This is a genomic window from Actinomyces sp. HMSC065F11, from assembly GCF_001813085.1.
GTDB classification, from domain to species: domain Bacteria; phylum Actinomycetota; class Actinomycetes; order Actinomycetales; family Actinomycetaceae; genus Gleimia; species Gleimia europaea.
The window spans coordinates 362,620-420,290 of record NZ_KV811470.1 but is presented as its reverse complement, the minus strand read 5'-3'; the positions used below and the strand labels follow the sequence as shown (position 1 = coordinate 420,290).

50 protein-coding genes and 3 tRNA genes (2 of these 53 only partly in view) are annotated in these 57,671 nt (G+C 56.9%); 13 read left to right on the top strand and 40 right to left on the bottom strand.

The features are described 5' to 3' along the window. Positions 1 to 1,080, bottom strand: the 5' portion of a protein-coding gene (locus HMPREF2891_RS04375; protein WP_070621133.1) for a sugar porter family MFS transporter. Its footprint begins 321 nt before the window's first position; the window shows 1,080 of its 1,401 coding nt (coding positions 1-1,080); it begins with the start codon at positions 1,078 to 1,080; its stop codon lies beyond the left edge, outside the window. An 11-nt stretch (positions 1,081 to 1,091) separates the two neighbouring features. Further along, on the bottom strand, positions 1,092 to 2,822 hold the full coding sequence (locus HMPREF2891_RS04370) for an alpha/beta fold hydrolase (protein ID WP_070621134.1): 1,731 nt from the start codon (positions 2,820 to 2,822) through the stop codon (positions 1,092 to 1,094). A 109-nt stretch (positions 2,823 to 2,931) separates the two neighbouring features. Between HMPREF2891_RS04370 and HMPREF2891_RS04365 the strand changes: the two genes are divergently transcribed. Beyond that, positions 2,932 to 3,633: a GntR family transcriptional regulator gene (locus HMPREF2891_RS04365; protein WP_070664004.1), complete on the top strand. Its 702-nt coding sequence runs from the start codon at positions 2,932 to 2,934 to the stop codon at positions 3,631 to 3,633. 66 nt (positions 3,634 to 3,699) lie between these two features. On the opposite strand, the gene HMPREF2891_RS04360 is transcribed toward HMPREF2891_RS04365, so the two are convergent. Next, positions 3,700 to 4,641 carry a DMT family transporter gene (locus tag HMPREF2891_RS04360; RefSeq protein ID WP_233187618.1) on the bottom strand — a complete coding sequence of 314 codons (942 nt, stop codon included), beginning with the start codon at positions 4,639 to 4,641 and terminating at the stop codon, positions 3,700 to 3,702. A 308-nt stretch (positions 4,642 to 4,949) separates the two neighbouring features. Here HMPREF2891_RS04360 and HMPREF2891_RS04355 point away from each other — a divergent pair. Continuing rightward, positions 4,950 to 5,022: transfer RNA gene (locus HMPREF2891_RS04355), tRNA-Lys, on the top strand. Positions 5,023 to 5,068: 46 nt separating this feature from the next. Continuing rightward, entirely contained in the window at positions 5,069 to 5,572 is a 504-nt protein-coding gene (locus tag HMPREF2891_RS04350) for a hypothetical protein (protein WP_052038866.1), read from the top strand. A gap of 25 nt (positions 5,573 to 5,597) precedes the next feature. Here HMPREF2891_RS04350 and HMPREF2891_RS04345 read toward each other — a convergent pair whose 3' ends face one another. From HMPREF2891_RS04345 to HMPREF2891_RS04320, 6 genes are all read right to left on the bottom strand, one after another. After that, complete coding sequence (locus HMPREF2891_RS04345; protein WP_070664003.1) at positions 5,598 to 6,071, bottom strand: peroxiredoxin; 474 nt, start codon at positions 6,069 to 6,071, stop codon at positions 5,598 to 5,600. 56 nt (positions 6,072 to 6,127) lie between these two features. Next, positions 6,128 to 6,640 carry a flavin reductase family protein gene (locus HMPREF2891_RS04340; protein WP_222566261.1) on the bottom strand — a complete coding sequence of 171 codons (513 nt, stop codon included), beginning with the start codon at positions 6,638 to 6,640 and terminating at the stop codon, positions 6,128 to 6,130. A gap of 175 nt (positions 6,641 to 6,815) precedes the next feature. Next, a tRNA-Leu gene (locus HMPREF2891_RS04335) sits at positions 6,816 to 6,898 on the bottom strand. 127 nt (positions 6,899 to 7,025) lie between these two features. Then, entirely contained in the window at positions 7,026 to 8,171 is a 1,146-nt protein-coding gene (gene mnmA, locus HMPREF2891_RS04330; protein ID WP_070621137.1) for a tRNA 2-thiouridine(34) synthase MnmA, read from the bottom strand. A 6-nt stretch (positions 8,172 to 8,177) separates the two neighbouring features. Beyond that, entirely contained in the window at positions 8,178 to 9,170 is a 993-nt protein-coding gene (locus HMPREF2891_RS04325; protein WP_070621138.1) for an electron transfer flavoprotein subunit alpha/FixB family protein, read from the bottom strand. Then, positions 9,170 to 9,958, bottom strand: a complete 789-nt coding sequence (locus tag HMPREF2891_RS04320) for an electron transfer flavoprotein subunit beta/FixA family protein (protein ID WP_070621139.1) — start codon at positions 9,956 to 9,958, stop codon at positions 9,170 to 9,172. The genes HMPREF2891_RS04325 and HMPREF2891_RS04320 overlap by 1 nt, the downstream gene beginning before the upstream one ends. A 182-nt stretch (positions 9,959 to 10,140) precedes the next feature. On the opposite strand from HMPREF2891_RS04320, the gene glgX reads away from it, so the two are divergent. The 6 genes from glgX to glgB all read left to right on the top strand — a co-directional run bounded on the left by glgX (position 10,141) and on the right by glgB (position 21,091). Beyond that, on the top strand, positions 10,141 to 12,420 hold the full coding sequence (gene glgX / locus HMPREF2891_RS04315) for a glycogen debranching protein GlgX (protein ID WP_083311244.1): 2,280 nt from the start codon (positions 10,141 to 10,143) through the stop codon (positions 12,418 to 12,420). A gap of 18 nt (positions 12,421 to 12,438) precedes the next feature. Further along, positions 12,439 to 13,545, top strand: coding sequence for a tryptophan--tRNA ligase (gene trpS, locus HMPREF2891_RS04310; protein WP_261666836.1), 1,107 nt, complete (start codon positions 12,439 to 12,441; stop codon positions 13,543 to 13,545). A gap of 78 nt (positions 13,546 to 13,623) precedes the next feature. After that, positions 13,624 to 15,681 (top strand): alpha-1,4-glucan--maltose-1-phosphate maltosyltransferase, encoded by a 2,058-nt coding sequence (locus tag HMPREF2891_RS04305; protein WP_070621236.1) that lies wholly within the window; start codon positions 13,624 to 13,626, stop codon positions 15,679 to 15,681. 59 nt (positions 15,682 to 15,740) lie between these two features. After that, positions 15,741 to 17,525: a maltose alpha-D-glucosyltransferase gene (gene treS, locus HMPREF2891_RS04300; RefSeq protein WP_070621140.1), complete on the top strand. Its 1,785-nt coding sequence runs from the start codon at positions 15,741 to 15,743 to the stop codon at positions 17,523 to 17,525. Positions 17,526 to 17,527: 2 nt separating this feature from the next. Beyond that, positions 17,528 to 18,856 (top strand): phosphotransferase, encoded by a 1,329-nt coding sequence (locus HMPREF2891_RS04295; protein ID WP_070621141.1) that lies wholly within the window; start codon positions 17,528 to 17,530, stop codon positions 18,854 to 18,856. Between the two features lie 51 nt (positions 18,857 to 18,907). Continuing rightward, the gene (gene glgB, locus HMPREF2891_RS04290; RefSeq protein ID WP_070663999.1) at positions 18,908 to 21,091 is read left to right on the top strand and encodes a 1,4-alpha-glucan branching protein GlgB; all 2,184 of its coding nucleotides are present in this window, start codon (positions 18,908 to 18,910) and stop codon (positions 21,089 to 21,091) included. A gap of 76 nt (positions 21,092 to 21,167) precedes the next feature. On the opposite strand, the gene HMPREF2891_RS04285 is transcribed toward glgB, so the two are convergent. The 3 genes from HMPREF2891_RS04285 to HMPREF2891_RS04275 are packed head-to-tail and all read right to left on the bottom strand — an operon-like array spanning position 21,168 to position 24,106. Next, positions 21,168 to 22,043 (bottom strand): tetratricopeptide repeat protein, encoded by an 876-nt coding sequence (locus HMPREF2891_RS04285; RefSeq protein WP_070663997.1) that lies wholly within the window; start codon positions 22,041 to 22,043, stop codon positions 21,168 to 21,170. A 24-nt stretch (positions 22,044 to 22,067) separates the two neighbouring features. Then, entirely contained in the window at positions 22,068 to 23,054 is a 987-nt protein-coding gene (locus HMPREF2891_RS04280; RefSeq protein WP_070621144.1) for a hypothetical protein, read from the bottom strand. After that, entirely contained in the window at positions 23,051 to 24,106 is a 1,056-nt protein-coding gene (locus HMPREF2891_RS04275) for a hypothetical protein (RefSeq protein WP_148130932.1), read from the bottom strand. Before HMPREF2891_RS04275 ends, HMPREF2891_RS04280 begins: the two co-directional genes overlap by 4 nt. A gap of 202 nt (positions 24,107 to 24,308) precedes the next feature. Between HMPREF2891_RS04275 and HMPREF2891_RS04270 the strand changes: the two genes are divergently transcribed. Continuing rightward, positions 24,309 to 25,613, top strand: a complete 1,305-nt coding sequence (locus HMPREF2891_RS04270) for a coiled-coil domain-containing protein (RefSeq protein ID WP_070663995.1) — start codon at positions 24,309 to 24,311, stop codon at positions 25,611 to 25,613. 444 nt (positions 25,614 to 26,057) lie between these two features. On the opposite strand, the gene HMPREF2891_RS04265 is transcribed toward HMPREF2891_RS04270, so the two are convergent. From HMPREF2891_RS04265 to HMPREF2891_RS04130, 28 genes are all read right to left on the bottom strand, one after another. Next, complete coding sequence (locus HMPREF2891_RS04265; protein WP_070663990.1) at positions 26,058 to 27,254, bottom strand: N-acetylglucosamine-6-phosphate deacetylase; 1,197 nt, start codon at positions 27,252 to 27,254, stop codon at positions 26,058 to 26,060. Positions 27,255 to 27,340: 86 nt separating this feature from the next. Continuing rightward, on the bottom strand, positions 27,341 to 28,036 hold the full coding sequence (gene nucS, locus HMPREF2891_RS04260) for an endonuclease NucS (protein ID WP_070663989.1): 696 nt from the start codon (positions 28,034 to 28,036) through the stop codon (positions 27,341 to 27,343). A 71-nt stretch (positions 28,037 to 28,107) separates the two neighbouring features. After that, complete coding sequence (locus tag HMPREF2891_RS04255) at positions 28,108 to 28,518, bottom strand: DUF2550 family protein (protein ID WP_070621148.1); 411 nt, start codon at positions 28,516 to 28,518, stop codon at positions 28,108 to 28,110. A 26-nt stretch (positions 28,519 to 28,544) separates the two neighbouring features. After that, positions 28,545 to 28,817, bottom strand: a complete 273-nt coding sequence (locus tag HMPREF2891_RS04250) for a F0F1 ATP synthase subunit epsilon (RefSeq protein WP_070621149.1) — start codon at positions 28,815 to 28,817, stop codon at positions 28,545 to 28,547. Positions 28,818 to 28,821: 4 nt separating this feature from the next. Continuing rightward, complete coding sequence (atpD, locus tag HMPREF2891_RS04245; protein ID WP_016443859.1) at positions 28,822 to 30,270, bottom strand: F0F1 ATP synthase subunit beta; 1,449 nt, start codon at positions 30,268 to 30,270, stop codon at positions 28,822 to 28,824. A gap of 20 nt (positions 30,271 to 30,290) precedes the next feature. Beyond that, on the bottom strand, positions 30,291 to 31,217 hold the full coding sequence (locus tag HMPREF2891_RS04240; RefSeq protein ID WP_070663987.1) for a F0F1 ATP synthase subunit gamma: 927 nt from the start codon (positions 31,215 to 31,217) through the stop codon (positions 30,291 to 30,293). A 3-nt stretch (positions 31,218 to 31,220) separates the two neighbouring features. After that, positions 31,221 to 32,849 (bottom strand): F0F1 ATP synthase subunit alpha, encoded by a 1,629-nt coding sequence (gene atpA / locus HMPREF2891_RS04235; protein ID WP_070663985.1) that lies wholly within the window; start codon positions 32,847 to 32,849, stop codon positions 31,221 to 31,223. 42 nt (positions 32,850 to 32,891) lie between these two features. Continuing rightward, on the bottom strand, positions 32,892 to 33,707 hold the full coding sequence (locus HMPREF2891_RS04230) for a F0F1 ATP synthase subunit delta (RefSeq protein ID WP_034506263.1): 816 nt from the start codon (positions 33,705 to 33,707) through the stop codon (positions 32,892 to 32,894). Continuing rightward, a complete protein-coding gene (locus HMPREF2891_RS04225) occupies positions 33,708 to 34,259 on the bottom strand; it encodes a F0F1 ATP synthase subunit B (RefSeq protein WP_034506265.1) in 552 nt (183 codons plus the stop codon). Between the two features lies 1 nt (position 34,260). Continuing rightward, complete coding sequence (atpE, locus tag HMPREF2891_RS04220) at positions 34,261 to 34,464, bottom strand: ATP synthase F0 subunit C (RefSeq protein WP_016443864.1); 204 nt, start codon at positions 34,462 to 34,464, stop codon at positions 34,261 to 34,263. A 66-nt stretch (positions 34,465 to 34,530) separates the two neighbouring features. Further along, on the bottom strand, positions 34,531 to 35,310 hold the full coding sequence (gene atpB, locus HMPREF2891_RS04215; RefSeq protein WP_070663984.1) for a F0F1 ATP synthase subunit A: 780 nt from the start codon (positions 35,308 to 35,310) through the stop codon (positions 34,531 to 34,533). Between the two features lie 172 nt (positions 35,311 to 35,482). After that, positions 35,483 to 35,920, bottom strand: coding sequence for a Cg1360 family ATP-synthase-associated protein (locus HMPREF2891_RS04210; protein ID WP_070663982.1), 438 nt, complete (start codon positions 35,918 to 35,920; stop codon positions 35,483 to 35,485). A 5-nt stretch (positions 35,921 to 35,925) separates the two neighbouring features. Beyond that, entirely contained in the window at positions 35,926 to 37,029 is a 1,104-nt protein-coding gene (locus HMPREF2891_RS04205; protein ID WP_070663980.1) for an MraY family glycosyltransferase, read from the bottom strand. After that, positions 37,026 to 37,676 carry an L-threonylcarbamoyladenylate synthase gene (locus HMPREF2891_RS04200; protein ID WP_070663978.1) on the bottom strand — a complete coding sequence of 217 codons (651 nt, stop codon included), beginning with the start codon at positions 37,674 to 37,676 and terminating at the stop codon, positions 37,026 to 37,028. Before HMPREF2891_RS04200 ends, HMPREF2891_RS04205 begins: the two co-directional genes overlap by 4 nt. After that, positions 37,676 to 38,512 carry a peptide chain release factor N(5)-glutamine methyltransferase gene (gene prmC / locus HMPREF2891_RS04195; protein WP_070663977.1) on the bottom strand — a complete coding sequence of 279 codons (837 nt, stop codon included), beginning with the start codon at positions 38,510 to 38,512 and terminating at the stop codon, positions 37,676 to 37,678. Before prmC ends, HMPREF2891_RS04200 begins: the two co-directional genes overlap by 1 nt. A 2-nt stretch (positions 38,513 to 38,514) precedes the next feature. Then, positions 38,515 to 39,642, bottom strand: a complete 1,128-nt coding sequence (gene prfA / locus HMPREF2891_RS04190; protein WP_070621156.1) for a peptide chain release factor 1 — start codon at positions 39,640 to 39,642, stop codon at positions 38,515 to 38,517. Between the two features lie 88 nt (positions 39,643 to 39,730). Next, positions 39,731 to 39,943, bottom strand: a complete 213-nt coding sequence (gene rpmE, locus HMPREF2891_RS04185) for a 50S ribosomal protein L31 (protein ID WP_070621157.1) — start codon at positions 39,941 to 39,943, stop codon at positions 39,731 to 39,733. 147 nt (positions 39,944 to 40,090) lie between these two features. Then, entirely contained in the window at positions 40,091 to 41,824 is a 1,734-nt protein-coding gene (rho, locus tag HMPREF2891_RS04180; RefSeq protein ID WP_261666835.1) for a transcription termination factor Rho, read from the bottom strand. 235 nt (positions 41,825 to 42,059) lie between these two features. After that, on the bottom strand, positions 42,060 to 42,989 hold the full coding sequence (thrB, locus tag HMPREF2891_RS04175) for a homoserine kinase (protein ID WP_070663975.1): 930 nt from the start codon (positions 42,987 to 42,989) through the stop codon (positions 42,060 to 42,062). Continuing rightward, positions 42,989 to 44,287 (bottom strand): homoserine dehydrogenase, encoded by a 1,299-nt coding sequence (locus HMPREF2891_RS04170; protein ID WP_070663973.1) that lies wholly within the window; start codon positions 44,285 to 44,287, stop codon positions 42,989 to 42,991. Before HMPREF2891_RS04170 ends, thrB begins: the two co-directional genes overlap by 1 nt. After that, positions 44,284 to 45,699: a diaminopimelate decarboxylase gene (lysA, locus tag HMPREF2891_RS04165; RefSeq protein WP_070663971.1), complete on the bottom strand. Its 1,416-nt coding sequence runs from the start codon at positions 45,697 to 45,699 to the stop codon at positions 44,284 to 44,286. The genes HMPREF2891_RS04170 and lysA overlap by 4 nt, the downstream gene beginning before the upstream one ends. Positions 45,700 to 45,710: 11 nt before the next feature. Next, positions 45,711 to 47,390: an arginine--tRNA ligase gene (gene argS / locus HMPREF2891_RS04160; protein WP_070664254.1), complete on the bottom strand. Its 1,680-nt coding sequence runs from the start codon at positions 47,388 to 47,390 to the stop codon at positions 45,711 to 45,713. Positions 47,391 to 47,517: 127 nt separating this feature from the next. Then, positions 47,518 to 47,967: a ribose-5-phosphate isomerase gene (locus HMPREF2891_RS04155; protein ID WP_034506292.1), complete on the bottom strand. Its 450-nt coding sequence runs from the start codon at positions 47,965 to 47,967 to the stop codon at positions 47,518 to 47,520. Between the two features lie 119 nt (positions 47,968 to 48,086). Then, positions 48,087 to 48,159 (bottom strand) — tRNA-Arg (locus HMPREF2891_RS04150). A 67-nt stretch (positions 48,160 to 48,226) separates the two neighbouring features. Further along, a complete protein-coding gene (locus HMPREF2891_RS04145; protein ID WP_034506299.1) occupies positions 48,227 to 48,997 on the bottom strand; it encodes a glycerophosphodiester phosphodiesterase family protein in 771 nt (256 codons plus the stop codon). A gap of 3 nt (positions 48,998 to 49,000) precedes the next feature. Further along, positions 49,001 to 49,840: a M23 family metallopeptidase gene (locus tag HMPREF2891_RS04140; protein WP_083311238.1), complete on the bottom strand. Its 840-nt coding sequence runs from the start codon at positions 49,838 to 49,840 to the stop codon at positions 49,001 to 49,003. A gap of 186 nt (positions 49,841 to 50,026) precedes the next feature. Beyond that, the gene (locus HMPREF2891_RS04135; RefSeq protein WP_070663969.1) at positions 50,027 to 51,091 is read right to left on the bottom strand and encodes a hemolysin family protein; all 1,065 of its coding nucleotides are present in this window, start codon (positions 51,089 to 51,091) and stop codon (positions 50,027 to 50,029) included. Beyond that, on the bottom strand, positions 51,088 to 52,410 hold the full coding sequence (locus tag HMPREF2891_RS04130) for a hemolysin family protein (RefSeq protein ID WP_070663967.1): 1,323 nt from the start codon (positions 52,408 to 52,410) through the stop codon (positions 51,088 to 51,090). The genes HMPREF2891_RS04135 and HMPREF2891_RS04130 overlap by 4 nt, the downstream gene beginning before the upstream one ends. Positions 52,411 to 52,768: 358 nt before the next feature. Here HMPREF2891_RS04130 and HMPREF2891_RS04125 point away from each other — a divergent pair, with 358 nt between their 5' ends. The 3 genes from HMPREF2891_RS04125 to moaA all read left to right on the top strand — a co-directional run. Then, positions 52,769 to 56,413 (top strand): multifunctional oxoglutarate decarboxylase/oxoglutarate dehydrogenase thiamine pyrophosphate-binding subunit/dihydrolipoyllysine-residue succinyltransferase subunit, encoded by a 3,645-nt coding sequence (locus tag HMPREF2891_RS04125; RefSeq protein ID WP_070663966.1) that lies wholly within the window; start codon positions 52,769 to 52,771, stop codon positions 56,411 to 56,413. Positions 56,414 to 56,494: 81 nt separating this feature from the next. Then, positions 56,495 to 57,076: a GDSL-type esterase/lipase family protein gene (locus HMPREF2891_RS04120; RefSeq protein WP_034506680.1), complete on the top strand. Its 582-nt coding sequence runs from the start codon at positions 56,495 to 56,497 to the stop codon at positions 57,074 to 57,076. Between the two features lie 42 nt (positions 57,077 to 57,118). Beyond that, positions 57,119 to 57,671 carry the 5' portion of a GTP 3',8-cyclase MoaA gene (gene moaA, locus HMPREF2891_RS04115; protein WP_070664250.1) on the top strand. Its footprint extends 482 nt past the window's final position, so only the first 553 of its 1,035 coding nucleotides appear in the window; the start codon lies at positions 57,119 to 57,121; its stop codon lies off the right edge, out of view.

Here is a 57,671-nt window from a genome sequence, read left to right as displayed (position 1 = left end):
AGCTCCCGTCAGGTTGAGTGCGCCCGTGTCGGTGGTGGTTCCCTGAGTGAAGGTGATAGCAGCTACGAGCATGGAAACGAACATGCCAACCGCTCCCCAGAGCAAAAGCGGACGACGTCCGATCCTGTCAATCACCGCCATGCCAATCAAGGTCATAATGATGCCAATGACTGAGGTCAGGACAGGAATAAAGACAGATAGATTTCCAGTGAACCCTACAGTCGTCCACAGGTCTGTTGCATAGAGCAAAACGTTATTGATTCCAGCCATCTGAATTAGGAACGCAAAAGCGAGTGCGATCCAAACCACGGGGCGCAGGCCATATTTGTCGTCACGTAGGTCAGCAAACCTCGGCCGGTGACCCGAAAGCGAAGCACGAATCTCAGCGATGCGCCCCTTGGGGTCCGAATCTGAACCAACCGAAGCGATTATCTTTTCGGCGTGGTCTTCTTCTCCGATTGAGACGAGATAACGCGGAGATTCCGGCAACGAAAGAACGAAGAAGCCATACAGCAAAGCAGGAATTAGCTCACTGATGAACATCCATCTCCAAGTATGTAGCCCAAACCAAGCAACTGCGTCGGCCGAACCGGTCACTTTAACCAAAATGAAATTCGTAATAAAAGCACCGAAGATACCGAAAGCGATTGCCAGCTGCTGTAATGTTCCAAGCCTTCCACGCTTATCCGCAGGTGCGATTTCAGCAATGTACGCAGGAGCGATTACCGCCGAGATACCCACACCCAGGCCACCCAATAGGCGCCACCACGTCAATGCTTCGAAGCTGAACGACAAACCACTCATTAGAGCAGAGATAGCGAACAGAACCGCTGCGGTAACCATGACTTTGACACGCCCGATGCGGTTCGCAATTCCGCCCGCGATAGCAGCACCAACGGCAGCGCCCAAGCTCACGATTGAGACAACTAAGCCCGTCTGCCACGACGCTAGAGAGAACCCGGTGTCGGCTCCCGAAACGGATCCTATCGCCCCATTAATAACGGCTACGTCAAAGCCGAATAAGAAGCCGCCGAGCGCGGCCGCTCCAGCAATCTGCAGGAGTCTATTGTTCTTGCTCATAAGAGTTCCTTTCAAAGGCTTGAGTGTGAGCTAATTGGTGTGGCAAGAAAAGAACGTATTGTTTCCTTAACCCGCGTCCACGTAACGGTGTTTGGCACGGAGAGCGCACCATGAAAAGTACCCGGGAACATATGCAACTCCACGGGAATGCCCGCATCGGCTAAATCCTGGGCGAAACGCACGCCTTCGTCCCGAAGAGGATCGGCAGGATTGACAACGATGAGAGCCGGAGGCATCTTCGCTGCTACTTCCCGCGAAGGCACATAAGGCGGGACGGTGGTCGGATCACCCAGATAATGACGCCATGCTGACGTTGAAGCAGCGCGTGTCCAGATTGGACCATCCTGATAGGTGTCGAAAGACTTCGTAACCATACCCGGTTCGAGGCACGGCTCTAGCAAAACAATTCGATCGACATTCGCGACCATCCCCTGTTCTGCCCCCAGTGCTAGAGCCTGCTGCGCCAAACCTGCGCCGGCCGAATCGCCGTAAACATAGAGCGGTATTTTCGGATAGGTTTGCGCAAGATAGCGCAAAGAACTGAGGCAATCTAGAGCCGCAGCCGGCCATGGGTGCTCTGGCGCCAAGCGATAGTCCGGGCTAGCGACAACCGCACCATCAAATACATCAATCAGCTCACTATTGCGAGCATCATCGTAACGGGCAGCCCCAGCTATGTACCCACCGCCATGAATTGAGAGAACAACAGATCGCGGATTACCCGCACGTCTCAGACATCGCAACACGAAACTGTCATTATCTGTCTGCTCCCCACTGTCGAGCACAACCTCATCGACTTCAACACCTTCCGCAGGAGACACGTCAGACAAAAGCTCTTCGCCGCGTTGACGCATGGTCAGATAGTCATCAGTATTTTGCTTCGGGGTCGCTTCAATAACATCTTTCAGTTCCAGCGCAATGTAGGGCTCAGGCAGAGGCCCGGACTTTGCGTAGCGATCGAGGAATGAGCCCACAAGGCGATAAAACTCTTCAGGTTGATCCCTACGAACAGTATGTGAAGCGTCGGAAATCAGCACCGAGCTGATCTGAGAGCTTCCCAGGTTCTCAAGCTCTGAAAGCCCCTCTTTGCCGAAGAGCACATCATCTTTATCTCCCGTAACCAAAAGCGTGGGAACCTTGAGTTCCTTAAGCACGTCGCGACCGCGCATTCCAACGACACCGGTGGCGGCAAAACGGCGATCCACCTGTGTCTTCCCTTGAGCCCACGCACCATATTCTGACGCCGGCCACGCCGTATACACCTTCATGAGTTCAGTGATGGCCTCACCGACGTGCTCCGTGACCAATTCTTGACGTTTAACCAACCCATCTGCTGCCTTACGGTACAGCTCCCACTGCTCGTCCGTTAGAAGCGCGGGATCCTCGAGCACTAGCGCCTGGACTATTTCTGGAACATCACGAGCGATCACGGAAGCAACCGCCCCGCCTAGAGAGTGCCCCATGAGCACGACCTTGCGACTTGTGCTCTGCCTGGCTGCCTCCACTACAACTGAACGAATTTCAGCGACGATGGCCTTAAAAGGATCAGCCAGTTCGGCATCGAAGAAATGTCGCGATAAACCATGTCCAAGGGTGTCAAGCAGGTATATTTTCCACTCGTCTTTCCAATGCTGAGAAATGTCGGACAAAGACGCGGCGTTATCGGTCACGCCATGCAAAGCGACGATAACGCCCTTAACCTCGCGGCCCGATACCGAATACGATATTCCGTGATTAGCCATCAAGATTTCCTTAATCGAGAAACAAGGGCACCAGCGCCCTAGGGTGACACAAACCACCCTAGGGCGCTGTATACTGGCTGTCAAGCACTGATTTATCGGAGGCCTCCTAATGGAACCAAAATACGCGAAGGTCTACGACGCTCTATTGGAGCGCATCGCAAAGATGAACCCTGGCGAGCGATTGGACAGCGAAGTCAAACTCGCCTCTTCATTCAACGTTTCCCCAATGACCGTCCGTCGCGCGCTCATGCTGCTTAATCAAGACGGTCTAACAGTTGGTATTCCCGGACGGGGCACCTTCGTAACAGACCCCAAATCAACGCCCAACACGTCTCCTCTGGCCGCGGAGAACAGTTGGAATGCTTCAGCTACACTCCTCACTTATCCCAGACTTGTCTCCGCACTACTACAGAAGGCGGACGACACTGAACGGAAGCTCTTGAATACCACTGAAGAACCTTTTATTGCGCGCATCCAGCGCTCTCACTACCTTGACGAGAACCATACAAAACTCGTGGGCATAGAGGTTGGAATTGTTAGAGGCGACGTCTTCCCAGGCATACTCGGACTTGATTTATCTCAAAACCTCAGCGAGCTTCTTTTAGGCGACCATTGGGAACCTAAACGAGAGATAACAACGTCGCAGACCATTCGTGCAACCATGTCTAACAAACTTGAAGCCGAACAACTACATATCGCCGAACCAGCGCCCCTGCTAGCTCTTGAGACCTCTTTTCTCGACGAAGCAGGGAAAACGTGCGCGGAGATCACAAGCAAGTTCCTGGGCGAGCACATCGAAATCACCCTCTAGAAGTTACGTAGACGCTGGCCAAAGTTATCGCCGGCGCAGTGAACCTACACTTCCGTCCTTAACCGGTTAAGCCGCTACCAGCGCAGCCTCGCGTCTGCGCTGGATGCGTAGCGGCAAAAGTTCAGCTCCAGCCATAGCCGCAACAATCAAGGTCCCGCCCAAGATCAACCGGAAGGTCAGGCTTTCGCCGCCGAACGCCACCGCGAAGGCTGCGGCGAACAACGGTTCCAACGTGAAGATAATCGCGGTTGAGGTTGGATTAATATGCGCCTGCGCCCAAGTTTGCAAGAACAACGCAAGCAAGCTTGCCACAAACGCCATATAAAGCAGTGAGGCCCACTGTCCCGCAGTAGAAGGCAACGTAACACCACCGGGCAAAGCAAATAGGAACCCGAGGGCGCCCATACTAATCAGCTGAATCACCGTCAGGTCGAGTGCGTTCTCCTTACTGGTCCAGTGCCCTAACACCACGATGTGGAGGGTGAACATGAGAGCGCCGAGCAACGTCAAAAGCTCGCCAAAGCCAACCGCCAGACCATCCAACGTCAGCACCATCAAACCACCCGTGGCGATCGCAATGCACCCCCACGTTGCCCGAGGGATCTGCACCCCAAACATGAGCATCAAAACGACGGGAGTAAGAACCACATACATGCCGGTAATAAATCCAGACACAGAGGCGTCCGTGTACTGCAGACCAACCACCTGGAACAACTGGCCAAGCATGAAGATCGCTCCAAGCAACATTCCCTTGCCCCAAAGATCCTTCGAGACCTTTTTCAGAGCACGATAGCGCACCGCCAATACCACAACTGCGGCAATAACGAAACGCGTTCCCAGAAAATCCAGCGGCGGAACAGCGCTCACAAGATCCTTAATCAGGAAGAAAGTAGAGCCCCACACGGCAGTAATAAAAACAAAGGCCAAGACAGCAAGCACAGTGGCAATCTTTTCTGAATCGAATCCTCGCCACCAGAACTTTTCACCGGAATCCCAGTTAAGTCCCATAAAAGTTGTAGTTGCTGTTTCTAACCTGTTTTCACCCTGCCTCAACACAGCTTCCCTTCAACTCATCGCAGAAAACACTAACGACTAAGTGATTATATCCAACTTAGCGGGCATAAAATAACCCCTTCAAAGTAGCCAAGCCGCGCGACTTCGTCTTACACTTCAAACTTCTCCAGTTCATATTTTGAGTTATTTTGCGCAGTTTTTCGTTTGGCGGTGTTCCCAAGATCGCACTTTGCGCGTTTGTATTTTCAACTTCGCCAGTGTTATGATTTTCAAGTTGCATTCAAGAGCGTTCTTGGCAACATGCGCCGTTAGCTCAATTGGCAGAGCAGCTGGCTCTTAACCAGCGGGTTGGGGGTTCGATTCCCTCACGGCGCACTTTACATATCCCCATCAGCATTTCCGTCTTCACTGAGAGCAATCTATGGTGCGTCGTTTAACATCCGATGAAGAGCGCCTGATTAATGCTGTTCGTGCGCAACTAGCCTCGCGAAAGAAAACCCAGATTAACGACGAGGTTATCGAGCAAGTAACCCGCCTCGTAAAATCTCTCACCGGCCCCCGCAAATCGATCACCGACGCGGTTGGCCCCGTGTGCTCCACGGCAGACCTCGTTGATTGGATGGGCATTTCGCGTCAAGCCGTAAACAAAGCCGTTAAAGAGTGCCGCATTTTTGGTGTCCGCGAGGGCAACGGCTCGTGGATGTACCCCACCTGGCAACTCACGTCTAACTTCCAAATCGTAAACGGCCTACCCGAGGTTCTGGGCCGCCTTGATGGAGCCATCAGCACCGTTGAGATCGGCCGCTGGTTCATATCCGCACACCCCGAGCTAGAGGGGCTCTCCCCCGCCAAATGGTTGCAGCAGGGGCGCGAGGTACGAAGCGCCGTACGAGTTGCCGAACTCCTCGCCCGCAAGCACCGCTAGGTAGCCCGGCAACTCCTACAGCAAACTACCCACAGCCAAGTTCGCTGCGAAGACGAGCCACGTGGCCCTTCGCGCGAACGTTATACATCGCGTGAGTAACTTTCTTATCCTTGCCAATCACCACGGTGGAACGGATAACGCCGCGCACTAGCTTGCCGTAGTTCTTCTTCTCTCCAAATGCACCCCACGGCTCCATGACGCTCTTGTCAGGGTCCGACGCCAACGGGAAGTTCAATCCTTGGTTATCGCGGAACTTCTCCAGGGCCGGCATCTTATCCGGGCTCACGCCAATCACCGTGTAACCACAAGACTTCAAAGAAGACAGGCTATCGCGAAAATCGCAGGCCTGCGTGGTACAGCCCGGCGTGGAAGCGCGCGGATAAAAGTAGACGACTACGCCCTTTGCGGCCTTTTCAAGCTGGTCGTACAGGCTGATTGTGCCTTCGGTCGAATCAAGTTCAAAATCTGGGGCCACCTGGCCCACCTCAAAACGTGTCATGCCTCCATTGTGCACAAAGCCTGCGCAACCAGCGCGTTGAAAGCCAGATCTGGCCGCTATACGAAATCCTCAGTACGTCCCCACTGGGCCCGGCCCAGCTTAGACAGCGGGTTCAACTTCGCGAAATCAACCATGCCGTCCTCGGCCATAATTTTACTGTCCGTATGAATCGCCTTCACCTTGCCAACGGTAAGAATCGCCGTTTCTACCTCTACGAATGAGTGGACCTCGCACTCAACTGCAACGCGCGCGTCATCCAGCATTGGCGCGTTCACGTTCGGAGCCTTCTTCCACGTCATACCCACCGCGTCTGCCTCGGATACCTCGGCAGGAAACTCCTTGGATGTCACCGCAACCTTGGGCTGGTCATCCACGCTTGCAATATGCACCGTGAAGGCCCCCTCCCGCTTGGCGTTGCGATAGGAATCCTTCGGAGCGCGCGAAGTGAACTGGAACATCAAAGGATCCGTACAAACCACAGAAAATAGAGCATACGGTGCGAGGTTTGCAGACCCATCCTCGTTAAACGTTGCCACCCACGCGATAGGGCGCGGAACAACTAAACTCATTGCAAGCTTATAGCCATCAACCGGCGCTTCATCTTCCGGCTTAAAAACGACGCGTTCCACGTAACTCCCCCATCCGTAGCAGCTCCTACCCACACAGGCTACATGGTTGGGTAGCCACCCGGTTACAAGGTGGCGGGGAAAAGAAAAGCCCCGGACATAAGCCGGAGCTGAAACGTGCCCGAGAAGGGACTTGAACCCCCACGTCGCTAGGACACCAGAACCTAAATCTGGCGCGTCTACCAATTCCGCCACTCGGGCAACAGGAAAAAGCATACCAGGCGTGAGGCCAGACTCGTCAAATCAAGCCAACGTGATCTACACCCCGCAGCTTGCTCTTCCCGCCGCGTCGTTCAAAGCGCGGCATTTCAGCCGCGCGAAGTCCGCGTTAACCCGCTGCCACAGCGGGTCTATCCAGGCGCTGCGTTCCATCAATAATCGACTGCGCAAGCACCCGATTACCGCGATAGAGCACCAGCGTCTGTCCCGGCGCAATACCGCGCACAGACTCCGCGAGCGTCACCCGCAACCCGTCTTCGAAACGCTCCAACCTCTGAATTGGAGCAGGCCTGCCATGCGCGCGCATCTGTGCGTAAAGACACTCGTCATCATCCGTACCGAGGGGCTGCGCTTGAGTTGTGCGCACGTCACCCTCATCGTCGCTAGCATCCCAGGTCAAATCGGTAGTGATAACAACGTCTACACTCAGCAACTCCGACGGGCCCACCACAACCTGATTCACGTCCGGACGCGTTCCCAAAACGTAACGGGGACGTCCATCCACAGCCGGCCGATCAATACCAAGCCCCTTACGCTGGCCAACCGTGTACTCAAAGTAGCCACGGTGCTCACCGAGCACATTCCCGTCCGTATCCACAATCTCGCCCGCAGATTCACCAAGGCGACGGCGCAAAAATCCCTGCGTATCACCATCGGGAATGAAACAAATATCAAACGAGTCCGGCTTATTAGACACTTCCAGGCCGCGTGCCTGCGCTTCCGCCCTCACTGCCGCCTTGGAAGGCATCTCCCCCAAGGGAAAGATGACGCGCGAGATCTCTTCTTCTCCCATCACTGCAAGAACGTAAGACTGATCCTTTGACACGTCCCGCGCTCGCAACAATTCATAGTGATCTCCGTGCTTCTCCGCACGCGCATAGTGGCCCGTCACAACCGCGTCGTAACCCCGCTCGCGGGCGCGGACCGTGAGCTCACGGAACTTCACAAACTCGTTGCAACGCACGCACGGGTTAGGTGTGCGGCCAATGCGGTATTGCTCTACGAAATCTGAAATCACGTTCTCTTCAAACTCGTCGGCCAGGTCCCAAACCTCGAACGGGATCCCCAGCAACTCGCACGTCCTTGCCGCATCCGCACGATCTTGCGGGTTAGCGCAACCACGCGAGCCAGCGCAGCTATCCCCCTCGGTTTTCAAAGCCATATGCACGCCGGTGACGTCATAGCCCGCTTCTACCGCACGCGCGGCAGCAACAGCCGAATCAACACCGCCAGAAAGCGCTGCAATAACCTTCATACGCGCCTACAAACCCTTCTGCCTCAGCGCAGCAAGCGCCTCGGGCACAACCTCATTAATGTCACCCACAACACCGAAATCGGCAATCTCGAAAATCGGGGCATCCGGATCATCACAGACCGCCACGATATGACGGGATGCCTGGATACCGCACGCGTGGTGCACCGCTCCGGAAACGCCGAGGCCGATGTACAAGTTAGGAGCAACGCTCACGCCTGTTTGACCAATCTGCGTGGAGCGATCGATCCACCCTTCATCCGCCGCCACGCGGGTGGAACCCACCGCCGCGTCAAGTGCATCCGCAAGCTCATTCACCAGCGAGAAATCGCCGTCTGTGCCGCGACCGCCACAAACCACAATCGGGGCCTCTGTCAAAGACACGCGGCCCTGGCCGCCCTCCTCAATCGAATCCACGACCTTAACGCCAACAGCAGGCTGTGAGTACGCGACCTTGATAGGAACAATTTCAGGTTCAGTGGCAGTGCCAACTTCCTGGGCCTCCACCGCGGACGGGCGCAAACCGATAACAGGAGTGCCTCGCGTAACCTTGAACTTCGTAGACCACGTGCCGGCCAGGACGCTCTTTTGCGCCTCAATCTGACCATCCACAATGCCGCAAGATGTCACGTCTACAACCGCGCCCGATCCCAAGCGAACCGCTAGAGCTGCCGCTACTTCCCGGCCGCGATAATTCGAAACGTTAAGCACCGCAGCGTACTGGGCCTCCTGGCGCGCCACCTCAAACGCTGCATCCGTCACAACTGCTGCTACGCGCGGCGAAAAGCCCTCCAAATCAGGGGTAAAGACGCGCGCCACGCCATACTTACCAAGCTCAGAGACCTGCGGAGCAGGATTGAGCGCAATCGCGTCAATACGACCAGAAGTGAGCGAACCCGCCAACGTAAGCAACTGCTTAGACGGTTCCGTCAGTACAAAACCTTCATCAATGTTCCCCGTATGATCCGTGATCACCAGGATCGGAGCTGAAATCTTCTCCACTACTTCAACACCTTCTCAATGTACTCAGCCAGCTTTAGGCCGCCACCTACGCCAGACACAACCTCGCCGGCCGCGCGCTCTGACTGTTCACTAGCCTCCAGCACCATCGTGCCCGCACCCTGCTTGCCGATCACCATGGCATCCGGATCAGCTACATCGTCAATATCATCAAGCGACCACACGTCCAACGGCTTCTTCCGCGCCGCGCGCATGTCCTTGAAATTCGGGAAACGCGGCTCATTTACCTGGTCCGTCACCGAAACCACAGCAGGCAAACCACAGCGCAACGTGTCCGTGAAACCATCCGCGTGGCGAACAGCCTGCACGGCGCCCTCTTCAATAGAAAGCTCAGACGCAAGCGAAATATAGGGCCAACCTAAACCAGCAGCCACAGCCGCTGGAACCATCGACGTCATACCGTCCAAGCTAGCCATACCCGTAATAAAGAGGTCAATCGGTTCCTCCTGTGCGAGCTTGCGGGCCACAGCCGCAAGAACCTGTGCGGTACCAATCGCATCAGAACCAGCCAAACGATCATCAGTTACAACAATCGCGCGATCCGCACCTTTTTGCAGTGCAAGCATCGCCGAATCCTCGGCATCCTCTGGCCCCATAGTCACAGCAATGACCTCGCCACCAAGCTCTTCTACAGCAGCTACGGCCGCCTCGATCGCATTTTCATCAAGCTCATTTAGAGTGTCGTCCTCGCCACGAACCAGACGCCCATTTTCAATTCGGCGCTCAGACATGACATCGGGGACATGCTTAATACTGACCAAAACTCTCATACCCAATACAGTGCCACAATTTTCCCTACGTTGCCGTATCCAAAATGCACTTGTGACCAACCTTAAGGGCGTGCAAACACTACGAAAGAGCAGGTTTATCCGCGAGCGGGTATCATCTTTGCGGTATATGAAATAGGTGGCAACTAAGCTAAGAGCCACTCACAAGGAGACGTTGGATCACAATGGCGCAGCAACAAACGCACGCAGCCCGAGAAAACTGTGGGCGCAGGGGCGATCTCGCCCCCTCAATTCAGCACCCCACCAACCTCGGAGCCACACCCGTGGCAGGCGGCGTCGATTTTGCCGTAGCCGCTCCCGATGCGAAGAACGTTGAGCTATGCATTTTTGCTGACGCCTCCCGCCACAGCAAAGAAACCCGCTACGACATGACGCCCCACGAAGGTGGCATCTGGTCCGCGCACCTACCGGGCGCCGGCGTTGGCACTGTGTACGGATACCGCGTTGACGGCAAGTGGGATCCAGAAAGCGGCTCTACTTTCAACCCCAACAAGCTTTTGCTGGACCCCTACGGCAAAGGCATCGAAGGCGAAGTGGTGCTGAGCCCCGCCATCCATGCACACGAAGTAGACGACAACATGTTTCCGTCCTCTACCCCCTACAAGCAGTCAAAAACCGACTCGGCTACCTACATGGCGCGTTCTATAGTGGTGCAAACCAACGAATTCGCGGTATCTGCAAAACCGCGCACACCGTGGAACGAATCCGTCATCTACGAGCTACACGTCAAAGGCTTCACTAAGCAAATGCAGGCCGTCCCCGCCGAACTTCGCGGCACCTACGCAGGCCTTGCCCATCCCGCCGCCATTGCGCACCTCAAAGCGCTCGGTGTCACCGCAGTTGAACTACTTCCCATCCACGCTTCCTGGAACGAGCCCTTCCTCCAAGGCAAGGGGCTTTCCAACTACTGGGGATACTCCACTCTTTCCTACTTCTCCCCCGAACCTCGCTACGCCACCAAACAAGCGCGCCAGCTTGGCGCCCAAGCCGTACTAGATGAAGTGCGCGGCATGGTCTCAATCCTGCATGAACACGGCATCGAAGTGCTCCTAGACGTGGTCTACAACCACACCTGCGAGGGCGGGCTTCCCGGCCAGATGATCTCCTGGCGCGGGTTCGGCCAGCAACTGTACTACCGCCACACCAACGAACGCCCCGCGCAGATGATTGATGACACGGGTTGTGGCAACACCGTGAACTTCGACGAATCCCTCGTCATCCAACACACTCTCGACTCCCTGCGATACTGGTCCGAAGAAGTAGGAGTTGACGGGTTCCGCTTCGATCTTGCTCCAACGCTCGGCCGCCACGCGCACGGCTTTGCCTCCAATCACCCGTTCTTCATGGCCCTTGCAGCTGACCCCGTCCTCAATAAGCAAAAGATTATTGCCGAACCGTGGGACATTGGCCCGGGAGGCTGGCAAACCGGAAACTTCCCCCTACCCTGGTCCGAATGGAACGACCGCTACCGCGACACCATCCGCTCATTCTGGCTAGCCGACTTTGCAAACCTTGAAGCCGGCCGCCAAAGCCAAGGCCCCAACGAGCTTGCAACCCGCATCTCCGGTTCGGCCGACCTGTTTGGCGAAACGCTCGGCAGGCTGCGCCCCGTTCGCTCCTCCGTAAACTTCATTACCGCGCACGACGGTTTCACCCTGGCTGACCTCACTGCATACAACCACAAGAACAACTTCGACAACCTCGAAGGCAACATGGACGGCACGTCCCAAAACCTCTCGTGGAACCACGGGGTTGAAGGCCACATGAACCGCATTCCGCGTCCCTCTGACGTGGAACAAGACACTCCCCTGGGCATGCTGGATTCCGTGTTCTACGCCCGCGAGCGCTCCATGCGTAACCTCATGGCTACGCTCCTTATTTCGGCCGGCACCCCCATGATCACGGCCGGAGACGAGATTGGGCGCACCCAGCAGGGCAACAACAACGCCTACTGCCAGGACAACGCCATCTCGTGGGTCAACTGGGACATGGATTCTTGGCAGCACGACCTCTTTGAATCAGTGCGTTACCTGATTGCCCTGCGCGCTAATCATCCGGTTATGCGACCAAACTCGTTTGCCTCCGGGAGCACGAGGTGCGGCGACGAAATCGCCGACCTGTCTTGGTACACGGCTAATGATCGCAAGTTCAAGCCGGAAGACTGGCATAAGGTAAAGCACCGCACTTTGCAAATGTTGCGCTCAGGCGCGCCCTGTAACGATTCTGACATGCTCGTGGTTTTCAATGCGACGCTGAACTCAAAAACGGTCATGCTTGCCAAGGGCCGGGGACACAACTACCGTCTTGTTTTTGATTCGTCTTGGACCAACCCGAGCGAGGGCGGGGTTATTACCGCTTCTGACCACAGTGGCTGCGATATTGCAAAGCCCGGGTCTATGGTGCACATAGAGCCGCAATCCCTGCAGATTTATCTGTCCGAGTAGTGCGATAGGATGAGGCGCGTGAGCAACAAAGCTGAAGAAACCTTAAGTAAGAGTACAGATTCCGCGTCTTTGGCCCGCGCTGTGGAGCGTTCCGCCGAACTCAACAAAGAGATCGACAAGGACCCAAGCCGATTCCGCATGCTAACCGGTGACCGTCCAACCGGCCACCTGCACCTCGGCCACTACTTTGGGACCATTAAGAACCGCATTGAGCAGCAGCAGCGCGGTATTGAAACCTGGCAGCTAATTGCTGACTACCAGGTGATTACCGACCGCGACGGCGTTGGCCCGCTACGCGAACGCGTGCTGTCGTTACTTACCGACTACATTGCAGCTGGAATGGACCCCGAGCGCGCAACTATCTTCACGCACTCCGCTGTACCTGCCCTGAACCAGCTGATGCTCCCATTCCTATCTTTAGTTACCGAGTCCGAACTACACCGCAACCCCACCGTCAAAGCTGAGCTTGACGCCACCGACGGACGAGCAATGTCGGGGCTCCTCCTCACCTACCCGGTTCACCAGGCAGCCGACATTCTCTTCTGCCGCGCAAACATCGTTCCCGTTGGGCAAGACCAGTTGCCGCACCTCGAACAAGCGCGTGTCATTGCGAACCGCTTTGACCGTCGCTACGGCCGCGCAGACAAGAACAAGCCTGTCTTTAGGCGTCCCGAAGCTCTACTGTCCAATGCTTCGCACGTCCTCGGTCTCGACGGCGAAAAGATGTCCAAGTCTCGCGGCAACACCATTGAGCTGCGAATGAGTGCCGACGAAACCGCAAAACGTCTCAAGAAGGCGAAAACGGACGCCGATCGTGTCATCACCTATGACCCGGAAAACCGGCCCGAAGTTTCCAACCTTCTGCTGATGGCATCCATGGCCTGCGGGGAAAGTCCCGAAGCCATTGCCGATCAGATCGGAGACGGCGGTGGTGGCGCCCTCAAGGCCCGCGTAACCGAAGACCTCAATACCATGCTCGCCCCCATCAGGGCGCGTCGCGCTGAGCTTTCTGAAAACGAGGACTACCTGCTTGAAGTCCTGCGAAAAGGCAACGAACGTGCAAACGAAGTTGCAAACGAGACACTAAGTGACGTCCTAACCGCTATGAATATGAAGTACTACTAAAACAATTCACAAAGCCTTCGACGAGTCTAAGGAGCCGGACCGATGTCAGTAGCCAAAGCGAAGAACACCACTTCGACCATGAAGAATCCAGTTCCCCCTCGAGCGCGGATAACGCGCATCCCTGCAACCGAGGTGTTCCCGGTAATCGAACAGGGACTTTGGCCGGCAAAAGCAACGGAAGGTGAATCCTTCCCCGTGCGCGCAACCGTGTTCCGTGAAGGACACGACGCGCTCGGTGTAGAAGCCGTTCTGATAGACCCGGAAGGCAACGAGCACATGCGTGCCTACATGCATGACATCGCTCCGGGCCTCGACCGCTATGAGGCGTGGCTCATGCCTGACCGCCCCGGCGCGTGGCAGTTCCGCATCGACACCTGGTCCGACCCATACACCTCCTGGGCACATGACGCCGCCATCAAAGTAGCGGCCGACACGGACGTTGAGCTCATGCTTGAAGAAGGCGCCCGCCTTATGGAACGCGCCGCCGACGGACGCCCCCGCCCCAAGGGAAGTCGCAAACAAAAGGGACCGGACAAGGCCGGCAAGGCAGTGCTACTAGAGGCAGCCAAATTACTACGCGACGAAAGCGCCTCGCCCCAAACGCGGCTATCCGCAGGCCTATCGTCGAGAGTGCGTAACGTGTTCCGCCACTTCCCACTGCGGGAGCTGTGGACGCGCACACGCACCTACCCGCTGAAGGTAGACCGCAAGGCCGCGCTGTTTTCCTCCTGGTATGAGATCTTCCCTCGCTCCTACGGCGCACACCGCGACGAGAATGGCGACTGGGTGTCCGGCACGCTAGCAGGAGCAGCCCAGCAGATTCCCCGCATTGCGAACATGGGCTTCAGCGTAATCTACCTGACCCCTATCCACCCCATCGGCACCACCTTTAGGAAGGGACGCAACAACACCCTCGAAGCCGGTCCGATGGACCCGGGATCGCCATACGGAATTGGTGCTCCAGAAGGCGGACATGATGCTATCCATCCCGACCTTGGCACGTTTGAAGACTTCGACAAATTTGTTGCCAAAGCGCGCGAACACGGTATGGAGGTAGCGCTTGACCTTGCTCTGCAATGCTCGCCTGACCATCCGTGGGTTAAGGAACACCCCGAATGGTTTAGCGAACGTGCAGATGGCTCTATTGCCTACGCGGAAAACCCGCCCAAGAAGTACCAGGACATTTACCCACTGAACTTCGACAACGATCCAGAAGGTATCTACCGGGCGGTTCGCGACGTTGTTCAAAAGTGGATCGATCACGGAGTAACCCTGTTCCGCGTAGACAACCCCCACACCAAGCCACTGAGCTTCTGGCAACGTTTCCTAGCCGAATTTAACGAAAAGCACCCCGAGGTGATCTTCCTTGCCGAAGCCTTCACGCGGCCTGCCATGATGCGCACGCTTGGAGCCCTCGGCTACCACCAGTCCTACACATACTTCACTTGGAGAACCACCAAGAAGGAGTTGCTGGAATACTTTGAAGAGGTTTCCAAGGACACCGCCCACGTGATGCGCCCGAACTTCTGGCCCACCACGCACGACATTCTCACCCCGCAGATGACCACCGGAGGCGCCGCAATCTTCGCCCTACGCGCAGTTCTTGCAGCCACAGCATCCCCCTCGTGGGGCATCTACTCCGGATACGAGTTCGTAGAGAACGTGCAGCGGCCCGGGTTTGAAGAGCAAATCGACAACGAGAAGTACGAATACCGCCCCCGCGACTGGGAAGATGCAAACAAGTACGGCATCGAAAACCTACTCACTTTGCTAAACACCGCACGAGGCCGCCACCCGGCCCTCCAGCAGTTGCACCGCATCCAGGTGCATGAGACCTCGGATGACCGGCTGCTGTGCTTCTCAAAGCACGTGCCCGCAAAGTTCAGCCCCAACGGTGAAGAAGACACCGTCATCGTTGTTGTAAACCTCGATCCGCACAACGCGGTTGAAGGTTCTGTCGACATCGACCTGTCAAAACTCGGTGCCACTATCAACTACGGGCCGAACGGTCCCGTGCTGAACGTTGTAGACGAGCTCGATGGCGTTGAATACCAGTGGGGCGAGCACAACTACGTTCGCCTTGAGCCATCAATCCGTACCGCACACGTCCTCGCAGTGCGCCCTGCGAGCAACTAAACACCGCGGGGGCGCGGCGTTCCGCGCCCCCGTCGCATAAAGACTTCTTAAGGACAACCATGACCCTATCGCCGCGAGACAGTGCCCCAACCGGTGCTATCCCCTTGATTCCTCGGGGTGGCGACGATGCCACCACCCGCGAAGTTCCCGAAGAACGCGTGGTAGCCACGTTGCCTACGCCAGCCGAAGATCCGCAGTGGTACCGCACCGCCGTGTTTTACGAAGTGCTCACCCACTCATTCTTTGACTCCAACAACGACGGAACGGGCGACTTCAAGGGTCTCACGGAAAAGCTCGATTATCTGGCGTGGCTGGGCATCGACGCGATCTGGATTCCCCCGTTCTACCCGTCCCCCATGGGCGACGGCGGATACGATATCTCGGATTACACCAACGTGGATCCTCGCTACGGCACGATGGATGACTTCCGCACGCTTATGGAGGAGGCTCACAAGCGCCGCATCCGCGTGGTAATCGACATGGTCATGAACCACACTTCCTGTGCCCATCCCTGGTTCCAAGCATCGCGACAGGATCCAGCCGGTCCGTACGGAGACTTCTACGTATGGCGAGACCGCCCCGCCGAGTACCTGGACGCGCGCATCATCTTCATCGACACCGAAGATTCCAACTGGACTTACGACGAAGTTCGCGGCCAGTATTTCTGGCACCGCTTCTTCAGCCATCAGCCCGACCTCAACTTCGAGAACCCGGCCGTGCGTGAAGCTATCAAGAACACAATCCGCTTTTGGGCTGACACGGGCGTGGATGGATTCCGCCTAGACGCCATCCCCTACCTCTACGAGGAAGACGGCACCAACTGCGAGAACCTGCCGCGCACCCACGACTTCATTGCCGAACTACGCGACATGGTCGACGAGGAATACCCCGGCACCCTTCTGATTGCAGAAGCAAACCAGCCCCCACACGAAGTGGTTGCATACTTCGGATCCGATTCCAGGCCCGAATGCCACGTATGCTTCCACTTCCCAATCATGCCCAAGATCTTCGCAGCGCTACGCGAAGAAACCTCCAAGGGAGTGCGCGAAGCTTTTGCCGCAACCCCGCCCCTTCCCAAGGGCGGACAGTGGGGTACTTTCTTGCGTAATCATGACGAACTCACCCTCGAAATGGTCACCGACGAGGAGCGCCAAGCCATGTACGGCTGGTACGCACCCGAACCGCGCATGCGGGCCAACGTGGGTATCCGACGCCGCCTCGCCCCACTATTGCGCGGCTCCAGACGCGAAGTTGAACTGGCGCATGCCATGCTCCTTTCATTCCCCGGATCCCCGTTCCTCTACTACGGTGACGAGATCGGAATGGGAGACAACATTTGGCTCAAAGACCGCGATGGGGTGCGCACACCCATGCAGTGGGATTCAACTCCCGGCGCTGGCTTCTCTAAGGGCGACCCCGAGACGTTCTACCTGCCCCTAATCGAAGACGGACCGTACGCACCGGCCGCTGTCAACGTGGCAGAACACCGATCCCGGCCCACCTCAATGCTCAACTGGCTACGCGGCATGTTGGAAGTACGCAAACGCTACCCCGTGTTCGGCATCGGATCGCTCACGCTACTGTCCACGTCAGACGATGCCGTCCTCGCCTATCTGCGTCGCGACGAACGTCAAACCGTGCTGTGCGTAAACAACCTGTCTACCACTTCTCGCTCAGCCACCATCCAGCTACCCGGCATGGGCGGCTGGCACCTGTATGACACCGCCTCTGGCAATCGATTCCCTGACGTTCGCGAAGACGAAACTATCGACATCACGCTTGGACGCCACGGCTTCTACTGGCTCGAAGCCACATTCCTAAACGAAGAAGACGAAGAGGAGTAACCATGGGCGCTTCATGGCCAGCAGACGTAAACCTACTAGACCAAATCGACACCTGGCTGTACAAACAACGCTGGTTCCCCGGAAGCACCGGCGAATCGGTTCGCCTGGTTGCCAACGTTGACCTCTCAAGCTACTCAGCTGACCCAGCCTGCGGTGAAAGCGAGGACGCGCTCGAGCCGGTCTGGATCTCCATCATTCAAGTGGGCGAAACCTTCATTTCCATACCGCTTGCATACACCGAGACCAAACCCGACTTCGGCCTTATTACCGAACTTCAGGGCGCTTACCTGATCGACGGAGCGTACTCCCCCGCATTCCTTAGGGCATGGCTACGCAAAGCTCACGAAAACGGCACGCTCAGCCCCATCGAGCCGCAGCGAGGTGATGAAGCACTAGCGAGCCTACTTGCAGAAGCGTCGAGGGCGTTTGTGCTTACCGGAGAGCAATCCAACACCTCCGTGCGCTTTGGTGGCCCATTTGCCTGCGTGTTGAAACTGCTTCGCGTACTTCACCCCGGTCTACACCCCGAAGTGGAAGTGACCCTAGAGCTTGCAAAACTGGGTTGGACGCATGTGCCAAAGCCCATCGCCTACTTGGAAGAAGAGTTCCAGCTGGAAGGGCTGCGTGGCAACGTGGTACTTGGCTTTGCCGGATCACTGGTTAACAACGGCCGCGATGGCTTTGAACTCTTCGTTGAAATCGCAGGTAAGAACGAGGATCCCGCACCGCTTGCCCGCGACCTCGGGACTGTAACCGCGGGCCTACACGAACACATGGCAAAAGCCTTCGGCGAGTCTGCACCCGCACAAGCTGAGCAGCTCAAGGACCGCCTGCGTGTCAACCTCGCTGCGGCCGCAGCTGAAGTTCCTAGGCTCCGCGAAAGTGACCTCATCGAACCCCTCGAAGCCAAAATCGAAGGCATCGGGAATATCGAAAATTTGCCGCCCATGATTCGCATTCACGGCGATTACCACCTAGGCCAAACCCTCCTGGGTGAGGACGGGTGGGTAATCCTTGATTTCGAAGGCGAACCACTACGTCCACTGGAAGAACGCCGCGAACCTGACTTCGCACTGCGCGACGTTGCCGGCATGCTCAGGTCTTTTGACTACGCCGCTGCCAAGGGAGGCGCAAACCAGGCCTGGCTACATGCAGCGCGCGAAGCCTTCATCGACGGCTACACCGGTGGCGGAGGCCTTGGCAAAACTGAGAGCGAGCTCAGCGCCGTTCTCGAAATCGAAAAAGCGGCCTACGAAGCCGTCTACGAATACCGGATGCGGCCCGACTGGATCTGGATTCCAGAAAACGCGCTTACTCGACTTGCAAAATAAGACACTCTCATAAGCGCAAAAACTGGGCTCATACATGGAAGAATTGCAACTATGAACGCGACACCATACCCCGTAGATTCAGCAACCCTTTCAGCTGTTGCTAACGCAACCCATCATTCACCTCACTCGGTGCTCGGTGGCCACATCCACGACGGTGCGGTAACCATCCGCACGGTCAGGCACCTGGCAGATTCCGTCACCATTGTCACCAAAACCGGTGAGTATAAAGCCACCCACGAGCAAGACGGCATCTGGACAGCAGTTCTGCCCTATGAAACCGTTCCCGACTACCGCCTGCGCGTCACCTACGGGGATCAAGTCGTTGACTCGGACGACCCCTACCGCTTCTTGCCCACCATCGGCGAAATGGACCTCTACCTCATTGGAGAGGGACGCCACGAGAACCTCTGGGAAGCCCTCGGCGCACACGTTCGCACCTTCGAAAGCGAACTGGGTGAAGTACACGGAGTGTCGTTCACCGTCTGGGCTCCCAACGCTCGCGCGGTCCGCGTAGTGGGCGACTTCAACTACTGGGACGGCACCGGCAGCGCCATGCGCACTCTGGGTGCCTCCGGCGTGTGGGAACTCTTCGTTCCCGGCGTTGAGGTTGGTGCCCGCTACAAGTTCGAAATCTGCGGGCCGGACGGCAACTGGATGCAAAAAGCGGATCCCATGGCTCGCGCCACCGAGATTCCGCCCGCAACCGCCTCTGTTGTTACCGACAAGTTCCACGAGTGGTCCGACCACGAGTGGATGGAAGCTAGGGCCGCCAAAGACCCGCATACCAGTCCCATGTCCGTCTACGAGGTGCACATTGGATCATGGCGCCAAGGACTGGGATACCGCACCCTGGCCGACGAGCTGGTCCCCTACCTCAAGCGCATGGGATACACGCACGTTGAGTTCATGCCCGTCGCAGAACACCCATTCGGTGGTTCATGGGGCTACCAGGTGACGTCCTACTACGCGCCGACCTCCCGATTTGGCACGCCGGATGACTTCCGCTACCTGGTAGACAAGCTACACCAGGCCGGCATCGGCGTCATCCTCGACTGGGTGCCCGCTCACTTCCCCAAGGACAGCTGGGCACTTGCCAGGTTTGACGGCACCGCCCTGTACGAGGACCCGGACCCAATGCGCGGCGAACATCCAGACTGGGGCACGCTTGTGTTCAACTTTGGACGCCGCGAAGTGCGCAACTTCCTGGTGGCCAACGCCCTGTACTGGCTCGAAGAGTTCCACATTGACGGACTGCGCGTCGACGCCGTAGCGTCCATGCTCTACCTGGACTACTCGCGAAACGACGGCGAATGGCGTCCCAACCAGTACGGTGGCCGCGAGCACCTCGAAGCCATCGAGTTCATTCAAGAAGCCAACGCCACCGCCTACCGGCGCAACCCCGGCATTGTTATGATCGCCGAAGAATCCACGGCATGGCCCGGCGTTACCGCCCCCACCTCCGGTGGAGGCCTAGGCTTTGGCCTCAAATGGAACATGGGCTGGATGAACGACACCCTGCGCTACATGCAGGAAGACCCGGTAAACCGACGCTGGCACCACGGTGAGCTCACGTTCTCCCTCGTATACGCGTTCTCTGAGAACTACGTCCTGCCGCTCTCACACGACGAAGTTGTGCACGGCAAAGGCTCCCTCATTTCGAAGATGCCCGGCGACAAGTGGCGCCGCCTCGCCGGCCTGCGCTCGCTACTGGCCTACCAGTGGTCACACCCGGGCAAGCAGCTACTGTTCATGGGCCAAGACTTCGGTCAAGAATCCGAATGGTCCGAGGCGTACTCGCTTGACTGGTGGCTCATGGATGACCCCGGCCACCGTGGCGTAAACCGCCTTGTTGCCAGCTTGAACAACATCTACAAGAACTCCCCTGCCCTGTGGGATGACAACTACACGGGATACGAGTGGATTGAAGCTGGCGACGCCGACCACAACGTCATCTCCTTCATCCGCAAGGGCAAGGACGAGGCAGGCGACACCGACATTTTGGTATGCATCTCCAACTTCGCTGGTAACCCTCACGAGGGCTACCGTGTAGGCCTGCCGTTCTTAGGCAAGTGGGAAGAAGTTCTCAATACCGACGCTGAAATCTTTGGCGGTTCTGGTGTTTGCAACATGGGCCCGATCATTGCCGAGGATGTTCCCTGGAACGGGCGCCCTGCCTCTGTTGAGCTACGCGTGCCACCACTAGGCGCTGTTTGGCTCCGTCCAGTACGCGACTAAACGCAAAACAATAAAGTGGCGGTGGGATCGTTTTGAACCGATCCCACCGCCACTTTTGTTCTTAGCGGCCCTGCCGTTAGAACAGCAAGCTTGAAAGACGCGCGCGAGCCGCCTTCACCCGCGGGTCAACCCCCAAAACCGTGAACATCTCAAGCAAACGCTCACGTGCGGCCTCGAATGCCGCATCATCACTGCCCTTCGAGCGGGCAATGACATCGAGCAACGTATCAAATGCGGCCTCTACATTGCCCTCAACAAACGCCGCATCCGCGAGCGAGAGCTCCGAACCATCAGAGTCTTCACGCACGCGCTTCGCCAGTTGCAAACGCGCGATAGACTCCTTAGCCACCTGGTCTTTAGGCGCCTGGGCCAAAACCTTTGCCCATTGCTCGATAGCGCCTTCCAAGTCACCCGCATCCTCAGCGGCCAACGCAGCCTCATGCAACGGATTCGTTTTTGGACCAGCCGGGACGTCAACCATGCGCCCCGTCAAACCAGCGTTGGCAGCAACTTTGAGCAGCTCATTGAACACGGCAACTATCTGGTCCTTCGGCTGCGCTCCCTGGAACAGCGGCACCGGACGGCCACCAACCAAAGCAACAACCGTAGGGATGGACTGCACCCCGAACATTTGCGACAGCTGCTGGTTGGCCTCCGTATCGATCTTCGCAAGCACCACGCGACCATCGAGTTCGCGGATCACGTCCTCCAAAATCGGAGTTAGCTGCTTACACGGCTGACACCAATCAGCCCAAAAGTCGATCACAACCGGCAGGGTTTGCGAAAGCTCAACAAGCTCTTGCAAACCCGCCTCGTCCACGTCACGAATAATCGGCCCAGTAAGGCCTGCTTCAGCAGAAGCCTGCGTAGCCGCAGCCGGGGCGGAATCTGCGTCCACACCTTCCAACGAAACCGCACCAAAGGTATCAGCAGGCATAGACTCGCCAGACATCAAAAACCTCTTTCAATTACCAAACTACTCAACAACGCGATACGAACCGAGAATGCGCTCCGCGCCAATCGCATGAATCAACTCGCTAGAGCCCTTGGGAGGAACAATCAGCGCAACTGAAGCCAGGTACGTGACCTCCACGGGCTTGTCATGAACCTCGGGATCTTCCATCAGATCCGCAATGGCGCCGCCAAGCTTGATCTTCGCATTCTCTTTAGCGCGCTCATACGTGACCGTGAACGAAATATTTCCCGCTACAAGCGCCGAACCATCAACCAAAGCCACAGCTGTTAGCGGTTTTTCTGCAGGAGTTGCGGCAATCGTTACTTTACCGTTCTCGCCCAATGAATCATTCAGCTTTAGCTGATCCTTATACGCCTTGGTGAAATCATCATCAGCAAACAGGTCAGGCTGATTCGCCTTATCGTCAAGCCGCGCCGTCCACTCGGTCAGAGCCTCCTGCGGAGACAACACAAAACTATCCGCATCAGCAGCCACCACTGGGGACCCTTCGGAAACCGCAATAGTTTGAAGCGATTCACCCGGGAACATACGCACCCAACTGGTTAGCTTGTAATCATCACGGGCGTTTTCCTGCGTGATGAAGCCAATCTGTGGCAACTCACCTTCGGTGGTTTTTGTGGGCGCAATAATGGCGCGCGGCCAAGTATGCGACTGAGTCACCGTGGCTGCCGTCTCATCCAAATCAAGACTCGCAACCGCCTCTTCACGCGCCTTCGCAAGCCTATACATCGCTGCCCGCATAGCGAGAGCCGGATCCTTCACCCGCGGCCCAAGCAGGCTTTCATCCAGGGCCTCGTCCCCTGCGGCCAACGCGGACTCAACCTCGGAAATCAGCGTCGTAACCTGCACTTCGTCCAGGTTCGGTTGCTCTGATTCATTGGTATTCGTCTCTGTTGAAGGAAGCTGGGGAACCTCGCTTGAACACGCGGCCAGCCCCGTGGTGGACAACGCCAAAATCAGTAGCGCTGAAGGTATCGTTTTCCTCATTCGTCCTCCCCCTTCTTATCCGATTCTGCATCGTCTGACCGCGGAATAACCGGGATGAGGCCCGTAGCGAAGCTCTGGCCGCCCATTGATACCTCGGCCTCGCCGCGAGCGCGAGCCTCACGAATTGCGCGCCTGGACGGGAGCACGTGCGTCTTTCCGCCAATGGTGGTGGTGATCTCTGTGCGCTCCTCAGCTACAGGGCGTGCCTGACGCTCAAGCAGCGAAACTCGCCGCTGGTGGTCTTCCTCTGCCTTCACACTGTTTTGAGCAGACGGTTTGGAGTTCTCCCCGCTCTTCTCGCTATCACGCGCGGATTTCGACGCCGCGTCCTTGCTGAAGGAGGACTTCAAATCACTGAACTTGTGCAAAGCGCGCTGTCTGCGCTCGCGAGCTTCTTCAGTGCGCGCATGTTCCTTACGAGTGCGTTGAAGTGCTAGGAATGGCACGAGGCCAAGCAGTAGCAAGATTAAGCCGATAACCGTAAGAGCGATGATCCACGCGCTAGAAGCATCACGCTGCCAAGTCAAAGAAATCTTCGGCGCCGGATCCACTCCATTTGTGGCCGCTAAAATGACCAATCCGGAACCATCCATCGTAATATCCCACGAGAGCGAATCCTTGCCGGTTTTCACATCCAGCCACATATCCGACTGCGCCAGAGCCTTGTCAAACTCGTCTGCGGCGAACTCGTCTGCATTAACCTCGGGCTTTTCCCCATCGTGCTTGGTGGAAGCAATGACCTGCCACGACGACAAGCCCGTAAGCTGCGTATTAGGAAGCTCGCCGATCCACGCCTGTGCATCAGCATCACGGCCGAGCGCCAAAACGATCGGCTGGCCGGGCGCTTCCGCATGTACCGTTACCTTGGTGTCAACCAGCCCAAGCAGGCCAGAAACCGTGGTCTCATACGGCGTTTCTGGACGCTCCGCCTGTGCGGTGACCGTCGACTCAGGACGCAACACCGTTGCAAACAACAGACCGGCAATCACCATAATTAGGCCGAGTGCCGAAAGTGCAATCGGGATACCCTGCCTCTTGGTAGGCGTGTTCACCACTAATCCTCCGCAAAAATGGATGTACTTACCATCCAGATTAGGGGCAATCGCGGCCACAGACCATTTAGATCGTAAAGTAGCGACCAAAACCACGAATTATAAGCGCTTTGCCCTACCCCGCGTTCACGCTCAGTACCCCGTTTGATTTACACTAGTAACAGTGTGATTTTTTGGGGCACTTTTATTTCGAGGAGATTTCGTGAGCGAAGAGCAAACAGATTTTCCAGTTGTCATGCGAGGCTACGACCGCATCCAGGTTGATGAACAACTGCAGACTCTCATGACCGCGCTATCCGAGGCGCGCAGGCGAGCAGAAGTTGCGGAAAACCGGGCCAAGAGCCTCGAAAGTGACCTGGAAGAATCGCGTAACCGTTTGGAGGAGCAAGAACGCGCCTCCTTCTCTGGCATTGGCGCACGCGTTGAACAGCTCCTACGCTCCGCTGAAGAACAGGCGATTGCCGTCACCACGAAGGCGCAGGCAGAATCCGACGCCCTCATGGAACGCACCCGCACAGAAACCCAGCGGCTCGCCTCGAGGGCAGAAGCAGAAGCTGAAGCCCTTCTATCCGAAGCACGCCGCGAAGCCGCCGAACGCGCCTCCCGCGCCCAGACCGAAGCGGAAACCCTCCTTACCAATGCGCAGCACCGGGCTGACGAAATGGTTGCGTCCGCACAGCGCGACGCGGCTGCGCTCCGCTCCGAAACCAACACCTACGTAAACGACGCTCGTGCAAGTGTTGAACGCGAAGTTGAAGTCCTGCGTGCCCGCGCACAAAAAGACACGGTTGAGATGCGCGTTGCCTCTGAACAAGAAGCCGCTCAAATGCGTGCCGACGCCGGTGCTGATGCCCAAGCAGTACGTGAAAATGCAAACGCGGAAGCCAAGCAGACCCTCGAATCTGCGCGCACCTCCGCCGAAGCCTCCCTGGCCGCTGCTCGCGACGAATCCGACAAGATCACGCGAGAGGCACGCGCCATCCTCGAGGACGCGAAAGCCAAAGCTAACGTTGCACGCCAAGAAGCCGAACAGGAAATCGCCGACCAGCGCGCCAGTGCACGCGAAGCCGATGCTGCCGCGCACGAGCAAGCACGCGAAGAAACCACCGCGATGGTTACCGCCGCACGCACCCAAGTCAGCGAGGCTGAAAAGCACCTGGCAGAAACTCTGCAGCGTGCGGAACGTCTGCTTACCGACACCGATGCCGTTGTTCGCAGGCGTCAAGAGGATGCTCGCCGTAGCGCCGAAGCGATCATTGCTGCTGCCGAAGCCGAAGCCGACCAGCTACGCGAAACCGCGCGTCAAGAAGCTCTTAGCGAGCGAGCAGCCGCCCAGCGTACAGTTGAAAAGCTAACTCGCCAGCGTGAATCCGTTGCCGCATACCTTGACGAAATGCGCGGCCTTCTTGGTTCCTCCGCCGCCCGTAGCATTGCCGGGCTGGCCGAATCAGAAGAAGGCACGGACACTGCCTCCCCCGCCCTCTTCGACGACCCGGAGAAGAAGTAGACAAATCGGCGGCAAGCCGATAACAATAACGCACTACATTGGGTTGGTGCCCGGCACTTCCGCGCCGGGCACCAACCCAATTTTGACTCTAGTAAAAGTTTGAGACCCCACTATCCCAGCAGTGTGGATGCCAATGACGGCGCGCATCAACCCCGACTTCAAGGCCGAACGCACCCTCCTCACGCCACGCAACCACGTGGGGCGAGCCAACTGTTATAGGCCTGTGACAACCGGGACAGGTGTATTCCTTCGATGCTCGAGACAGGCGCTGGACACTAAAAGTGCCCGAACTGCGCTCCACCTGGCGTGGCATTGACGCCAACCTATCCATATTCAACGGACGATGCGGCTGATTATACGGACGTTTACCACTACGGCGAGCCATTAAACCTCCCTCAAAAAGTGAAGCGCCCCGGCAAAAGCCAGGGCGCCACTACCCACGCGTTAAACTGCCACACCGCGACGATACACGGTGACCGGCTCCAGGCTATCACTGACGACCACAACATCAGCCTTCATGCCCTCACACAAACAACCGATTGTCTGATCGCCAATGATCTTCGCGCCTTGAACCGAGGCCATATAAACCGCATCCACCAGTGGCACGTAACCGCCCTGGGAGAGCAGGCGAACCTGGTCAAGTAGGTGCGATGTACCTCCCGCGATCGAGTCACCGCCGGTAAGACGAGCAATACCATCCTTCACGGTCACAGCTTGCGGGCCCAACTGGTAAGAACCGTCGGGCATACCGGCGGCAGCCATCGCATCCGTTACCAGTACCAGGCACTCACGGCCAAGCGTCTCATACACCGCGCGAACTATATCCGCAGACAGGTGTACACCATCACCAATCAACTCCAAAATTGCGCCGTCGCGCGCCGCATCAGAAATAAACTCCGGCACCGGACCCGGATCACGATGGTGAATTGGCCTCATTCCGTTGAACAAATGCGTAGCGGTGGCCTTCGGTGAACGAGGGGCAACCTGGGCGAGCTTTTCCCGCGAGTACTCCAGTGCCTTACGAACTGACTCTGGACCAGCATCCGTATGCCCCCAGGACGGAAGCGCACCGCCCTCAATCAAAGCTTCGGCTACCGACCCCTCGCCGAATGCGCCCTTCTTCTCCGGAGCCAGAGTCATCGTTACGCAATACCCCTTAGAAAGCTCAATAAGTTCCCTGGTCAGCTCCACGTCCGGCTCAATGATGTAAGTAGAATCCTGCGCGCCCTTGCGCTCAACCGAAACGAATGGGCCCTCAAAATGAATGCCGGCCAGCTCATCCTTCTCACACAAGTTAGCCAGCGTTACCGCACGCGAACGGAGCACATCCGCAGCTGCCGTCACCCCTGAAGCCACCAGCGAAGTTGTGCCATGCCTACGATGCTCCATCACCGCAACCATCGCCTGCTCTTCGGTCTGCGCATTCGGGAACGACTCGCCTCCACCACCGTGGCAGTGGACATCCACCAAACCGGGCAGGATATAGCCGTCAACGCGTTCCGCGCGAGCGGCCTCGTTCTCAGTCAAAACCTGCGACACCACACCGCATTTTCGGATAACTTCGTCAAAAACCACCGCGCCGTCGGAGATCACTTCCGATTCCGTTACCACTCGCCCGCGCAAAATCCGAGGCTCGCTCATTCTCAAGTGCTCCTTTATATACCTTCAAACCAGAAAACCAGACACTTCCAGTTTAATAACACATCACTTGTCTGACGAGCTAATGATTAAAAGAGTCTCGAATCAGCGTCATCCATTCCGCGCATCGCATCATAGTCGAGGATCACGCACCTAATCCCCCGGTCCTCAGCAAGCGTGCGAGCCTGGCGGGTGATCTCCTGCGCGGCAAAAATACCTGTAATCCCCTTCAACAGCGGATCACGTGAAAGTAGCTCGAGGTAGCGGGTGAGCTGCTCTACGCCATCAATACCGCCGCGGCGCTTGATCTCAACCGCAACCGGATCGCCCTCATCTGTGCGCACCAAAATATCTACCGGACCGATTGCAGTTGGATACTCGCGGCGAACGGTCCACCACCCCTTGCCCAGCAGCTCCGGCTGATCGGCCAGTAGCTCCTGCAAGTGTGCCTCCACACCATCCTTCGTGAGGCCTGGATCAACACCAAGATTCTCCTCGTGATCCAAAAACACCTCGCCCACACGGATCGCCAGCGTGTCATCCGTCTTCTTAGCTTCCACCACCCACACTTCGCTCACGCCAGCCTGCGCCTCAGTTTCGGTTGGTTCCTGCACGCGGACATTACAAGGCGCCGTCATCCAATTGAGCGGCTTATACGAGCCGCCATCCGAATGGACCAATACAGAGCCATCGCCTTTGAACATGAGCACGCGCTTAGCCATCGGCAAATGCGCATCCAGGCGGCCAGAATAATCAACAGCACACTCAGCAATAACAATTCGCACCCACCCACCCTAACAGCGCTACCGGGTGCAGGCACAAAAAAGCGCACCCTACGGTGCGCTACATCAGTACGCTAGTACTCTTCCCGAGGCCGAGGCGGGCCCGACTCAATCCAAGAAACAAGGCCGTTATACCACTCTTCACGCATGGCCAGATGTCGAACACTGTCACCGTAGGTGAGCACAACCTCAACCACGCCCTCCTGACGGTGAATAGGGGCAGATACACTCATTCCCTCGCGCGGCATTCGCAACTGCGGCCCAACTAGAAAACCAACCAGCCGAAACCACTGCAAATCTCGCTGGCCAAAACGAGCCATTCCCGAAATCCAACCCGCGGACGCATCCGGCCGGTACCAGCACTCAAAAGTGCCCACAATCCGCCCAATTCGACGCACGCGAATCAACAGCACCAACAGCGCGATTAGAGCGACCGCTAGAAGAACAACAAGGAGGGCAACCAAGATGCCACCTAGAACATTCATGATTGCCCTCCTTCTGTTTTCAAATCCTACTGCGCGAAGTTGCCCTCTTCGACAACAATCGTCACAAAGTCGGAGTCAACCGAGGCGAAGCCGCCCGATACTTCCACAATCTTACGTCCTTCGGACTCGGTTTCAATTGCAACCGAACCGGGACGAAGCACTGCGAGAAGCGGAGCGCGGCCAACCAACACGCCCAGGTCACCTTCAACAGATGGCACCACCACGGAAGAAGCCAGGCCATGCCATAGCCTTTCCGTGCGGCTCACCACCTCGACTTGGAGCATCTTAGACTTCACCATCTACTTACGCCTTCTGCAGCTTCGCCCAAGCGCGCTCAAGATCATCGATACCACCGATGTTGAAGAACGCCTGCTCGGGGATGTGGTCGTACTTACCCTCAACGATGCGCTTGAATGCCTCAATCGTTTCATCAAGCGGAACCGTGGAGCCCTCAACACCCGTGAACTTCTCAGCCATGTAAGTGTTTTGGGACAGGAACTGCTCAATGCGGCGTGCACGGGCAACCGTCACCTTGTCTTGCTCCGAAAGCTCATCCACGCCAAGGATTGCAATGATGTCCTGCAGTTCCTTGTTCTTCTGCAGAATCTGCTGCACCTGCGTGGCCACGTCATAGTGCTCCTGACCAACGTAGGCCGGGTCAAGAATACGAGAGGTGGAAGCTAGTGGATCCACAGCCGGGTAGAGGCCGCGCGAAGCGATGTCACGCGAAAGCTCAGTGGTTGCATCCAAGTGTGCGAACGTGGTTGCAGGAGCCGGGTCCGTGTAGTCATCCGCGGGAACGTAAATGGCCTGCAACGAGGTAATCGAGTTACCACCAGCAGAGGTAATACGCTCCTGGAGCTGACCCATCTCATCGGCGAGGTTCGGCTGATAGCCCACTGCCGAAGGCATACGGCCAAGAAGTGTGGAAACCTCCGAGCCTGCCTGCGTAAAGCGGAAGATGTTATCAATGAACAGCAGCACGTCCTGGTTCTGCACGTCGCGGAAGTACTCCGCCATCGTCAGACCGGTGAGCGCAATGCGCAGACGCGTGCCCGGCGGCTCATCCATCTGGCCGAAGACAAGTGCGGTCTTGTCAAACACACCCGCCTCATCCATCTCATGAATGAGGTCGTTACCTTCACGGGTACGCTCACCCACACCGGCAAACACCGACACACCGCCGTGGTCTTGCGCCACACGCTGAATCATTTCCTGAATCAGAACGGTCTTGCCAACACCAGCACCACCAAACAGGCCGATCTTGCCGCCCTGCACGTACGGGGTAAGAAGGTCAATAACCTTAATGCCCGTCTCGAACATCTTGGTCTTTGGCTCAAGCTGGTCAAATGCCGGAGGCTGGCGGTGAATCGGCCAGCGCTCCTTCACCTCAACCTGATCGGCCGGGTAGTTCAAACATTCGCCGACGACGTTGAATACCTTGCCGCGAGTCACATCGCCAACCGGAACGGAGATCGGGCCGCCCGTGTCGTGAACCTTCGCGCCACGAACCAGGCCATCGGTGGGCTTCAAAGCGATAGCGCGAATGAGGTTGTCGCCAATAAACTGAGCAACCTCAAGCGTCATCGTGAACTTCTGACCGCCCTCACCAGTCGAGGACAGGTCAACATCCACCTCTAGCGCGTTGTACATTGCGGGCATCTGATCCGGTGGGAACTCAACGTCCACAACCGGGCCAATCACGCGGGCGATGCGCCCAACACCCGTAGTGTTAATAGATTCTGCAGTCATGTTTATTCCTTGTCCCTGCCTCAGCCATTCGATAGAGCGTCGGCACCGGAAACTATCTCGCTGATTTCTTGCGTGATCTCCGCCTGGCGGGCCGAATTCGCCAAGCGAGTGTAGTCTGTGATGAGGTCCTCGGCATTGTCCGTAGCGGTATGCATCGCGCGCTGGCGAGATGCAAGCTCCGAAGCAGCAGCTTGAAGAAGCGCGTTCCGAATACGGTTCTCAACGTAGAGAGGCAGAAGCGCATTCAGCACCGCTTCCTCACTCGGCTCAAACTCGTACTCGGGGAAAGCCAACTCAGGATGATCCTCAAACCCGAGTTCCCTCTCCCTCTCCACGTCGTTTTGTGGAGTATCAACAACCGTTAGAGGAAGCATCTGGCGCACCTCGGGAACCTGCGTCACCATGTTCTTAAACCTGGTGAACACGAGGTATACCTCAGAAACACCCTTCTTTGGATCCTCTTCCAGGAAGGCCCTTAGAAGTTCCTTACCAATGGAGTGAATGATCTCCTCCGTCGGAGCATCAGACTCGCCCTCCCACGCCTTTGCCGCGTGAATGCCGCGGAAGCGGAAGTACGAGCCCGCACGCCTGCCAGCCGTGTAGAGCACCGGCTCCTTGCCCTGCTCACGAAGCTCCTCAAAAAGCTTCTCAGTTTCGCGAAGAATCGTCGCGGAGTAAGCGCCCGCCATACCGCGGTCAGACGTCACCGCCAGAACCGCCACGCGATTCGTGTCCTCACGCTGGTGCGTAAGCGGGTGGTCCATTCCCCCGTGAATCGCTACAGCAGCAACAGCCTGCGTCAAAGCCTTCTCATAGGGCCCCGCCTGCGTTGCCTTAGCGCGCGCCGCGCCAATTCGAGAAGCAGCGATAAGCTCCATCGCGTGAAAAACCTTCTTCAGCTTTTCCGTTGAAGCTATGCGCTGTTTAATCTCTCTTAGACCTGCCATTGATCAGGCCTTCTTACCGCGAACGATCTGCTCTTGCGTGCGTTCGGCTTCTGCCTCGCCGTCTGCGGCTTCGGGTGCCAGACCCTCCGCGGAAACGAACGAACTGTGGTAGGCCTCAACGCCTTCCTTCAACGCTGCCAGAGTATCGTCCTCCAGCAGGCCCGTCTCCTTGATGGTCTTCAAAACACCAGTACGCGAACGCAGGTAATCAAGCAGGCCCCTCTCGAAACGAGCAACGTCAGCAACCGGAATATCATCCAAGTAACCGTTGGTGCCCATCCAGATCGAAGCAACCTGATCCTCAATCGGATACGGGTTAGCCTGCGACTGCTTCAGCAACTCCATGAGGCGTTCACCGCGGGTCAGCTGCGCCCTGGTGGTCGCATCAAGGTCCGACGCGAACATCGCGAAGGCGGCCATCGAGCGGTACTGCGCAAGCGTGATCTTCAGCGTGCCCGAAACCTTCTTCATGGCCTTAATCTGCGCGTCGCCACCAACACGCGACACGGAAATACCGACATCCACTGCCGGACGCTGGTTGGCGTTAAAGAGGTCCGACTGCAGGAAGATCTGGCCGTCCGTAATCGAAATAACGTTCGTTGGAATGTAAGCGGAAACGTCGTTCGCCTTCGTCTCGATGATCGGCAGACCCGTCATGGAACCACCACCGAGTTCATCGGAAAGCTTCGCGCAACGTTCAAGTAGGCGCGAGTGCAAGTAAAAGACGTCACCGGGGTAAGCTTCACGGCCCGGCGGACGACGGAGAAGGAGCGATACCGCGCGGTATGCTTCCGCCTGCTTCGAAAGATCGTCAAAAACAATGAGGACGTGCTTGCCGTCGTACATCCAGTGCTGGCCAATAGCCGAGCCCGTGTACGGAGCCAAATACTTAAAGCCTGCCGGGTCCGATGCTGGGGAAGCCACGATCGTCGTGTACTCCATCGCGCCGGCCTCTTCGAGGGCACCGCGAACAGCTGCGATCGTTGAGCCCTTCTGGCCAATAGCCACGTAAATGCAACGAACCTGCTTCTTCGGGTCACCCGACTCCCAGTTGGCGCGCTGATTCATGATCGCGTCAAGAGCAATCTGCGTCTTACCCGTCTGACGGTCACCAATGATCAACTGACGCTGACCACGGCCAATCGGAATCATCGAGTCAATAGCCTTAAGGCCAGTTTCAAGCGGTTCGTGCACTGACTTACGCATCATCACGCCAGGAGCCTGCAACTCCAGTGCGCGCATGCCCTCAAGATCCGTGATCTCACCAAGACCGTCAATCGGGTTACCCAGCGGATCAACCACGCGACCGAGGTAGCCATCACCTACCGGAACTGAGAGGACCTCGCCGGTGCGACGAACCTGCTGGCCCTCCTCAATGTTCGTGTAATCGCCGAGGATGATGACGCCGATTTCGCGAATATCGAGGTTCGATGCAAGTCCGAGAGTTCCATCTTCAAAGCGGAGGAGCTCATTGGCCATAACGCCAGGTAGGCCTTCGACGTGTGCAATACCGTCAGCAGCTAGGGTGACGTGGCCGATTTCCTCCACAGCGGATTCCGACGGCTCGTAGGATTCTACGAAGCTGTCCAGAGCCGCCCGGATTTGTTCGGGCCGGATAGAAAGTTCAGCCATTGAGCTTTTCCTTACCGTTTAGAAATGTTGAAAACATGGGGTTCAGCGCACCAACTCTCGTTTAGCTTTAGCCAAGTTGGATTTCACTGTTGCATTAATGCCGTCACCATCTACCTCGATGTGAAGACCGCCAAGGAGCGACGGATCCACTTCGGTATTAACTGCAACGGCGCTTTGATACCTAGCCTCGAGAATCTTTTGGAGACGCTCGACCTGGGTTTGAGATAGCGGGGATGCCGATGTGACCGTGGCGAACAAGCGACCGCGACGAGAAGCCGCCTGGTGCGTGATTTCGCGGATCAATGACAGCAACCTGCCATGAATTGAGAGGCGAACCTGACGTCGCAAAAGGCGCGACGAGAACGGAGTGAGCACATCTGCGAAGAAACGTGCAGCAAAATGAGCACGGTCATGAGCAGAACCAACACCCAGATCAGACAGATTAATGCGAAGCTCGCGATTATCCGCAAGGAAGTTATGCACCGCGAAAAGCTCTTCTTCAACCTGCTTCAGCTGACCGGCCTGCGCAGCAGCACTAAACACCGCTTCATTACCAAGCTGTTCAGCCGCAACCTCAAGGTCACGGGAGCTCGACCAGCGCTTGCTGGCCAGAGTCTGCATGATCTCGATAGTTTGGGGCTCAACTCCATTGGCCAGAAGATCATGCGCAAGCTGGCGCTTGTCCGCCTCGGTTCTGCCCGGATCGGTAAGCGCGTGAGCCACGCGCCCTGATTCACGCAACAGGTCCGAAATCCCATAAAGATTTTCGGCAACCGCCATTGCATCAGCGTCCGAGCGCAAGGCATCAGTTAGCACCTTGAGTCCAGCCTGGTAGCTGTTCTCACTCGCTGCACGCATTTAAGACTCCTGTACTGTAGTTTCAGATTCGAGATCGTCGAGGAACCTATCAACAATACGAGCCGTAAGCTCGCTGTCCTTCAGGTGTTCACCAACAATCTTCTCTGCAAGTTCGGTGGCAAGAATCCCAATCTCAGACTTGAGTGAGATTTCAGCCGCCTGGCGCTCCGCCTGAATCTGACGCTGTGCGTTCGACAAGATGCGCTCAGCCTCAGCTTCGGCCTCCTTGCGCGCTGCCGCCACAATCGACTTAGCGTCTTCACTAGCGTCGGAACGGATGCGACCTGCATCAGCATTCGCAACCTGGATCAGCTCTTCAGCCTCACGCTTTGCCAGCGCCTCGGCTTCCTTCGCCCGATCAGCTGCGTTCAGCCCTTCTTCAATCTTTTGTGCACGCTCATCTAGGATCGCGTTGAACTTAGGAAGTGCGTACTTGTAAAGAACAAGTCCGATGATGATCAACACAATCAGCTGCCATACGATGTCGTATAGCGGCGGCAACAAAATGTTGGGCTCTTCTGCCGCCTGAGCTGTTGCGGGTAGGATCGTCATGCTAGAAGATCAATCCCGGAACAAGACCGATGAGGCCCAGCGCCTCAATAAGAGCTAGACCAATGTACATGTTCGTCGAGAGCTTGGATGCGACCTCCGGCTGGCGGGCGGTAGCTTCCTGCGTCTTGCCAATCATGTAGCCCAGGCCAATACCCGGACCAAGCGTTGCGATGCCGTAGCCTACTGCTGCGATCGAACCAGTCATGTTTGCTTTCCTTCTCTATGTTGCCAAGGCGCTTTTGCGCCAAGGAGTCTGTTTTTGGCTTACTGCCTAGTGGGTCTCAATAGAAGTCTTGATGTAAACGGCCGTCAGGATCGAGAAAATGAATGCCTGCAAACCGGCCACGAAAATCTCAAACGCGGTAATACCAATCGCGCCTGCGAACGTTAGAACCGCAACGCCCTTCAGCGCGCCCGCGGCCTCGAAGAACAAGAAGTGAGTTCCAAAAAATGTCAGAGCGAGCATCAGGTGCCCCGCCAGCATGTTTGCCAACAAACGGATGGTCAGCGTTGCCGGACGAATAATGAACGTTGACAGGAACTCAATGGGCGTTAGCAAAATGTACAGAGGCCAGGGCACGCCCGGGGGAAATAGCTGATTCTTAAAGAACTGTCCAGCGCCCAGGTGCTTAATCCCCGCGCCCACGAACAGCACGTACGAAATCAGTGCGAAACCAAGCGGTACAGCCACCACGGACGAAGCCGCGATGTTCAAGCCCGGAATAACACCCGTAATGTTCATGAACAGCACGCCAAGGAAGATCACCGTGAGGATCGGCGCGTACTTACGCCCGTTCTTCTCTCCGAGAGTCTCAATCGCAACCTTGTCGCGAATGAACACAATCAAACCTTCGAGAATCGACTGTCCCTTAGTGGGGATCAGCTTCGCCCTCGATGCCCCAATCGAAAATACGAGCACCAGAAGCACCGTAGCGATAAGACGAACGAGAACCAAACGGTTCATTTCGAAGATCGTGCCCTCAAAGGCAAACGCTGGAGGGAAGAAGTCCCCAATTCCCGGCATCGCTGAAACTGGTCCTTGACTAGCCATTGTCAAAGCGGACAACACTGTTGCGGAGAACAGGATGCACCCCCTGGTAGAAGTGTTACGGCCCTACACCGTACATGAGGAATATACCCCATACTGTATACGGTCTGAGCTCGCCTAATGCCAAAACCTAGATAATGCTATCAGGATCACTTTCGCCCGAACGCACATTTTACTATTCTTTTTCATCCTTAGGCAGATCTATGGTTGGCACTTTAGAGCTTGCTAACGTCCACGTCTGCACGGTTGCCTGCGCAATCACCGAAAGGATGAGGGCGAGGCCCAGCGCCGTATGGTTGAGCCCCGTCAGATTCTTCACAATCAACACGGTTGCAATGACTACCACGACCTTGAATAGGTAGTCGCCCACCATCAGAGCAGCCTGCGAATCCAGATTCTTCATCGCCAGTGACATGGTGAACCAAGTAACCAGGGCGAGCAAAATACCGACCACTCCCCCAATAAGGCCAGAAACACCCGCCAAGGCGCCTCCGGAGAAATAAGCGACAGCGCCCGCCAGGACCGCGACAACCACGGAAACTTTCAAAACGTTCTTCACAGTTTTTGAAACCGCGGCGCGAAGCGCATCGGTGGGTACTAGCGGTGTAGACATTCGCGTCACTTCCTTTGCATCTTCTGCCGCAAGCCCGGCAAGAATCGAACCGTAAACACAATACTAACGATCACCGCAGGAATCGCCACGGTGGCTATCTGCTTGGGGCTGAACACGATAAGCGCGACCGCAGAGAACGTAATCACAGCGGTCCACAGATACATGATCATCACGACCCCCACCTGACTGTGCCCCAGGTTGAGTAGGCGGTGATGAAGGTGCATTCGATCCGCTTGGAACGGTGATTTACCGGCCCGTAAACGCCGGAAAACAGCCAGAGTCATGTCTACCAGCGGAATGACTATCACCAGCAGGGGCAAAACTATAGGGAGCAAACCGGTAATGACCTGCTCTGTGCCCAGCACACTCGGATCAATCTGGCCGGTAACGATAATGCCCGCGGCTGCAACGATCGTACCCAACGTAAGAGCGCCGGAATCTCCCATAAAGATTGAGGCCGGGTGAAAGTTGTGCGGCAAGAATCCAACGCAAATGCCAACCAGTACCGCAACAATCAGCGACGATGTCGTAGCGTAGGTCAGCGCCCCGGTAACGCGGGTAAGCATGTAGGAATACACGAAGAAAGAAAACGCGCCAATCCCTACAACACCTGCAGCCAGACCATCCAACCCATCTACGAAATTCACCGCATTCATGATGGCCACGAACATGAAGATAGTTACGAACAGTGACAGATTAGAAGAACCGATAGTAATACCGAATATCGGAAACGAAATCAGCTGTACGCCAAAGTAGGCCATGAACACAGCAACCAAAATCTGGCCTGCCAACTTGGCCAGCCAGTCTAGCTCCCAAATATCATCCACGAGGCCCAGCAATGCGATTGCGAGCACCCCAATCATAACTGCCCAGGGTGTGCCCGTTTGAAACACGGGATCGAAATAGTCGAGCCGAGACGCGAACAGCATGGCAACGATAAACCCTATTGCCATTCCTACACCGCCAAGACGAGGTGTTGGCACGGTGTGCACATCCCTTTCTCGAACTGGCGTAAGCACGCGCCACTCCAGCGATAGGCGTCGCATGATCGCGGTCATCACAAACGTGATTCCCGCCGCTAGCACCATCACTAGAATGTAGAGCTTCACTTGTTAATAAGCACTTTCTGACCGCAGGCCGCCTCGATGTCTGCAACCGAAATCATGCCGGCTCGAAGCAGAACCGGAACGTCATCCGTAACGTCGATAATTGTCGAGGGTACAGGGCCTGGAGTTGGCCCCGAATCGATGTAGCAATCAACGCCCTCGCCAAAATATTCTATTGCCTCTTCAACACTTGTTGCCGCAGGTTGTCCGGTCAGGTTCGCAGAAGTCACCGCTAGAGGACCGACCGCGCGCAAAACTCCCAGCGTTGCCTCGTGGTTAGGCATTCGGATCGCAACCGTATCTTTAATATCGCCCAGATCAAAGCGGATCCCCTCCGCTGCCTTCACGATCAGCGTGAGGGCGCCCGGCCAGAACGCACCTATCAGGCGATGCGCGACCTCATTCAGCTGCGAACTCACCCTGGCGGCATCCTCCGGATCCGCGATGAGCACCGGCGGGGGCATCTGCCGCCCCCTCCCCTTCGCAGCTAACACTGCATTCACCGCGCTAGTTGAATACGGGTCTGCCCCAATGCCATACACCGTGTCGGTAGGCAAAACCAACAAGCCACCGGCCTCAACAATCTTCTTCACGGCCTGCGCATCAGACGGCGAAATTCCCTCGCGCGCATCCACTTTCATGCTTTCCATTATCTACACTCACCTAACGGTTTTTGAGCTACAACAAACCGGGGGCGCTCATTCAAATCTGCGAGCGTGGAAACGTGCGCGAACCCGGCGTCTCTCGCAATCTCGCGAATGGCCTCCCCCTGCGTGTCATCATGTTCCAGGCCGAATCGTCCGCCGGGTTTCACATACCGGTAGATCAGAGGAACTAGACCGCGCGCAAAGTCCAGGCCATCATCGCCCCCACCCCACAGGGCCTGCGGCGGATCAAAATCGAGCTCCGGAGCCAGCGCTCTGGGCGGCACATAGGGAGGATTCGATACAACCAGATCAAACTTGGTCTCCCACTGCGGGTTGAATACCAGCGCGTCGCCTTGGACCACCTGCACTTTTAGCCCTAGGGACGCGGTATTCATGCGAGCAGCTGCACAGGCCTCCTGCGACTTTTCCACTGCAACCACATCCGCGCCGCGGCTATTTGCCGCAACTGCCAACGCAAGCGCTCCCGAACCCGTGCATAGGTCCAATACCGCGGCCGGCTGGCTCCCAATAGCGTCAATTGCCCACTTCGCCAGGACCTCTGTTTCGGGCCGCACACAAAACACGCCGGGACCAGCCCCAAGTTCGAGGCCATAAAACCACATTTTCCCGAGCACGTGCTGTAGCGGCTCGCGAGACGCCCGACGCGCAATCATCGCCTCTATTGCCCGCACATCATCCGGCTCGATCTCGCGCGGCCACATATACATCGGCTCGCTGAGTGTGGCCTCAAAAATCGCACGTGCATCAGCCTCGGCGCTATCAACACCGGCACGGGCAAGGGTTTGCACCTGCTCGCGAAATAGGCTCAGCGGATTCACTACTACTCTTTTGACTGACCAGCCGCGTCCATGCGTTCCTGCTCATCCATGACGATGGCAGAATCAATCACCGGACCCAGGTCACCATCGAGCACGTTCGACAAGTTATACGCCTTGTACCCCGTGCGGTGGTCAGCAATGCGGTTTTCAGGGAAGTTGTAAGTGCGAATACGCTCCGAACGGTCCATCGAACGTACCTGCGACTGGCGCACCGCAGCTTCCTCCGCCTCGCGCTCCTCACGCTGCTTTTGAATCAAACGCGCCTTCAACACGCGCATAGCAGCCTCACGGTTTTGAATCTGCGACTTCTCGTTCTGCATCGACACCACGATGCCCGACGGAATATGCGTAATACGCACCGCCGAGTCCGTTGTGTTCACCGACTGCCCACCCGGACCTGACGAACGATACACGTCGATGCGCAGATCATTTTGATCAATCTCGATCTCTTCATCGTCGTCCTCGACTTCAGGAACCACGATCACGCCCGCAGCGGAAGTGTGCACACGTCCCTGCGACTCCGTAACCGGCACTCGCTGCACGCGGTGCACGCCGCCTTCGAACTTCAAGTTCGCCCATACGCCGTCCTCCGGCGCCACGTTACCTTTCGAAGCAATAGACAGCGAGATTTCCTTCAAACCACCCAGGCCCGTAGGCGTTGAAGACAACTCCTTGACCTTCCAGCCCTTCGTCTCCGCGTAACGCGTGTACATGCGGGCAAGATCAGCCGCAAACAGCGCCGACTCCTCGCCGCCCTCACCGGCCTTCACTTCCAAAATCACATCATCAGCATCAGAGGGATCACGCGGGACCAACGTGCGCACCAGCTTGTCGTGAGCTTTCTCCAGAGCCTGCTCCATACCGGGCAACTCCGCCGCGAACTCATCATCGAGCTCCGCCATCTCCTGCGCCGCCTCAAAATCTCCCAGCGCCTGCGTGAACCGATCGGCAACCGCCTTCACTGCGCCCAGCTCTGAAAAGCGCTTCGCGAGCTTGCGCGAACGCGCCCTATCGCCCAACACCTGCGGATCAGCAAGTTGAAGCTCAACCTCCCGATACTCCTGAAGCAAAGGCTCAACCGCCTGCAACTCGTGGCTGTAATCTTGACCCACTTGGTCCTCGCTTTTCATCAAACTGGCCGGCTTAGCGGCTCCCTACGTCCAAAATACAGCAGCGGCGCCACGCCCCAAACCTGGGCGCGGCGCCGCCGAAAAATAACTAGCGCTTACGCTTACCGTAGCGAGCCTCGAAGCGAGCCACGCGACCACCGGTATCAAGAATCTTCTGCTTGCCGGTGTAGAACGGGTGGCAGTTCGAGCAAACATCAACGCGAAGCTGATCTTCGCCCAAAGTCGATGCCGTATCAAACTCATTGCCGCAGGTGCACGTCACGTGCACTGCCTTGTAATCGGGGTGTACACCCTGCTTCATGGTTTTCTCCTTAAGGAATTCGAGGATGCCGGGTCCAGACGCTTAATTCGCTGGTGAACCGGAACCGCCGTTTAGTCTGCCAGGTTTGGCCACTAATTTCCAGGTGGCCGGCCGTACAATAGGTCACTATCTACGGCCGGTCCCCCGCTAGTCTTTTGGCGTCGTCTTTGCGATCGCCATGAGGAACTCCGCGTTGTTTTGCGTGTCCTTCAACTTATCAAGCATAAGCTCAAGCGCCTGCTGCTGATCGAGCTGGCCAAGCACCCGACGCAGACGCCACATGATCGCAAGCTCTTCCTTCTTAAACAGCATCTCTTCACGCCTCGTACCCGAAGCATTGACATCAACCGCCGGGTAAATGCGACGCTCAGACAGCTGGCGCGACAAGCGCAACTCCATGTTGCCCGTGCCCTTGAACTCTTCGAAGATAACCTCATCCATCTTCGAACCAGTCTCCACAAGAGCCGAAGCGATAATCGTGAGCGAACCGCCCTCTTCGACATTACGCGCAGCACCAAAGAACTTCTTGGGCGGGTACAGTGCCGAAGCATCCACACCACCGGACAGGATGCGACCAGAAGCCGGCGCTGCCAGGTTATATGCGCGGCCGAGGCGCGTGATCGAATCGAGTAGAACAACCACGTCGTGACCCAGTTCAACCAGGCGCTTAGCGCGCTCAATTGCGAGCTCTGCAACGATCGTGTGGTCCGAGGCAGGACGGTCAAACGTCGAGGCAATGACCTCGCCCTTAACCGTGCGACGCATATCGGTGACCTCTTCAGGGCGCTCGTCCACGAGAACAACCATCAGGTGCACATCCGGATTGTTCTGCGAAATCGCATTAGCCATCTGCTGCATGATGATCGTCTTTCCTGCCTTAGGCGGCGAAACGATCAAGCCACGCTGTCCCTTACCAATTGGGGCCACGAGATCAATGATGCGCGGTGTGATTGCCTTCGGCGTGGTCTCAAGACGCAGGTGCTCATCCGGGTAAAGCGGGGTTAGCTTCGAAAATTCGGGGCGTTCGCCAGCCTGCTCGACCGAAATGCCATTGATCGAATCAACCGCAACAAGGGCGTTGTACTTCTGACGCTGCCGCTCGTTCTGACGCGGCTCACGGATAGAACCAACAATCGCATCACCCGGACGCAGGTTCCAACGACGCACGTTGCCAAGGGTTACGTAAACGTCATTCGGCCCAGGTAAGTAACCGGAAGTACGAACAAACGCGTGGTTATTCTGTACGTCCAAAATGCCTGCAACCGGAATCAATACGTCATCTTCTTGCAACTGCGGCTCTTCATCATCGCGACGACGCTTCGTGCGATCCCGACCACGACGCCTACGACCACGGTCATCGCGGTCTCTGCCATCGCGGTTGTTATCGCGGTTGTTGCGCTTGTTTCGCCTGCGGTTTGAGCCGTGGTCGCCATCCGCTCCATCATCGGAATGTGAATCTTCTGCCGAAGGTAGCTTGATCTCATCAAGCAGGTTCGTAGTGCCAGCTCCGTCGTGCGAATCTTGCGGCTCACCCAGCTCCGCCTTCACATCCAACTGGATGGCTGCCGGGGTTCCCCCATTGCTCTCCGCACGGCGGCGCCTACGACGAGGCTCAGCGGAGTCCTCTTTGCCGGTTGACTCACTCTTGGAGGCAGGAGTCGAATCCTCACGCTTCTTCTCTGTGCGCTTCTGCTCAGATTTAGCCTGCGAGTTTTCTTCCGACCGCGGTTTCGATCCCTGCGCGCCTCGAATCGCTGCTAGAAGTTCAGCTTTACGCATCTTCGCCGTGTCCTGAAGTCCCATTTCAGTGGCAACTTCACGCAGTTCAGCAAGACGCATCTGCGACAGCGGGCGCTTTTTAGTAGTTGGGTTTTCGCTCAACGAATTTCCTTACTTTTACCGGCCCTAGGCCATGAAAGACTGCTATTAAAGCAGGAGCGTTTCCATCATTGATACAGGAAGAAAGAGACACAAAAGATGAGAATGCATTCTTCCCGGCGCTAAACGCAAGATGGAAGATTTAGATAGCTAACAGTAGTTAGCAACGGCTCAACGAGCCGCTACCAATGCTATCAGCAAAACACTCGTTTTGAAAATATACACAAGCCGCGAGGACCTACAGGCCCGCAATCGGGCTCTCCCCACCCTCACGAGAAGCCTCCATAGACGCGCCAGCCGCCGTAATACCAGGATTCTTCACCGTCCAGCCGGCAGCCTTCGCCTCGTCCACAAGTTGCGGATCAAGCGTTCCAAACACAAGCACCGACGGGCCAGCGCCGGAAACTACAGCGGGTAGGCCCTCGCCACGTAAATACTGCACCAGATCGTAAGTTGATGGCATTGCCTTAGCGCGCTGTGCCTGGTGGAGGCGATCCTCAGTCGCATCCATCAGATGTTCCAAAGGTGCTTGACCCGAAAGAATCAAAGCAAGAAGCGACGCCCTCGAGAGATTAAACGTGGCATCTTCGAGCGGAACCTGCTTTGGGAGCGCTGCCCGGGCCCGCTTGGTTGAAACCTCGAACTTTGGCGTTAAAACCCAAGCGTCAAGGTCTTCGCGCGGCGGCCGCACAACCGTTTTCGCTTCCTTCCCCATCCAAGAGAACGTTACTCCGCCAAAAATAGCTGGGGCAGCATTATCCGGGTGGCCCTCAATCTGCGTAGCCAGCTGGAACACCTCGCCCAACGACATCGATTCTTCGCCCACCAGGCCGCGTGCCAACATCAAACCAGCCACTGCGGCAGCCGCTGACGAACCCATACCCGCACCGTGGGGAATTCGATTACGCGCCACCATCCGCAGGCCGACCTGCGGCATATCCAAGTATTCGAGTCCCTTGCGCACCGAACGGACAATCAGATTGTCCTCGCCCTCGGGAACCTTCCCCGCGCCGTGACCCATCACCTGCACGAACGTCTCGCCCACAACCGCGCGTAGCTCGACCTCGTCAAAAATACCGAGCGCCAAACCCGCGTGGTCAAAACCTGGCCCCAAGTTTGCCGACGTTGCCGGCACCTTCACCCGAACAAAATCATTTGTGAGGCGCATTATGCCTCACCCTCAATTCGAAACACCGATGCGATCTCAACCACTACGGGCAAATCGCGTAGCTTAGCGAGAACATCATCCATGCTCTTCCCGGACGTGGCGCTAGTAGACAGGGTTACCCGCGTGGCCTCCCCCGGCTTCGTCATCTCTTGCGAGACAGTGATCAGCGAAATGCCGCTTTGCCCAAACACGCCCGCAACTTCGGCAAGCACGCCCGGCCTATCTGCAACCAGCAAAGAAACCTGGAAGCGAGAAGACGCCATACCCGGACTCAAAATCGGTAGCTTCGCGTACCGCGATTCGCGCGGCGCATGGCCCCCCAAAACGCGATGTGAAGCGCCCGCCACCAGGTCAGACAGTACCGCCGAGGCCGTGGGCGCGCCTCCCGCACCCTGACCATAGAACATAAGGCGGCCAGCAGACTCGTTGTCCAATAAGATCGCGTTAAATGCACCAGAAACCGTGGCCAGAGGGTGTGAAACCGGGATCAAAGCGGGATAGACCGCCGCAGTAATGCCTTCTTCACCAGTCGCGCTAGAACGCTCCGCCACCGCGATCAGTTTAATTACCATGTCCGACTTCGCAGCCTGCGCGATGTCCTGAGCAGTAATACTGCTAATCCCCTGTGCCTTAACATCTGCCATCGAAACGCGCGTATGGAATGCGAGCGAAGCCATGATCGAACACTTCGCAGCCGCATCAAGCCCCTCGACATCGGCCGTGGGGTCAGCCTCGGCAAAACCAAGCTCCTGCGCCCTTGCCAGCGCATCCTCGTACGTTGCCCCTGTTGTGGTCATCTGATCAAGGATGAAGTTAGTAGTGCCATTCACAATTCCAACCAGGCGATTCACCCGGTCACCCGCGATCGACTCACGCAAGCCGTACACAATCGGAATCGCACCGGCCACGGCAGCCTCGTAATAAAGATCAGTGTCGTTTTGTTCCGCAAGCTCATAGAGCTCCGCGCCGTGCTGGGCCAGCAGAGCCTTATTGCCAGTAATCACCGTTGAACCATTACCGAGGGCACGCTTCACGTACGTGAACGCAGGCTCAATACCGCCGATCAGCTCGATCACAATGTCGGCCCCGTCGATCGCCTCATTCGCATCCGTAGTGAGCAGAGCAGGATCAACCTCAAAATCACGCTTCGCGTTCACATCGCGCACCAGCACCGACTGAACCTGCAAGCGCGCTCCAGCCCGTGCGGCCAAATCCGCCTGGTGCTCTTCAATCAGACGAATAACCTGCGAACCAACCGTACCCGCACCTAGAACGGCAATCTTTTGAACACTACTCACTTTTCCTCCACAAGTTCAGCGGTGTTTAGCGCGGCGTCACGCGCAAACAAATCCTCGAGCTTTTCTGGATAAATCAACCAATGCGGCTCTCCCATGCCCACGCCGAGCGTGCCCGGACGAGTCAGCATGTTGTAGTTCGACGACATCGAATGCCCGTACGCGCCCGTTGCGGGCACAGCAAGCACATCACCCTCGTGAATATCACCAGGCAATGCCACATCAGAAACCACTATGTCACCGGACTCGCAGTGCTTACCCACCACGCGAGCCAAACACAGCGGCGCATCCGAAACTCTGTTAGCCAGCAGCGCCGTGTACTTCGCTTCATAAAGAGCGGGACGGATGTTATCCGACATACCCCCATCGACAGAGACGTATAGGCGTGAGCCTCCCTCAATCGGCACATCTTTAACCGTGCCCACCCGGTACAGCGTCACCACAGCCGGGCCAATCACCGACCGCCCCGGCTCCACCGACACATGCGGCACTTTAAGATCAAACTTCTCGCACGCCTCGCGCACAGCGCCCGCGAGCGTGCGAGCAATATCCTTTGGCGCGAGGGGCTGAGGGTCCGCACCCGTGTACGTGATCGCGTAGCCGCCACCCAAATCAAGTTCGTGGCAAACCACGCCCTCATCAGCCAACTGCTTTGCCAACGACAACAGGCGCGAGGCGGACTCGGCAAACGCCTCGAGGTCACGAATCTGGGAGCCAATATGGGCATGCAATCCCATGAACTCAAGCGAATCATGTGCCGCAATTTTGCGGGCAGCCTCCAGAGCCATACCCGACGCCAACGACAAACCAAACTTTTGGTCTTCATGCGCGGTTGCGATGAACTCATGACCGCCAGCATGCACGCCTGTAGTCACCCGTATCATCACGCGGGCGCGGCGGCCCAACTCACTGGCAATGCGAGCAACCCGTTCCACCTCGCCTATTGAATCAACCACAATTCGCGCAATGCCACGGGTTCCAGCGCTGACCGCCAAACGTAGTTCTTCATCCGACTTGTTGTTGCCGTGCAACCCCACCAGATCGGGATCCGCGCCCGCACGAAGCGCGAGTGTGAGTTCACCCAAGCTCGCCGTATCCACGCCCATGCCGGCGCTGGTCACCAGTTCAATCACGCGCCCGCTCATCAGCGCCTTAGCCGCGTAGTACGCCGAGCCTCCGCCCATGCCATAGCCGTCCCAGAACTCCTCGGCCATAACCGTTGCCCACACGTTCGCGCGGCCATACAGGTCGGCTTCGTCCAGCACGTACAGCGGCGAACCGTACGACTGCACCAGTTGCGTAGCGCTGACTTTACCGAGCGAAAGCTCAGTTCCATCATGCCTTGCACTCCACGGCCACAGATCGGGCCGCTCGCTTGGCCGCGGCGCCAAAAGATTATTGAGGTCGTGGCTCATCCCGATAGTCCCTACATGCGCTCTGGGGCGGACACCCCGAGTAGGTCCAAACCGTTACGCAGAACCTGCGCCACCGCGTCGTTCAACCAGCGGCGAGCCACGTGACCAGCATCAACCTCTTCGTCCGCACGCGGCGTCACGCGGCACTGCGCATACCAAGTGTGGTAAGCGCCAGCAAGGGTTTCGAGGTAACGCGCCACGCGATGCGGCTCCAAAAACTCCGCTGCCTGAGCAACCACCGTTGGGTACTGCGCGAGCACGCCCAAAAGTTGCCCGTCGGCCGGGTGCGATAGCGCCGCCGGATCAAAGTCGCCGCTACGCGTAACGCCGTGTTCCTCCGCGTTGCGCGCCACGTTAACTGTACGGGCATGTGCGTACTGCACGTAGTAAACTGGGTTGTCATTCGTATTCTGCGACAGCAGGTCAAGATCGATGTCGAGGTTTTGATCCATTGACGCGCGAGTAAGCGAATAACGAGCCGCATCCACACCGACCGCATCCAGCAGATCATCCAGCGTCACGATCGTGCCCGCACGTTTGGACATGCGCACCGGTTTGCCGGAGCGGACCAGGTTAACCATCTGACCGATCAGAATCTCCAGGTTCTCATGCGGCACATCGCCAAACGCCGCGCACATCGCCATCATGCGGCCGATGTAACCGTGGTGATCCGCACCCAGCAGATACACGGCCTTATCAGCACCGCGCGCCCTCTTATCCAAGTAGTACGCCAGATCGCCCGCAAAATAAGCGGCGTCGCCATCCGACTTCACCAGCACACGGTCCTTATCATCACCAAAGTCGGTGGTGCGAAGCCACAGTGCGCCATCCTTTTCGAAAATGTGGCCGCGCTCGCGCAAAATCCGAATCGCCTCATCCACTGCGCCGGACTCATGCAAAGAATCCTCGTGGAAGAACACGTCAAACTCAGACCTGAACTCCTTTAGCTTCACCTTAATCTCGGTGAACATGAGCTCCACGCCGCGGGCGCGAAACGCCTCCACGGCCTCGCTTTCGCTCAAGTCCAGCGGATTTGGCTCACCAGCCGCAAGCGAGTCAGCGATCACCTGCTTCGCGATGTCCTCAATATATTGACCGCCGTAACCATCCTCGGGCGCCGGCTGCCCCTTTGCACGCGCATACAGCGAACGGGCAAAACGATCAATCTGCGCACCGTGATCATTGAAGTAGTACTCGCGAGTAACGTCCGCGCCAGCTGCCTTCAACAGGCGGGCCATCGAATCGCCAACCGCCGCCCAACGCGCGCCACCAAGATGAATGGGGCCGGTTGGATTAGCCGACACATATTCCAGATTCACATGCTTGCTAGCCTGCGACTCGTTACGGCCGTAATCCTCGCCCGCCTCCAAAATCGTGCGTGCGAGCTCGCCGGCCGACGCCGCATCCAAACGGACGTTAATAAAGCCCGGGCCCGCTACCTCAGCCTGCGCAATACCGGCCTGGGAAGCCAAACGATCCGCAATAATCTGAGCGAACTCGCGCGGATTCATCCCCGCCTTCTTCGCCAGACGCATCGCGATATTCGTCGCCCAGTCACCGTGCTCTCGGTTACGCGGACGCTCCACCGTTACATCCTGCTCGATGTCCTCGACGTCCAAATTAATCGCACCGTCGCTAACGGAGCCGGTCAGAACCTCATGAATAAGCTTTTCTAGATCTTTAGGAGTCACGCCCCCAATCTTAAAGGCAAACCTCCGCCCCGCGTAACCAGAGCCCACCGAGCGAACAAAGCCACCCGAAGTAGAGGCACGCAAAAGGGCAGGCTCGCAACCGAACCTGCCCTCAAGCTCACATAAATCAGTGCTTATTCTCGTACTCGCTCATCAAACCAATCCGGTAAGCGTGACGAGAATCGCCCGAAAACTCCGTTGCAAGGAACACGTTCACAAAGTGAGCAGCCTCTTCCATCGTGTGCTGACGGGCACCAATTGCAATAACATTCGCATCATTATGCTCGCGAGCCAACACCGCAGTGGCCTCATTCCACACCAGTGCGGCGCGAACACCCTTCACGAGGTTCGCGGCCATCTGTTCACCGTTGCCACTACCACCGATCACGATGCCAAGTGAACCCGGTTCAGCCGCCACGGCCTCACCACAGGGAATACACATCGTTGGGTATGCGTCGAGCGCATCGTACTGCGTTGCACCATGGTCAACGACGTCGTGGCCCGCCTCCTTCAACATTTCAATCAGGTAGTTCCGAAGCTCAAATCCAGCATGATCAGCTGCGATGTGTACGCGCATTGCGACCTCCAAAGAAAGATTGTTTACCTAATTATTACACGAAGCCGCGGAACATAGTTGAAAAGCAAAATATGGCCCATCAAAAGGGCCTTTACCCGCTCACGCCACAAAACGAAAAGCGCCCCGAACAGGACTCGAACCTGCGACCTTCTGCTCCGGAGGCAGACGCTCTATCCGCTGAGCTATCGGGGCCTGGCTATCTGAAAAGCCGTTGTAATCGTACCAGGGAGGCTAAGAAACCGTTAAATGAGACCGGTGATCACAAGGATTTGCGGGCGCGAATAATCTCACGGACCAAAACCGGATCGTCCGAGATGATCGCATCAACACCAGCATCTAGCGCTTGAACAATCTCTTCTGGCTCATTCAGCGTCCACACATGCACCCCAATCCCAAAGGAATGCGCAAAACTAACAAAACGTTTAGACACCAGCCGGATAGGACCGATCTTTAACGGAATTTGTGCGGCCACCACTCCGAAGCGCGGCCAATTCTGTCGTGTAACCAGACGCCTCGTGTTCGTCTGCGCGGCAAGAAACAGGCGCGCAACCTCCACTTGTCCCAAGGAAGTGCTAATCTCCGGCGCAACCTCGCGGATACGCTGCAGGCGGCCCGAATCAAATGAGGCTAAACACACTCTATCCATCGCACCGTGAGCGCGGATAACCTCAATCATTGGACGCCAAACGTCCTCTTCTTTCGCATCGATATTTAGCTCTAGATGAGGGAAAGCCTGCAAAACCTCAGCAAGCAGAACCGGGCCGCGCGCAGAACCGTTGATCGTCACATTTTGCAACTCTTCCAACGTGTGAGCCGAGACAAGACCAAAACCGTCCGAAACTCGATCCAGAATCGGGTCGTGTATCAACACCACGTGGCCATCAGCCGTCAAATGAGCGTCCGTTTCCACGAAGTGAAAACCGAGCCTATCGCAATTCTCGAATGCTTCCCACGAGTTTTCCGGAGCCAAATTAGCGCCGCCACGGTGCGCTACAACCAGCGGGGCTCCTCTACGAGGAACGTCATACATAAACTAGTCACAACCTTGGCCTGGCTGGCGAGCATTATTTTGTTGCAACCACACCATTGGATCCACCAGCTGATCGTCTTTATCATGCACCTCAAAGTGCAGGTGCGGGCCGGTAGAAGTTCCCGTGTTACCCACCGAAGCGATCCGCTGTCCCGCGCTTACCTGATCCCCAGCCTTCACCAGGACATCCTCGGCGTACATGTGCGCGTAACCGGTGTAAAACACCTCTCCATCAGACTTAGTGTGCTTAATCAAAATCCAGTACCCGTAGCCCTCCATGGGCTCCGACGCCTGCACCACGCCATCCGATGCCGCAAAAATAGGGGTACCGTTCGGGGCGGCCATATCCAGCCCCTCGTGCAACTTGGAATAACCCAGAACCGGGTGGAACCTATAACCGAACGGGGACGCAATATTGAACGTACCCTCAAGTAGCGGCCAGACAATAGGCGCAGATTCTGACACCGAACGGTTACCGTTAGCGGGCATCACCTGTAGGCACTGCGAAATCTCAAGGGGTGTGCGAAGCTTTGCCCTGGAGGCCGCACCTGCAACCTCACGCAATCCCTCTGCCTCTGCAACAACGACATCAGCGCTTTTAGCCCACGAGGATTGTGCGGCCGGTGAAGCTACCACCTTTGAAGGCAACGCAATTGAAGTTTCTGGCCCAACGAAACCAGTTAGCGGAACCGCCACGGTGGCTGCCGCAACCACGGCTACAAGACCACCCTTCAAAAGACTCAACCAACTAGGTTTTTGGATCTTGCGCTTCGAAGATGCTTCTGCCTGCTCACGAAGCTGACGACGCGTAGGGAAAGGCGAGCCATTTGGAGAATCATTCACAGGCAAAATAACTCTTTCCTTCCCGAAAGCATGTAATAACAGGGTGACTCACACGAACTCACGCGGTGAATACATAACGAACTTATAACGCTGGGCCACGCGGATCAACCCGTTTGAAAAAGCTGTGTACAGACTCACGCCCATCACTTCAAACCGGCACCAATGAGCTACAGGCCCAAGTTCGACTCACGCATCCAAGTTGCGCTCGATGAAAACATCCTCACGCTGTAGCGAGTCTCTAACCTCGCCAACCAGCTCTTCAATAACGTCCTCTAAGAAAAGCACGCCAACCGTCTGGCCGTCCTTTACAACCTCTGCCAGATGCGTACCCGAGCGTTGCATGATGCGCAACGCATCCTCGACCTCGTCACCTGCTTGAACAACCGGCATCTCCCTAAAACGCCACTCATCCAATGGCAAGTCGCGCTGATCAGGGCCCGCGAACAAGATGTCCTTCAAATGGATATAAAAGACCGGCATGCCCGCTTCATCCACCACCGGGTAGCGTGAAAAACCAGTTTTTGCGACCTCGCGCTCCAGTTGGGCAGGCGTCACGTTACGTGCCACGCTCACCAGCTCATCTACCGACACCATAACGTCACCAGCGCGCTCCTCCGAAAATTCGAGCGTTCCGCTCAGCAGACCGATCTCGTCATGAATCGTCCCTTCCTGCTGGGATAGCTCGACGATCGAAGCAACCTCCTCGGCGGTGAACGACGCGGCAACCTCGTGGCGTGGTTCCAAACCGAACAAGCGCACGAACCAGTTCGCAAGATGGTCAAGGCCCACAACGATGGGACGAAGCACGTGCCCAATCGCAACCAGGGGCGGCGCCAGAATCAACAGCGCCTTATCTGGGGCCGAAACCGACATGTTCTTCGGCACCATCTCCCCGAAAACCACGTGCAGGTAAAGCACCAGCAGTAAGGCCAGAATAAACGCAACAGCATGTGCGGACGCTGCGGGAAGCCCCACGGCTTGCAAAGGACGCTCCACAAGCCTTGCAATGGCGGGCTCTGCAACCGCACCCAACGAGGTCGAAGCGATCGTGATGCCAAGCTGGGAGATCGACAGCATCAACGAAACGTTCTCAATGGCGTACAGGGCCGTCTTGGCGCCTCGCTTTCCCTCGTCTGCGAGCGGCTCTATTTGCGCCCGACGCGAAGAGGTAACAGCGAACTCAGCCGCCACAAAAAACGCGTTCAAAAGGAGCAGCAACAGTGTTATTAGAAGGCCAGCGGTGATACTCACTCGGCATCCTCCTTGCCCTCATCCGCGTGTACTGGCTCCGCTGCGCGCACCAAGATCTGATCGATGCGGCGTCCATCCATGCGCAAGATCTCTAAAGTTGTATTTTCAACCTGCACTTTGTCATGAGGCTCGCCGATACGTCCAAGCTTGAGCATCATGAACCCGCCCAGGGTTTCGTACGGACCATCCTCGGGAACGAAAATGCCGGTACGTTCCAGCAACTCATCGGGGCGAAGAGTGCCGGGCACCTTCCACGAGCCATCATTTTGGCGTCGAATGCCGTGGCGGCGACGGTCGTGCTCATCAGCAACTTCACCAACGATTTCTTCCACGACATCTTCCAACGTGACGATTCCGGAGGTGCCACCGTATTCATCCACTACCACCGCGATTTGGAGGCCTTCCGCGCGAAGCATGAGGAGCAGCGGAGCAAGCGCAAGGGTTTCCGGCACGCGGAGCACTTCAGAAGTGAGCGAGGAGGAAAGCACAGACACTTCGCTTCGCTTTTCCCAAGGAACCGCGATTGCGCGGCGAAGTGATACGAAAGCCACAATGTCGTCCGAGTCATCACCCACGATCGGGAAGCGCGAGTGGCCGGTAGTACACGCAAGCTCAACGACGTCTGCCGCTGAAGCGGACTCGCTCAAATAGACCATGCGGCCGCGATCCGTCATCACGTCGATCGCAGTTAGCTCTCCGATACCAATCGACTTGGTAAGTAGCGTCGCAGTCGAGGTATCCAGCGTGCCCTCCTGCGCGGAGTGACGCACCAGAGCGGCAAGCTCTGACGCGGACCTAGCTGAAGAGATCTCTTCCATAGGCGTGATGCCCATAGCGTGCAACACCGCGTTGGCAGTATCGTTCAACACCTTAATAAGCGGGTGGAGCAACTTTGTGAATGCCGCCTGCACCGGCGTAACAAGGCTCGCGGTGTGGAATGGATCAGCTAGAGCCATGTTCTTTGGAACCAGCTCGCCAAACAGCATCGAGAACGCGTTGATAAAGATGACGGACAGCGCCACCGCGATTGTGGTAGAAAGCGTGAGAGCGAGGCCAAAGCTTGCAAACATATTCGAAAACAGGTTCAGCAAAGACACTTGCGTGGTGTAACCCAGCAGAATGGTTGTTAGCGTGATACCAACCTGCGCACCCGACAGCTGGGTGGACAGGATACGCAGTGCTTTAACAACCTGCTTAGCCTTCTTATCGCCTTCATTTGCCCGCCGTTCCACCGACGCAACATCAAGGGCCACATACGAAAACTCTGCGGCAACAAAAACCGCAGTGCCCAGCGTGAGAACAACTCCGAATAGGAGCATGAGGACGTCATATATCACCGGCTCATCACCGGCCTGAAACTTCGAGGAGGTTCATCTTTGTGCATCTATCCCAGCTTAACCGTATTTCCATACACGCGCGCCATAGGTGTTGGTTGCCTCATTTACCCGGGCTCTCCTGATCCCAATTAATCCTTTTTCGAAGCCTCTAATCTTCTTCAACTTTTAAGGTCCAAACCATAGGTGATTATCAGTTGAGCAAATAACCGTAAAATCTCTCTATATCAAGAGAAAACGGGGATTATTCGTCCTAAACTGATTGAAGTTGCAACGCCCGATCACCATCGAAGCGATCAACTGGAATCGTTGACAATATCGCGAGCCCAAGGAAACAGGAGCGATGACAGAATACACACCCGGCCCGATTCAAGCAGCACCCCGCCCTCCGGCCCCGCCTGCCCCTCATGATCCGTCGAGGATTTCCGCAGACTCCGCTCCCGTAGAAGCCTCTGCTCCAATCGCCGCGTCCGCGTCACGTTTTAACCCGAACGCTATCGACGAAACCCGCGCAGACCTCCCTCCCATTCCTAAATCCAAGGTCGCTGAGGCAACGTCGCCATACACCCGCCTTGCAAAAGCTCGTGCCGCGTCAATACTCAACAGCGAGGCACGCTCAGAGGATGAGACCGAAACCCTAAAGGGAGCGTTCCGTGCCGTTGCGAAGAACATGGAAAGCTCCCTCGAGGTGCCCACTGCAACCTCGGCCCGTCAGATTCCCGCCAAACTCTTGATTGAAAACCGTGCCGTTATTAACGGCCACCTCGCCCGCACTCGCGGCGGCAAAGTTTCTTTCACCCACCTCATCGGCTACGCGCTTGTTGAAGCCCTGGTAGAGATGCCTTCAATGAACGTGCGATACACGTTCGACGATAAGGGCAAGCCCGCCGTTGAACACCTCGCGCACGTTGGCTTCGGCCTCGCAATCGACATTCCTTTGAAAGATGGGAACCGCATGCTCATGGTGCCCGTCATCAAAGAAGCCGACACGCTGACGTTCGCCGAGTTCGTTGCTGCCTACGAGGACATCGTCAAGCGGGCGCGCGAAGGCAAGCTGGGTGCGGGCGACTTCCAAGGCGGTACCGTTACCCTTACGAACCCGGGAACGATCGGAACTACGCACTCCGTTCCCCGCCTAATGAAGGGGCAGGGATCGATCATTGGCGTAGGTGCAACGGACTACCCTGCCGAGTGGGCGGGAGCCTCACCGCAGCGCCTGGCAAAAATGGGCGTTGGCAAAATCATGACGATGACGTCCACCTACGATCACCGCATCATCCAGGGCGCAGCTTCTGGAGAACTTCTGCGAATGGTGTCACGCAAGCTTGCCGGTCAAGACGGATTCTACGACCGCGTGTTTGACTCCATGCAGGTTCCGTACGTTCCTTACCGCTGGGAGCGCGACAAGGAATACAACGAGGAACGCGAGAAGGGTAAGCCCGCACGCATTGTGGAGCTAATCCACGCCTACCGCGTTGCCGGTCACCTCGCTGCTAACACCGACCCGCTCGACTACAAGGTTCGCCGCCACCCCGACTTGAACCTGTCGACGTACGGGCTAAACGTTTGGGACTTGGACCGCTCGTTCCCAACCGGCGGCTTTGGCGGCCGCGACCACATGACGCTACGCGAAATCCTCGAGCAGCTTCGCGACACCTACACCCGCTCCACCGGCATCGAATACATGCACATGGTTGACCCGGCCCAGCGCGAGTGGATCCAAGAGCGCGTTGAAAAGCCTTGGGAGAAGCCCACGCTTGAAACCCAGCGTCACATCATGACGATGCTGAATAAGGCCGAGGCTTTTGAGCATTTCTTGCAAACCAAGTACATCGGCCAAAAGCGATTCTCCCTGGAGGGCTCTGAGTCTCTGATTCCACTTCTGGACCGCGTACTTTGGGTGGCCGCCCACGATGGGATCGCTGAGGTTGCCATAGCAATGGCACACCGTGGCCGCCTGAACGTACTGGCCAACATTGCCGGCAAATCTTACGGCCAGATTTTCTCTGAATTTGAAGGCAATCAAGATCCTCGCTCTGTCCTTGGATCAGGTGACGTCAAGTACCACCTTGGAACCGAAGGCATTTTCACTGCAGATGACGGCGCGGCAACGAAGGTATACCTTGCCGCTAACCCGTCCCACCTTGAGGCTGCCGACGGCGTCTTGCAGGGCGTTGCGCGCGCAAAGCACGACAAACTGAACGAGCCCGGCTGGCCGATTCTGCCAATCCTCATCCATGGTGACGCCGCTTTTGCCGGCCAGGGCGTTGTTTACGAGACCCTGAACATGAGCCGGGTGCCCGCCTACCGCAACGGTGGCACACTGCATGTGATCATCAACAACCAGATTGGCTTCACCACGCCGAACACGGTAGCGCGCTCCACGAAGTACGCAACCGACATGGCCAAGGGCCTGCAGATTCCAATCTTCCATGTGAATGGTGATGATCCGGAAATGGTTGTGCGCGTTGCAAAACTTGCCTTCGCGTTCCGCCAGAAGTTCAACAAGGACGTCATCATTGACCTGGTCACCTACCGCCGCCGCGGACACAACGAGGGTGACGACCCGTCGATGACCCAGCCAGTCATGTACTCCCTGATTGACCGTACGCTCACCACACGTGATCGCTACACAAAGGACCTCATCGGCCGCGGCGATATTACCGAGGAAGAGGCCGACAAGGCACTAGCCGAATACAACGCGCTACTGGACGAGATCCTCGAAGAAACGAGGAGCGCGGACAAGGCCGAGGTATCGGGCGAAGCCGTTGCCGGCCTGGAGCGCCCCGAAGCACAACGCGCGGGCGAAGGCATGATGATTGGTTGGGAATCGCCAGTAACCCGCGAGGTTATTGAACGCATTGGCGATGCGCACCTGGCCATCCCAGAAGGGTTTACGCCACATCCGAAGCTTGCAAAACTACTCGAAAAGCGTCACAAGATGTCGCGCGAGGGAAAGATCGACTGGGGCTTCGGTGAACTGATCGCTTTTGGTTCGCTACTGATGGAAGGCACCCCGGTTCGCATGTCCGGCCAGGACGCGCGCCGCGCTACCTTCGTACAGCGCCACGCCGTCCTCCACGATCACAACGATGGTCGCGAGTGGACGCCACTGAACTTCCTGGTGGATAAGCAGCCTAAGCTCGACATTCACGACTCAACACTTTCTGAATACGCACCAATGGCGTTCGAGTACGGCTACTCGCTGGAGCGCCCCGAAGCTCTAGTTCTTTGGGAAGCCCAGTTCGGTGACTTTGCCAACGGCGCGCAGACCGTCGTTGACGAGTTCATTTCATCCGCGGAACAAAAGTGGGATCAGCGCTCCTCTGTGACGCTACTACTGCCCCACGGTTACGAAGGCCAGGGGCCGGATCACTCCTCGGCACGCATCGAGCGTTACCTGCAACTGGCTGCGGAAGAAAACATGTGGATTGTCCAGCCGTCCACTCCGGCAAACTACTTCCATCTGCTACGCACGCAGGCGTACAAGCGTCCGCGTAAGCCGCTCATCGTGTTTACGCCCAAGCAGTTGCTCCGCCTTTCTGCGGCTTCTTCCGCAGTTGAGGATTTCACCTCCGGCCATTTCCAGCCCGTAGTCGGTGAAGCCGACCAGGCGATCACCGCTGGCGCGAAGGCAGTTAATCGAGTGATCATGTGTTCGGGCCGCGTCTACTACGACCTCGTGAAGGAACGCCAGCGTCGCGGTGACAACGGGACAGCGATCGTGCGAGTAGAGCAGTACTACCCGCTTCCGCTCGATGAGCTGAAAGCAGCGATCGCGCCGTTTGGCGACGCCGAACTGGTCTGGGTACAAGACGAACCGCAAAACCAGGGCGCTTGGCCGTTCCTGGCACTCAACCTGTTCACGCAAATCGACCGCAAGGTCAAGGTAGTGTCTCGCCCGGCGGCCGCATCTCCGGCAGCTGGCACCATGGCCCTACATAAGTACCAGCACGAGATTTTGATGGACGGCGCGTTCGAACGCTAAAAGACCACGAGGCGGGGCTGGCGTTAGCCGGCCCCGCTTTGCGTGTATTGTGAAGGGCTGAAGGAGACGATTGTGAACGAAATCAGGCTTTGCGTGATTGGGGACGAACTCGTAGCGGGAACGGGTGATCCTCGTGCCCTCGGTTGGATTGGAAGAGTGCTTGCACGCACCAACGTCCCAGAGACCATGAACGTGTTTCCCCTTGCCATGCCGGGAGAATCCACCACCGAAATGTCACAGCGCTGGGAAAACGAGTGCATGCCGCGATTCAAGGATGGGGCAGACAACCGACTTATCATCGCCGTCGGTAAACAAGATGTGGAGACCGGGCTTTCAACACCGCGAACCCGCCTCAATCTGGCAAACATGGTGGATGTTTCAACCCAACTTGGTATCAAAGTAATGATTGTTGGACCTCCCCCACTTCAAACCTCCGATTCACGGCAACTATCCGAGGTGGTACGTGCTTGCCGCGAGGTTGCCGAGCGCAGGTCTATCCCATTTGTGGACACGTTCTCGCCCCTCTTAACACACGACCAGTGGCATGACGATATCGCGATGTCACAGACCGGCCTACCAAACCAAGCGGGCTATGGGCTGCTGGCATGGATCGTACTACACAACAACTGGTTCGAGTGGATAGGCCTGCCTCCTCGTGCATAGAATCGGTTAGTCTAGTTTTCCTTATGAAGATTTGTGAGTGATATGCAGTCAAATACGCAGTTAGGGGTTCTAACTGACAGGTTTGGTCGTGTTGCTCGCGATCTGCGCGTCTCTTTGACAGACCGATGTAACCTGCGTTGCGAATACTGCATGCCCGCCGAAGGGCTTGAGTGGCTTCCAACGGAAAACACTTTGAGCGATGAAGAAATCCTGCGCCTGATCCGCATCGGCATCGAAATGCTCGGCATCGAGCAGGTGCGCTTCACCGGAGGGGAGCCTCTACTTCGCCGCTCCCTTGAACAAATCGTTTCGCAGACCAAGGCCATGACTACCCATTTGGGCGCGGCACCGCAGATTTCGATTACCTCAAACGGACTCGGCCTCGATAAGCGTGCCGAAGCTCTTGCCAAAGCCGGCGTGTCACGGGCCAACATTTCGCTCGACTCGCTTGACCAGCAGCGGTACGCAGCTGTCGCCAGGCGGGACAGGCTGGCCGACGCATTGCGGGGCATCGAAGCGGCAGACCGGGCCGGCATGAGCCCAATCAAAATCAACGCCGTTGCGATGAAGGGCATCAATGAAGACGACATTGTAG

Coding starts and splice junctions, on each gene's coding strand:
- HMPREF2891_RS04250 (WP_070621149.1), bottom strand. CDS start 28,817: ATGGTGAAGTCTAAGATGCTCCAAGTCGAGGTGGTGAGCCGCACGGAA.
- prfA (WP_070621156.1), bottom strand. CDS start 39,642: ATGAAAAGCGAGGACCAAGTGGGTCAAGATTACAGCCACGAGTTGCAG.
- HMPREF2891_RS04280 (WP_070621144.1), bottom strand. CDS start 23,054: ATGAGGAAAACGATACCTTCAGCGCTACTGATTTTGGCGTTGTCCACC.
- HMPREF2891_RS04345 (WP_070664003.1), bottom strand. CDS start 6,071: ATGACACGTTTTGAGGTGGGCCAGGTGGCCCCAGATTTTGAACTTGAT.
- glgB (WP_070663999.1), top strand. CDS start 18,908: ATGAACGCGACACCATACCCCGTAGATTCAGCAACCCTTTCAGCTGTT.
- HMPREF2891_RS04285 (WP_070663997.1), bottom strand. CDS start 22,043: ATGTCTGGCGAGTCTATGCCTGCTGATACCTTTGGTGCGGTTTCGTTG.
- atpB (WP_070663984.1), bottom strand. CDS start 35,310: ATGGCTAGTCAAGGACCAGTTTCAGCGATGCCGGGAATTGGGGACTTC.
- rpmE (WP_070621157.1), bottom strand. CDS start 39,943: ATGAAGCAGGGTGTACACCCCGATTACAAGGCAGTGCACGTGACGTGC.
- HMPREF2891_RS04145 (WP_034506299.1), bottom strand. CDS start 48,997: ATGTATGACGTTCCTCGTAGAGGAGCCCCGCTGGTTGTAGCGCACCGT.
- treS (WP_070621140.1), top strand. CDS start 15,741: ATGACCCTATCGCCGCGAGACAGTGCCCCAACCGGTGCTATCCCCTTG.
- HMPREF2891_RS04295 (WP_070621141.1), top strand. CDS start 17,528: ATGGGCGCTTCATGGCCAGCAGACGTAAACCTACTAGACCAAATCGAC.
- HMPREF2891_RS04125 (WP_070663966.1), top strand. CDS start 52,769: ATGACAGAATACACACCCGGCCCGATTCAAGCAGCACCCCGCCCTCCG.
- lysA (WP_070663971.1), bottom strand. CDS start 45,699: ATGAGCCACGACCTCAATAATCTTTTGGCGCCGCGGCCAAGCGAGCGG.
- HMPREF2891_RS04130 (WP_070663967.1), bottom strand. CDS start 52,410: ATGCTCCTATTCGGAGTTGTTCTCACGCTGGGCACTGCGGTTTTTGTT.
- HMPREF2891_RS04255 (WP_070621148.1), bottom strand. CDS start 28,518: ATGAATGTTCTAGGTGGCATCTTGGTTGCCCTCCTTGTTGTTCTTCTA.
- HMPREF2891_RS04240 (WP_070663987.1), bottom strand. CDS start 31,217: ATGGCAGGTCTAAGAGAGATTAAACAGCGCATAGCTTCAACGGAAAAG.
- HMPREF2891_RS04210 (WP_070663982.1), bottom strand. CDS start 35,920: ATGTCTACACCGCTAGTACCCACCGATGCGCTTCGCGCCGCGGTTTCA.
- HMPREF2891_RS04340 (WP_222566261.1), bottom strand. CDS start 6,640: ATGAGTTTAGTTGTTCCGCGCCCTATCGCGTGGGTGGCAACGTTTAAC.
- HMPREF2891_RS04350 (WP_052038866.1), top strand. CDS start 5,069: ATGGTGCGTCGTTTAACATCCGATGAAGAGCGCCTGATTAATGCTGTT.
- HMPREF2891_RS04155 (WP_034506292.1), bottom strand. CDS start 47,967: ATGCGCGTACACATCGCAGCTGATCATGCTGGATTTGAGCTTCGGAAC.
- HMPREF2891_RS04265 (WP_070663990.1), bottom strand. CDS start 27,254: ATGAGCGAGCCTCGGATTTTGCGCGGGCGAGTGGTAACGGAATCGGAA.
- atpD (WP_016443859.1), bottom strand. CDS start 30,270: ATGACTGCAGAATCTATTAACACTACGGGTGTTGGGCGCATCGCCCGC.
- glgX (WP_083311244.1), top strand. CDS start 10,141: ATGGCGCAGCAACAAACGCACGCAGCCCGAGAAAACTGTGGGCGCAGG.
- HMPREF2891_RS04230 (WP_034506263.1), bottom strand. CDS start 33,707: ATGCGTGCAGCGAGTGAGAACAGCTACCAGGCTGGACTCAAGGTGCTA.
- HMPREF2891_RS04320 (WP_070621139.1), bottom strand. CDS start 9,958: ATGAGAGTTTTGGTCAGTATTAAGCATGTCCCCGATGTCATGTCTGAG.
- HMPREF2891_RS04360 (WP_233187618.1), bottom strand. CDS start 4,641: ATGGGACTTAACTGGGATTCCGGTGAAAAGTTCTGGTGGCGAGGATTC.
- HMPREF2891_RS04225 (WP_034506265.1), bottom strand. CDS start 34,259: ATGACGATCCTACCCGCAACAGCTCAGGCGGCAGAAGAGCCCAACATT.
- thrB (WP_070663975.1), bottom strand. CDS start 42,989: ATGCGCCTCACAAATGATTTTGTTCGGGTGAAGGTGCCGGCAACGTCG.
- mnmA (WP_070621137.1), bottom strand. CDS start 8,171: ATGAAGGTTATTGCAGCGCTTTCTGGCGGTGTTGATTCGGCTGTTGCT.
- HMPREF2891_RS04200 (WP_070663978.1), bottom strand. CDS start 37,676: ATGGAAAGCATGAAAGTGGATGCGCGCGAGGGAATTTCGCCGTCTGAT.
- HMPREF2891_RS04305 (WP_070621236.1), top strand. CDS start 13,624: ATGAAGAATCCAGTTCCCCCTCGAGCGCGGATAACGCGCATCCCTGCA.
- HMPREF2891_RS04365 (WP_070664004.1), top strand. CDS start 2,932: ATGGAACCAAAATACGCGAAGGTCTACGACGCTCTATTGGAGCGCATC.
- HMPREF2891_RS04370 (WP_070621134.1), bottom strand. CDS start 2,822: ATGGCTAATCACGGAATATCGTATTCGGTATCGGGCCGCGAGGTTAAG.
- atpA (WP_070663985.1), bottom strand. CDS start 32,849: ATGGCTGAACTTTCTATCCGGCCCGAACAAATCCGGGCGGCTCTGGAC.
- atpE (WP_016443864.1), bottom strand. CDS start 34,464: ATGACTGGTTCGATCGCAGCAGTAGGCTACGGCATCGCAACGCTTGGT.